The organism is Pseudovibrio sp. JE062 (genome assembly GCF_000156235.1).
In the GTDB taxonomy this organism is placed as follows: Bacteria; Pseudomonadota; Alphaproteobacteria; order Rhizobiales; family Stappiaceae; genus Pseudovibrio.
In genome coordinates this window covers 205,406-245,858 of record NZ_DS996813.1, presented here as the reverse complement: position 1 = coordinate 245,858, position 40,453 = coordinate 205,406, and the positions used below count along the sequence as shown (strand labels likewise).

Sequence of the window (40,453 nt, the reverse complement as noted above, 5' to 3'; positions counted from 1 at the left end):
ATCTAAACAGCAGCCTTTATGTAAGCTGCATTGCTTGTTTTGTAGATGTGGCAGTCAGGATAAACCTGACTGCCACAATTATTTTCTAAAAATGTTTTGTTTTGAATTGACCGTTGTACTGTTGGCACCTTGATTTCTTCTGGCTGGCAATTAGTGCCGACTAAACCTAGGGTTTATCTGTGTTTGTGTATTAGCCCGAGAATTCCCAATGTCACCTCTGAAGATATTCAAGAGCCCGCTCTGGATTGCTGATATTGCGTTAGGAGGGAAGTCGTTTCGGGGCAATCCGATTATTGGGAGCAGGTATCTGAATGAGCGCGGGTTTCATGTGTGGCGCATGGCACTGGCGGAGCGGATGGCGCAGATGCGACGCAGACAGATGGAGCACTTTCTGCCAGCTGAAGACCGGCAGTTCTTTCATGAAAATGGATATGTGGTGCGCCATAACGTGTTGCCGGAAGATATCTTCAAAGCAGTGCAGGATGAGCTGGAGCAGACAGAGTTTGCGGCGCGGGAGATGAAGCAAGGGCGGACCGTCACCCGTTTCATCGGTTTGACGCCTGCTATCTTGAAGAAACTACCCGGTCTGCAGGCCGCTGTGGGTGCCGATATCTTCCAAAAAGGCCTGCGCTATGTGGCGTCCAACAATGCAGATCCACTTGTCTACCTGCATACCGTTCTGTGGGATCTGGACGAAAAGCGCAAAGATCCGCAGACTAACTTTCATTCAGACACATTCCATCCCACAGCCAAAGCCTGGCTTTTCCTGAAAGATGTAGAGTTGGCAGATGGCCCGTTCCATTACGTGCCCGGCTCACACAGACTGAATGAAGCACGCAGAAAGTGGGAGTATGAGCAAAGCCTCACCGCAGCAACACATAAGGATGGCAATCATGCTGTCGGTTCGTTCCGCGTAACAGAAGATCAGCTGCAGGAGATGGGCTTCAGCAAGCCTGTGTCATTCGCTGTTCCTGCTAATACTCTCGTCATAGCGGATACGCACGGCTTCCATGCCCGAGGCATCGCAACACGTCCGGGCCTCCGCATTGGTCTTTATGGTTCCGTCCGTCGCTCTCCATTCTCCCCATGGGCGGGAGGAGATGTTCGATCACTCCCCGGCATCAAGGGCCGCCAGACCGAAATCTTCGGCGCCTACCTCGATTGGCGGAGCAAAAGAGGGCATGGCGTATCTCATTTAGATGTCGGCAAAGTCAAAGCAATGGCACCGCGGGTGCGATAAAGCAAAGGCATGTAGTTCTTCAATTATTTTCTTTTTAGAGCACCCAACTTCCTAGTGTACATGTTTAGCAACATTGAGCATTATCGACATTGATTCAGCTATTGTTTTCGATTTTTGGATTTCCAAATGCGTGCTCCCCTAAAAGTTTCGATATTGTTTTTTTGTGCTGTTCTTCTTCTCGGGGGAATACTATTTGCATTACCATACATCTCAAATCTGACTACAAGCTCCGAACCTCTTCAGACACCTGCGGACTTACAGAATAAAGCGCATGCAGGAGATGCTGATGCGCAGTTTAGTCTGGCTGTACTTCGCCACAAAGGTACAATTTTCAAGCAGGATGATGAAATTGCTTTTGAATGGGCATCTAAAGCTGCGGTTCAGAGCCATGCTGGTGCACAGAACCTCTTAGGTTTCTTTTACATGAATGGCCGTGGGGTTAAGCAAGATTTTGAGCAAGCGGCTAATCTCTTTGAGGAATCATCTCAAGGCGGCAACGCTGACGCAAAACTTAATTTGGCGATTTGCTATTGGAATGGATCTGGGATTGAGCAAGATAAATCAAAAGCTTTAGCTCTTTTGGAAGAGGCTCGGCAACTTGGTCAGAGTGATGCTACGCATAAACTGGCTATGACCTACTTTAATGGAGAATTTGTCAAACAGAATAAGCCAAAGGCTCTCCAATATCTGAAACAGGCTGCGGATCTCGGCAACGACAAGTCACTTTTGATGCTGGGGGAGCTATATCTGAAAGGTGAACTCGTCGAGAAAGATGAAGAACACTCTGCGAAACTCTTTTTGCAGTGTGCCAAGAAGCAGAACTCTGCCTGCCAGTTTATGACTGCATTAAATTATCACAGGGGACGTGGTCTGCCTCAGAATAACAAAGTAGCAAAAAAATGGGCGAAACAGGCTGAGCGGCGTGGCCAAGAACCGGCAAGAGAGTTGCTTGATTTCTTGGAAAAATCTGAAACAGCTCCAGCGAGTAAGTAGGCCTGAGTTCTCTGATGTCTTTAGTGGGCCAGCTGTTTACTCCCACCTCTCCACCTTAACCATGCACCTCACCATTCCATCCCGCTCATAGGTTTCTCAGTGCTGTGACTTGCCAATTTTGTGCAGAAAGGGCAAAAGACTGCGACTTGAGACTGTTTGAGACCGTCGTGAATGACTGAAGCAACAAAAAAACTCTATAATATCAATAGCCCCGTCTTCGCGGTCGCGCCGATGCTTGACTGGACGGATAGGCATTGCCGTGCATTTCACCGGGTCCTCTCTAAGAATTCGCTGCTTTATACTGAGATGGTCACCACTGGCGCCTTGATCCATGGCGACAGGGACCGTCATCTGAATTTCTCCAGACAGGAGCAGCCGGTTGCCTGCCAGCTGGGCGGGTCTGATCCCAAAGCATTGGCTGAGTGTGCCAAAATGGTGGAAGATTGGGGCTACGATGAGGTTAACCTCAACGTCGGGTGCCCGTCTGACCGCGTACAGTCTGGCAAGTTCGGGGCCTGCCTCATGCTGGAGCCGGATCTGGTGGCAGAATGCATCGCGGCCATGAAGGATGTTGTTTCCATCCCGGTCACCACCAAATGCCGCATCGGCGTGGATGACCAGGAGCCGGAAGAGGCACTCAACGCACTGGCAGATAAAGTCATCGCCGCAGGTACAGATGCGCTGTGGGTGCATGCCCGCAAGGCGTGGCTGAAGGGCCTCAGCCCGAAGGAAAACCGCGATGTGCCACCGCTGGATTATGACCTTGTCTACCGCCTGAAGCAGCGCCTGCCGGATGTGTTCATCGGCATCAACGGCGGCGTGGCAACACTGGAAGAAACCTCAGCGCATCTGGAAAAACTGGACGGTGTCATGATGGGCCGCGCGGCCTATCAGAACCCGATGTTGCTGGCAGAGGTTGACCGTGTGGTCTACGGTGAGGACGGCACCGCGATCACGCCGGTTGAGGCAATGGACGTCTACCGCGGCTACATCGAAAACGAACTGACTGCCGGAACCAAGCTGGCATCCATCACCCGCCACATTTTGGGAACATACCAAGGTGTTCCGGGCGCTCGCCATTTCCGCCGTATTATGACGGTGGAAGCCAATAAGACTGGTGCTGGCATAGAGGTGCTGGAAGAGGCTCTGGCAGCGGTTTCACATCATCAAAGCGTTGCGCTTGAAGCACGTGAGCAGAAAGAGGCAGCGCTGGTTTAGCGTACTCCCGAAAAGTGGCTTCCGGTTTTCGGGCAAGAGTACGCGAGAAGAATGCGTACTCCCAAAAAGTGGCTTCCGGTTTTTGGATACGAGTACGCGAGAAGAATGCGTACTCCCGAAAAGTGGCTGCCGGTTTTCGGATAAGAATACGCGCATGAAATGCAATTGGAATTGAGGAGGGGACAGCATGGACATGATTTCTGCGTCTATGCTGGGGTTCGGAGCAGCATTGATTGCTTCTGGTGCACTAGCAGGTTTTCTGGCAGGGCTGTTTGGTATTGGAGGCGGCGCGATCCTCGTGCCGATCCTGGTGACCATTCTGACAGAGGTAGGCGTTGATCCAGACGCCGTGGTTCACATCTCCGTGGCCTCGTCTCTGGGCGTCATCGTCCCAACCTCTTTGCGCTCCTTCTTCGCACACAAGAAGAAAGGCGCTGTTGATCTGTCCTTGCTGAAAAGCTGGATTATCCCTGTGCCGATTGGTGTACTGCTGGCTTCTTACGTGGCGGCGCTCGTTTCCGGTGATACGCTTAAAGGCATCTTTGCCGTTATCGCGTTTGTGGTCGCCATGCGCATGCTGTTCAATCGTGAAAGCTGGAAACTGGGATCAGACATTCCGGGCAATCCGGTACGAGCGCTGATAGGCGTGATGATCGGCTTCTTCTCAACGCTCATGGGCATTGGCGGTGGCGTCATGAACAACACCTTCATGACCCTGTTTGGCCGTCCGATCCATCAGGCCGTTGCCACATCTTCTGGTGTTGGAGTGCTGATTTCCATTCCCGCAGTCTTCGGCATGGTCGCAGCCGGGTGGGGCGCTCCCAACCTGCCGCCATTCTCTGTAGGCTACATCAACCTGCTTGCCATCGCGTTGATCATCCCGATCACCATCTACGTGGCTCCTCTGGGCGCACACTTCGCCCACAACCTGCCAAAGCGCAAGCTGGAGCTGGCGTTTGGTGTGTTCCTCCTGATTGCTTGCGCAAGGTTTGCCTACAGCCTGCTGTAAGCTGTAAGCCATAAGAAACACAAAAGCCGCTGACATTCCTGTCTGCGGCTTTTATTTTTTGATACGCGAGTTGCTTCAGCGCGCCTTCAGGATCAGCTGGTTGCCTTCCACGCGCCAGCTGGCGAAGGTGTTGAGGGCACTCATACCCAGCAGGCTGGTTGAGAGCATCTCTTCCTGCGCCACAAATGCGGGCACTTCGTTCAGGCGCCAGTCACCAATCTGCATGTCCTCTAAACGCACGCGGGCCACAAAACCCATGCCGTTGGCGGTGGAAACAGGGATGCTGTAAGAAAGGTTGTTCGTGTCGATGCCAACCCGGCGTGCATCTCCGTGTGACAAAGTGATGTGCGAAGCCCCAGTGTCCACCAGCATATCGACGGAAACGCCATCCACTTGAACATCAATGAAGAACTGATGGTTGATGCCGCGCGAGATCACCATCTCGCCATCAGCAGATTGAGAGATGGAGCCGGGAAACAGCTCGGACATCACCCGGTCGCGCACGGTCATCAGCTCATACCGGAACGAGTATCCAATCACCAGCAACAGCGCCAGACCGCCCCAGAACACCACAGCGCCAAACACTTCGCGGATTTGCGGGCGGCGAATGAACACGCCCATCATAATCACAATGCCCATGGCCGCAAGGGCGACCAAGCGAGGGCCGTCCTCCTGAAACTTGTCGCCAAGAAACTCAGGTGTTCCAAGATATCCGGTGGCAACGCCAATCACCATGGCACCGATGAGAATGACAAGGCCTATCGTCCAGCGCATTGCACATCCTCCTGTTTGATAGCCAGAAACTCAGCTTTTCGTGCAGGAAGCTTGGCAAGAATGGTGTGCTGAGCCTGCGCAGAAAGGGAACCCCATCCGGCAATCTCGCTGAGCAATCTCCAGCAACTCACACACATCTTCCGTTCTTCATCCAGCTGGCACAGTTTTAAACACGGGCTGGCTGGTCTTTCTAAAGTACCTGACAAAATACTGTCCTACAAAATCATCGGGTTCAAACCGCTGTGTTCAGCGCGTATCTCCGAAAAGTGGAAACCGGTTTTCGGATAAAGATACGCGAAAATAACGACTAAAGCAGTTCAAGTGTTCAACTTAAATGCGAACTGCTTTAGCGCGTTGCGCCAACGGATCCCGGCGTGCTGATCACGATCTTCGCAGTGTTCCCCAAAAACTCGGTGAAACTGCGTCCAGCGTTTCCAAGACGTCCGCCAATGCTTTGCTTGTTGCGGCTCATCGTGCCTTGTTCAAGGGCATTGACCAGCTGCGGCCCAAACTGAGCAAGTTGCGCGAACTTGTCGTGGTTGACACTATCCTGACCTTGCACATCCGTCAGGTCAATGACCACAACGCCCAGACTTGTCAGCTCTGCATCATTCTCAATGCCGCCCACACGCGCCTTGCCGCCGGCAATGCGGCGGGAGAAGCGCAGCGCGCGGTCATCACGCGAAACCAGCACAAACACAGGGTTTGCTCTGTATCCAAGAGAGGTAATCATTGTTTTGAAAACATCAATATCGATGTCCGGCGAAGCCATCACAATGGTGACCTTCTTGTTCTTCAAAAGCCCGTGACCTTTGAGCTCCATCTGCCGCAAAGTCTCCAGCAGCAACAGGTTGCCAAGGGAGTGCGCCAGAATGGTCACCCGCTCCGCATCAGAGTTCACCAGCTCCCGCAATACCTGCTCAAGCCCGTCGCGGGCAACAGTCACGCTGTTGGTGTCGTAAATGTAGTCGGTCAGATTGCCAGCGGACGCCCAGGTGAACAGGATCGGCACCCGATTGACCTTGGCATCTGCTGCCATCTGCGCAAGGCGGAACACGCCCTCAGAAAAGCGGGTGTTGTAGCCATGAATGAACAGCACAGCTTCGCGCTCGCGGTCAGTGCGTTTTGCAATGGCCTGATTGACCTGCTTTCGGAAAGCTGCATTGCCGTCAATGTAAGCCGCCTGCCGCACCACGAAGTCGGTATTCGGGTTGCCCGGAGGTGAAGAGGCCCATTCAATCTTGCCCGGCTTGTGGGTTGGCGGAATGGAAATGGTGGCCGAAGCAAAATCCAACTCTTCAGACCGCTTGGAAGTGTAAAGCGCAGGGGGGTGTTCAGCACGCGCCCGTGTGGTCGCAACAAGGATATGAACATCCTTGGTCCCTTCGGCTTCTTCAAGCGAAATTTCCAGTGAATCCGGTCCGGGCCTGGAGGCACAACCGGCAAGGACGGCAGCAGCCAGCCCAAGGGCAGCAGCTCGTTTGAATGCTGAAAGTGCACAAGCAAAGGATAGCTTCATAATGTCTCCGGCCCGAGAACTGTAAAAAGGGTTTCACGCGCTTGTAGGCAAACAATGCGCGTATATTAAAGCTAAAATGCTAGCAAATGATTGCACAAAAATGGTTTCTTGCAGCGCCTTACCCAAAAAAGCAGAGGAATGCCTCTGGTTTTTAAGGGGTGGCGAACACAGCTTCTAAAGAGAAAGGACGCCCAGCAGGAAGCCCAGTGAACCGATTTGTTGCGCAGCCCCCAAAACATCACCAGTAATGCCTTTGATTTTAGTGAGGGACAGCTTCGCCAGCGCCCACACCAGCACAAAGCTCACACCAGCCCCGATCACCACCTGCCAGAAGCTCAAGTAAAACAGGCTGACGGCAATCAGCGGCAACGCAAAGCAACCAGCCCAGTACACTGCGATGTTTTCAGGCACGCCAAAGCGCGTGGAAAGACCGCCCTGATACGCCGCTGGCATGGTGTGCCAGATCCAGACCATGCCAACCCGGCCAATCGTCTCAGCTGCCAGATAGCCAAGAGCTGCCCCAAAGCCGCCAAACGCCTCCAGCAAGGTGGCCAGCAGCAGCCAGCGCAGGCTTAGCGAGAGCACAAGCGCCACAGTGCCAAACGCACCGATACGGCTGTCCTTCATGATCTCAAGCCGCCGCTCAGCCGTATGACCACCAAAGAACCCATCAACCACATCAGAAAGGCCATCCTCATGCAGGCAGCCCTGAACAGCTGCCGCCACGCCAACTGCAATCAAAGCCACAACAGCTGCGGGCAGGGCGCTTTGTGAAAGCAGCCACAACACCAGCATGCTGGGCAGGGAGATCACCGCACCGGCCAGCGGAATGCTGCGGGAGCGCAAACGAAAATCCGGAGCTGTAATCAGATCATCCCAGCTTCCCAGCTTTGGCAGAGGAATACGGGAGAAAAAGCGCACCAGCTCGGCCACCTCCGCCAGAATATGTGAAGAGGAAGGAAGAGAATCTTCGTTGCGTTGATCGTCGGACATGATGGTTTCTCACAGAAATAAATCAGACCAGAAAGGCCGCCAAAATCAGTTAGAGCAACAATTTGTAGTTTGCAAAGCCGTGGAAACCACAAATAGTTGATAAGTCTCATTTGTATTCTGCTTCCGGTGGCTTATAGATCTGCGCAAACAACAAAGCGCAAATACTCATTTTGCGGGTTACCAAAGTTCGGAGAAGCGTATGTCTCTTGCAACGTCTGCACTGCCATTCGATGATATCAGAAACCTGGTCGGCGCAATGCCGGGTCCAAGCCTTGAAGCGGTCGAGGCGGTGAAAAAACGTGATGCGCAGCTGACGAAGCCTTTGGGGTCTCTGGGCCGTCTGGAAGAGCTGGTGGAATGGCTGGCTGCCTGGCAGGGCCTGCCAATGCCAAAAGTCACCCGTCCGCTCGTAGCTGTGTTTGCAGCCAACCACGGCGTTGCTGACAAAGGCGTCTCTGCTTTCCCGAAAGAAGTGACCGCGCAGATGGTCTCCAACTTTGCAGCTGGCGGCGCCGCCGTGAACCAGCTCTGCATTGCCTATGACCTCGGCCTCAAAGTGTTTGAACTGGCGCTGGAAATGCCAACCCCGGACATCTCCGAGGAAGACGCCTTTGAAGAATCCGAATGCGCAGCAACCATGGCCTTTGGCATGGAAGCAATCTCTGGTGGCACAGATCTGCTCTGCCTTGGCGAAATGGGCATCGCAAACACCACCGTTGCAGCAGCCATCTTCTACGCCCTGTTTGGCGGCACAGCAGAAGAGTGGGTCGGTCCGGGCACTGGTGTTCAGGGCGACGCGCTGAAAAACAAGATTACCGTAGTTGAGCAGGCTGTACAGCGGATCGGTGGTCCGGGCAAAGTTGAGCCTCTGGAAGTTCTGCGCCGGATTGGTGGCCGCGAAATCGCAGCAATGGCAGGTGTTATTCTGGCAGCACGCATGCAGCAGGTTCCTGTTGTGATTGATGGCTTCGTCACCTCCGCAGCAGCTGCCATCCTCTACAAGATGGACAAGACCGCATTGGAGCACTGTGTGTTCTCTCATGCCTCCGCTGAACCAGCGCACCGCCGCGCTCTGACTGAAATGGGCGGCAAGCCACTTCTGGATCTGGGCATGCGTCTTGGTGAAGGCTCTGGCGCAGCAATCGCGGCAGGCATCATCAAAGCAGCAGCAGCAACCCACTCCGGCATGGCGACCTTCGCTGATGCAGGCGTTGCAGCTCAGGACTAATTTGAGAATAACCCCTCCGCTGAGGAGGGGGATAAATTGAAAAAGGCCGCCCTCAACTCGCACGAGTTGAGGCCCCCCTTTTTCTCCTCCTCTCAGTAAAGAACGCAGAAAAAACGCATTTCTTTCAAACCAACGCACATTTCAACGCAAACGCGGTTTGATGAGCTGCGTTAATCGACAAAGCGCCAGGTATCAGCGCCATCAAAATGGCGAACACGGATGTCTTTGACGTCCTCAGCAGGCACCAGGCGCGTGTTCACCGCCATTCTATCCCCCTCAGGGTCAACCGGCGCCCAATGCGTAGTGTTTCCGCATGTCTTGCAGGTATGGAACTCCAATTCCTTGTCGCCCCACACATACGCAAAAGTCGCGTCCGGCTCTTTCTCGATGGTTACGTTCTTCGGCGAGCCATGAGCCCAGACAGTTCCAAAACGGCGACAGGCAGAGCAGTTACACTCCGTCAGCCACTCTGGGTTTTCCCGATATTCAAACTTAACTGCACCGCAATGGCATGAGCCACGTAGCATGTGTTTCTCCCTGATAATGAATTGAAGCACGATCCGCAAAAGCAAAGCCAGACGGCTCAAAGGATCACGCAGAAAAAGAAAGTGATTTAATCCAGAAACTGCCCTGTATCCGCACCATCAAAATGGCGAATGGGAATGTCTTTCACATCCTCAAACGGAACAAGCCGCGTGTTGACCGCCATGCGATCATAGTCCTCGTCCAGATCTGACCAGTGAGTGGTGTTTCCGCAGGTTTTGCAGGTGTGAAACGCGATCATCTTATCACCCCAGATGTAGGTGAACGTCGCATCCGGCGCTTTCTCAATGGTCACGTTCTTGGGTGAACCATGCGCCCAGATGGTGCCGTAACGACGGCATGCAGAGCAGTTGCACTCTGTAAGCCATTCTGGTTCTTCACGGAATTCAAACTTGACTGCGCCGCAGTGGCACGACCCTCGAAGCATACAATCCCCCAACAGATGCATCTGGAACAAATAAGGAACGTATATCCTTATCCGGCCCGAAGCAAGGGCTCTCTGTCTTTGCCTGTGGTTGGGTCTGGCGTCGGGATAGGATCGATATGGCTCAACACGCGCTTGGCGGGCAGGGAGATGGTCGCCTGCGTTCCTTCACGCAGCTTGGAGGCCAGCTTAAACTCGCCCTCATGCATATGCGCCAAAGCCTGCACAATGGAAAGGCCAAGGCCAGTGCCTTGCTCTGCATCCTGAATAGCCTGCGTGCCCTGCCCAAAGGCCTGCAACACCACTGGGATCTCTTCCTCAGGAATACCGGCACCCGTGTCACTGACGCTGATATACTGTCCTCCAGCACCATCAATGCCCACGTGAATGGAGATTTCCCCCTCAGGTGGAGTAAACTTCACGGCGTTGGTGAGCAAGTTCAGCACCATCTGGCGCAGTGCTTTCTCATCCGCCCAGACCTTGCTCAGGCCCTTCTCATAGACTTCGTGGATCTCGATGTTCTTCGCCGCCGCCCGCATATGCATCATATGCTTACAGGCCGCTGCCACATCACGCAGACAGACAGGTTCTTCCTGCAGCTCATAACGACCAGCTTCAATGCGCGACAGATCCAGAATCTCGTTGATCAGATTGAGCAGATGTTGGCCCGACTGATTGATATCCTTGGAGTAATCCAAGTATGTTTGATTATGCATAGGGCCAAGAACTTCGTCCTTCATCACCTCTGAAAAGCCGAGAATCGCATTCAGAGGTGTGCGTAATTCGTGACTCATTGTCGCAAGAAAACGCGTCTTAGCCAGATTTGCTTCCTCTGCACGGCGCCGCGCTTCCTGAGAAATTGCATTCACCTGTTCCATTTCTGAAATCAGATGGTCCTTCTCGGCGCGGTACTCAAGCAGGGTCAAAGCGGAAGTATGGAGCTGCTTGCTGAGGATGTAAAAGAACACTTGTGCCCCAATCGCCATCAACCCCATCGCGTAGTGAGGCATGCTGTCATACTGCCAGAAACTGAAGATCAACGCGCCCGTAATCGGGGCTGTGGCAGCCAGCAAAGCACCGGGCAGGGGAGAGGACAACATGGTCGCCATAGCAATGACGATCAGCATAGTCGCAAACTGGAAAACACCGAACCCATAGTCCGTGTTGAATTGCAGATTGCTGATGAAAAAGATAGCCCAAACAATGCCATAGAGCATGTCGCCAGCAAAAAGCTCCCTGCGGATTGAGCGCAGATTCCCTTCCTGACTAAGGCTCTTTTCCATGCGTTTTGTAGAGAGAATGATGATGGAATGTGCGAGCAGCATGGCCACAAGCCAGCCGCCAGCCACCTCCACGGGAAGCCAGACACTGGAGATGGTCGCGGCCACAATGGCGATCATCGGCATGGCGTAGGCCACCGACAATCTGTTCTTCACGAACATCAAAATAAGATCAGCTTCAAAGCTGGGACGGACCCCCTCGACCGTGCCAAGACGTTCGCGAGCATCCTTTACGGTACGTGCAACTTCGCGCCGGCGATTTGCTCGGGCGCGATTAATAGTTGTTTTGTCCTTACTATTCTGCGACGATCCGTTGTTCATGTATTCTCGGCCTCTGTGTGCCAATAGATTGACGGGATACTTGCCCTTTTGACCAGAATGAACATGATCTCTTAAGATTGCTCTGATTCATAGGGTTAACGTCGAGTTTACGGGGACCACAAAATGGTAGATTATTGCCCCATTTTGGGACAGTTTCTCCTGTAGATTGTGAGGGCAACAGCTCGTGGTTGTTGGGAGGCACCATTGAAACTTTATAGCCATAGGCAAGCACCTAACCCCTTTCGCGTCACCCTGTTCCTTGCGGAGAAGGGCGTTAAGGTTAACACTGCCTACGTAGATTTCATGCATGGCGAATTGAAGGCAGAAGAGTTTAAAGCGATCAATCCTTGTCAGCGATTGCCCGTGCTCGTGCTGGATGATGGAACGGCCATTTCTGAAAGCTGCGCCATCTGTCGTTACATTGAAGAGATGAACCCTCTCAAGCCTTTGCTGGGCCAGACGGCCAAAGAAAGAGCGCTGATCGAGATGTGGAACCGGCGCGCTGATCTGGGCTTGTTAAATCAGGTTTCTCAGGTGTTCCGCCACACCAACCCGGCCATGGCTCCGCTGGAGCAACCGCAGGTGAAAGAGTGGGGGGAGGCCAACCGCCCCAAAATTCTCGAAACACTCGCCATTTTCGACGCGCAGCTTGCCAACAATCGTTATGTGGCTGGAGACCGATACTCCATCGCTGACATCACATTGTTCGCAGCAATCAACTTTGCCCGCGTAATTAAGCTGCAAGTCCCTGAAGAACTTGGTAATCTGCGCCGATGGTATGCAAAGATGATAGAGCGTCCGGGAGTGCAGGCAGCGCTTCAGGTGATGAAGGAAACCTCCAGCGCTTAAAAGAGCGCATAGCCGCGTGTCGGGTCTGTGTTGAGCAGCCCATCCGTCAGCCATTGCCTCATGAGCCGAGGCCCGTTGTTGTGCTGTCGTCTACGGCGCGCATCGCCATATGCGGTCAGGCACCGGGAACCCGCGTCCACGCCTCTGGCAGGCCGTTTACAGACCCCTCCGGAGATCGGTTGCGCGACTGGATGGGTATTGGTGAAGAGGTCTTCTACGACCCCGCCAAACTTGCAATTATCCCCATGGGCTTCTGTTTTCCGGGGTTGGACTCCAAAGGCGGTGACAAGCCCCCAAGGCCAGAATGCAAGAAAACGTGGCATCAAGAAATTTTCAGCAATATGCCACAAATCGAAACGCTGCTTGCAATAGGTGGCTATGCGCAGGCCTATCACATGCCCGAACTCACCAAATCCCGCCTCTGGGAAACCATCGCTGAGTTCAGATCAATCTGGGAAACCACCTGCGAGCGCCACGCCAAAGGCCTCGGCCCAAGAGTTCTCCCCCTCCCACACCCGTCCTGGCGCAACAACGTCCACATTAAAAAGCATCCCTGGTTCGAAAAAGAGCTCCTTCCGCTCCTGAAAGAAGAAGTCAGCCGCTTGCTCATGTGATTTGAGAGATTCTTTTTTTAATCCACCCCTGAATATGGCAACGCATTCCTTTAGCTCTTGCCAAATTCTATGTTGATGAAAATAAATTTCACCGATTTAAGGTGGTGTAGAATGAAAACCTATATTCCTGCGAATATCTTGGCGTTTGAAGCTGGAATAACATTTCCCATGACCTTATGCTTCCTGCAATGATTTTGCGCCAAACAATAATTCCGGTGGGAGATAGGGGTATAATATGATCGATAGGATCGACCGTCGCATTCTGTCCATTCTACAAGAAGACAGCACCGTTCCTGTAGCTGAAATCGGCCGCCGTGTTGGCCTGTCCACCACCCCTTGCTGGCGCCGCATCCAGAAGATGGAAGAGGACGGTGTCATCACCCGACGCGTTGCCGTGCTTGATCCAAAGAAGGTCAATGCCAAAGTCACCGCGTTCGTGGCTATCACCACCAATGAACACACTGATGACTGGCTCCGTAAATTCGCCGATGTGATCCGCGAATTCCCAGAAGTGGTGGAATTCTACCGCATGGCCGGGCAGGTGGACTACCTGCTGCGCGTCGCCGTGCCGGATATCGATGCTTACGATGATTTCTACAAGCGTTTGATTGCAAAGGTAAACATCGCAGACGTGTCCACGTCCTTCGCGATGGAGCAGATCAAATACACCACCGAGCTACCGCTTTCTTACATCGTCGCTGAAAAGCCAAAAGCGAACATGTCCTAAGAGTTTGAAGAGGTGATGTTTTAAAGACATCACCTCTTTTAGGTTAGCGTATGCGTACAATTTCTAGGTAGCCTAGATTGGAGGCAACAATGACTGTCCCAACCATCAAGGCAATGGCAATGAGCCAATGTACGAATGTGCGCAGTCTTTTCCCTTTACTTGGGAACCATCGAAATTGCTTGAAGAATGTTAGTATCACATCAGCAATCATAAAACTGAACATGATGTGCCTGAAGAAAACATAGAAAAATAGGATGACTAGTAAGATTTGTAGCCAGCCTGAACTTGGGACGAGTTCGTAGGAAGCGCCATTCTGTTTCATTGAAATACCTAAATAAATAGTGAAATACAGCAAGCAGCCCCGGTCATCTGATCGGGGCTTTTTGCTTTATTATTTCTTATCCGCGTTGTTCAGCCGGGCAATCAGGCTGGATGTATCCCAGCGGTTGCCACCCATGGCCTGAACTTCTGCATAGAACTGATCAACTAGAGCAGTCACCGGAAGGCGCGCACCAACCTCGTCAGCAGCTTCCAGACAGATCTTCAGATCCTTACGCATCCAGTCCACCGCAAAGCCGTGCTCGAACTCACCATCACGCATGGTCTCCCAACGGTTTTCCATCTGCCAGGACTGAGCCGCACCGCCGCGCACTGCTGAAATAGCTTTCTCAACATCAAGGCCAGACTTCTGCGCAAAGTGGATCGCTTCAGAAAGACCCTGCACCAGGCCAGCAATACAAATCTGGTTCACCATCTTGGTCTGCTGCCCTGCACCCACAGGGCCCATCAGGCCAGCGAACTTGGCAAAGCAATCGATGAACGGCTTTGCACGATCAAAGACTTCCTGCTCACCACCGATCATCACGGTCAGAACCCCATTTTCAGCACCAGCCTGCCCACCAGACACAGGCGCATCAAGGAAAGAAAATCCCCCTGCACGTGCTGTCTCATCCAGCTCACGCGCAACCTGCGCAGAGGCTGTTGTGTGGTCCACGAAAATAGCGCCAGCCTTCATGCCGTGGAATGCGCCGTTCTCGCCGGTTGTGACAGAGCGCAGATCATTGTCGTTGCCAACGCAAGCAAAAACAACGTCGCAGCCCTCAGCGGCCTCCTGAGGCGTTAGAGCGAATGATCCGCCATACTCTTTGGCCCATGCCTCTGCTTTAGCTGTTGTCCGGTTGTAAACGGTAACGTCATGCCCCCCGCGAGAGGCCAGAAAACCCGCCATTGGGTATCCCATTACGCCCAAACCAATAAACGCGACCTTTGCCATCGGACTATCCTTATAAACTTGAATCAGAGCGCAGCAACACTATCAGCTTCATCGGCAGATACCACGTAAATTCACCGGCTCTACCAATGAAAAAAGCGCAGGCTTTTGGACCTGCGCTTTCAAGTATTCATCAATGCCAGCTGGCTTATCTGTGCAAGTGACGCGTCAAACGAGCCTCAATGCGATCCCACGCCCGGCGCAATGTTTCCACCATCACCAGATACGCAATTGCCGCCCAGACATACGCCTGGAAATCATAGGTCCGTGAGAACGCACGACGTGTCTCACCCATCAGATCGTAGATGGTGATGATCGCCACGATCGCAGAGCCTTTGATCATCAGGATGATCTCGTTACCATATGGACGCAGAGACACGATCAGAGCCTGCGGGAGAATAATTTTCCAGAAGGTCAGCCACTTCGGCAGACCCAGTGCAGACGCTGCTTCCCACTGGCCTTTCGCGATGCTCTCAATAGAGCCACGCAGGATCTCAACCTGATAAGCTGCGGTGTTCAGAGTAAATGCCAGAACCGCACAGTTCCACGCATCACGGAAGAACCACCACATATCAACGGACTGCAGCGGCTCGCGGAACGTGCCCGCGCCGTAGTAGATCAGGAACACCTGAGCCAGCAGCGGCGTGCCGCGGAAGAAGTAGACGTAACCATATGCAATGCCGCCCAGAATGCGGTTCTTGCTCATCCGCATGAAGGTCATCGGAATGGAGAGCAGAACGCCCAGCAACATGGAGACGGCAACAAGCTTCAGCGTGATGATGAAACCTGAAACGAACTTCTCACCGTACTTGATGAGGAACTTTGCGTTGTGCGTGATGGAAACAGGCAGAAGGCCTTCACCACCAAACACCACAGCAACGCTGTTGGAGTTCAGCAGGAACCACAGAATGCCAAGGCCACCCGCAATCCAAAGGGTCAGCCATGTAGTGCCCACAACGCGGGCCGGCGTCCACGGACGATGTTTTGGGGCAGGAGGAGGTGTCTTTGCTGCAATGGTCTCGGACTGAACGTAGCTCGCCGAAGCGCCAATAGTAACATCACTCATCTGGAAGCCTCCCCGCGCTTAGCCCAGGCATCAAGGCGGGATATGCCACCAGAAGAAATCACAGCCAGAACAAGATAGATCGCACAGGCGACAGAAAAGAACAGGAATGGTTCTTTGGTGGTGCGTGCTGCCATGTTGGAGTAACGGATGATGTCTGCCAGACCAATGATGGAAACCAGAGAGGTCTCCTTCAACAGGATGAGCCACAGGTTGCTCAGCGCTGGCAATGCCAGACGAACAAGCTGCGGAAGAATGACGAGACGCATGGTATGCGCATAGCCCAAGCCAAGTGCTGCAGCACCTTCATACTGGCCTTGCTTGATCGCGCGGAATGCAGAAAGAAATGCTTCAGAAGCGTAGGAAGAGAACACCAGCGATAGGGCAATCATACCTGCGATAAAGGCGTTCACCTCAAAGTAGATATCCCCAAACAGCGAGAGCACTTGCTGAATGAGGATCTGACCGCCGTAATAGACGAGAAAGAGCGTAAGGAGCTCTGGAAGCCCCCGGAAAATTGTTGTGTAAACGTTGGCCGCAGCGCGCAGAGAAGGTTCTTGAGACTTCTTCGCAAGCGCCAGCAGAAAGCCTAAAAGCAAGCCGAAGGGAAGGCTTGCCAACGCAAGGGAGACGGTCATAACAATGCCAAGTGCTATCTCGTCGCCCCAGCCCATGTCCCCAAAGGACAAGAGTGTGAAAATTTCATTCATTACGGGGATTGCCCCTATTCTTTTTTAGAACGGCGGGAAACAAGTCCCGCCGTCAGAGTGTTTTGCAGCTTGACGCCATCACTCTCCGTAGGCGTCAAAGTCGAAATATTTGTCGTTGATCTCTTTGTACTTTCCATTCTCACGTAAAGCAATAACCGCTTTGGAGAATAGGTCAGCCAAGTCTTGGTCGCTCTTACGAACGCCTACACCAACGCCTACACCATGTATCTCTGGAATAGGTGACATAGTGCCGAGCAGTTTACAGCAGTTGCCGTCCTCTGACTTAAGCCAGTCAGAAAGAACAACTACGTCATCAACGACAGCATCAAGTCTACCACTTTCCAAATCGAGTTTATATTCATCAGCAGTAGGGTACAGAGACACTTCTGATTTAGTCAAAATGTCTTCAGCAAACACTGCGTGCGTCGCGCCAACCTGCGCGCCGACAAGAGCACCGTCCATACCCTCAACAGAGGCCTCGGTGATCTTGCTATCTTTAGGTACTGCCACACCTGGAGGGGTCTGGTAGTACTTTTCAGAGAACTGAATGCGCTGCTTCCGTTCTGGTGTGATGGACATGGATGCCATGATGGTGTCGTACTTGCCGGCAACCAGACCAGGGATCAGACCGTCCCAGTCAACCGGCATCCATTCACATTCAACTTTCAGTTCGGCGCAAAGCGCGTTGCCCAGTTCAATTTCAAAACCAACCAGCTTGCCATCAGCGGTGGTGTAAGCAAATGGAGGGTAAGAAGCTTCAGTGCCAATTCGGACTTTCGTCCATTCCTTTGCCTGAACCTGAGTGGAAGCAAGAAGTGCGAGTGTTGCAACAGTGGCAAAGCGCATGAAGCCCATTTGTATTCCCCTTTGTAAATTCTTGGCAGGGGTCATCACGATGGCTCCCTGCACAGCCGGGGCGCATATTTAAATGGAAGAAATTATATTTCAACCTATTTGAGTAGGTGTGTCGGCAGAAAATAGCCAATTTAATCCACCTTGAGAGGAGTAAGTTTCCATTTTGATCGGTTTTGCGCATTCATATTCTGCAAAACGGTGATGCATCACAGAAACTTTCCCCAGCTTCGAATCTTTCCTGCTTCTTTTTAGCCCTTATTCCCCAAAAGCGTCCTGAGAGAAGTACTTGTCGTTGATCTTCTTGTAGGTGCCGTTTTCACGAATGGCGAGAATGGCCTGAGAGAAGCGATCTGCCAGCTCTTCCTGTCCTTTGCGAACGCCAACACCAATACCCTGACCATGCAGCTCTGGCTGGATTGGCAGAGAGCCTATAATTTTGCAGCAGGAGCCAGCTTCAGAATCCACCCAGCTCTGCAGGACACCCAGATCATCAATCACCGCATCCAGACGACCATTCTCAATGTCCAGCTTGTATTCTTCAGAGGTTGGGTACAGCGCCACATCCGCATCCGCATAAACTTCTTCCGCCACAACAGAGTGCGTCGTGCCACCCTGTGCGCCAATCAACAGACCGTCCAGTGCTTCCGGTGAGATCTCAGTAACTGGAGAATCCTTAGGAACTGCAATGGTTGAAGGCGTGTTGTAGTAGCTGCGGGAGAAGGAGATGCGCTCAAGACGCTCTTCTGTGATGGACATGCTCGCGATGATCGCGTCGTATTTGCCAGCAACCAGACCCGGGATCATTCCATCCCATTCCTGCGTGCCCCACTCACATTCAACCTTCATCTCTGCGCACAGTGCATTGCCGATCTCAACATCAAAACCAGTCAGAACGCCATCTGAACCGGTGAAGTTGAATGGAGGGTAAGCGCCCTCAGTGGCAACGCGCAGTTTGGTGATCTCATCCGCCTGAAGTGCTGAAGCAGCAGTGAAGCTCATAAGTGTGGCTAGCGCCATGCGGGCAAAAGACATCCGTGCATCCTTGTTCTTTTTGGCAGAGTGGTCGTTTTGGTTGTGCTCTGCATTTGTTGCCAAGGACACTATAAAAAATATGCCGGACTTCAACTGAAATAACGGAGATATCGGAAGAAAAATGCGCCAAGTGCCGTTATTGTGAAGTGATATCCGTTATAATGACGGGTTGTGTGGAGGAAATATTTCTCTCATCCGACTGGGTTAGTGAGAAAACTATGCCTGATCGTCCCGCCAAGCTCTGAGGAGGGACTATGCGGAATCAAATCGTATTTTCCAAAATGAAGGCCATCAGCAGCCATTTTGCCAAACTGGCAATATGGGCTGATCAAAATGGCAAAACAAAACCCCCGGGCGAGTAAACACCCGGGGGTTCTGAAACCGACAGCTGAAAGGTCAGCTGATCGACAAGTTGTTCTTATTCGCCGTAAACGTCGAACTTGAAGTACTTGTCGTTGATTTCTTTGTATTTGCCGTTAGCGCGCAGAGCTGCGATACCTTTGGTGAACAGAGCTGCAAGGTCTTCGTCGCCCTTGCGAACGCCGATGCCTGCGCCTTTACCGTGGATCTCTTCAACAGACTGCATGGTGCCGAGGATCTTACAGCAAGAACCCTTGTCAGAGCTGATCCACTGTTCCAGAGCCATCACGTCGTCAACAACAGCGTCAACACGGCCGTTTTCCAGATCCAGCTTGTACTCTTCAGAAGTAGGGTACAGAGCAACGTCAGAACCGTTCAGGATCTCTTCAGCGAACTGAGAGTGAGTGGTGCTGCCCTGTGCGCCAAGACGAACGCCTTTCAGGCCTTCAGGAGTTGCTTCGGTCAGCTCGGAGTCCTTGCGAACAGCAATGCCTGGAGGAGTGTTGTAGTACTTCTCAGAGAAGGAGATCTTTTCCATACGCTCTGGAGTGATGGACATGGAAGCAAGGATGGTGTCGTACTTGCCTGCAACCAGACCTGGGATGATGCCGTCCCAGTCCTGAGTAACCCATGTACACTCAAGCTTCAGCTCTTCACAAAGAGCGTTACCAATTTCAATGTCGAAGCCGGTCAGTGTTCCGTCAGCGGTGGTGTAGTTGAATGGAGGGTAAGCACCCTCAGTGCCCATGCGAACCTTTGTCCATTCTTTTGCTTCCGCGCCAGAAACTGCTGCCAACGCAATTGCTGCTACTGCTGCCAAACGCATAATACGCATATTATGTCCCCGAATTAATTATCTTGGCAGGGCTTCTTTAGGTAGGCCCCTGCTTAACCGGGCCTTATGTTTCACTAAAAGCATCCGTAGATCAACCTATATACTGGGCATATTAGGCTAATTAATAGCAAACTGACGATACTTCGCGGTAATATCTTGCAATTTTTCGCAGCTTTGAGGGTAAATTTGTTAAAATTGCAACTGCTGATCTAGGAGTGGAAAAAAGGCTCGCACGCGATTCTGAAAATGCGAGCCAGCAGAGTTACCTAAGGCCAATTTCATCAAAACTGACAAATGGCAGCAGATCACCTTTCTGAACAGAAGACACATCTTCCTTCAGTTCAATGAACCCATCCGCAAACGTCAAAGAGGACAAAAGGGCGGAACCATCACTGTGATACTTGGTCAGTTTAATGCCTTCATCACTGACCACCCGGCGTCCACGCAGGAACTCACGGCGACCGGTCTTGCGATTGGAAATCTCAAAATCCGCTGCAATACATTGGCGTGGGGCTTCACCAAAACCGGACCCGGCAAGAGCCTCAATCAGCGGTCGCGCAAGGAATGCAAAGGCAACAGTCGCGGCCACTGGATTGCCCGGTAGGCCGATGAAAATGCAATCAGGCAACTCACCAACCATGAAAGGACGGCCCGGCTTGACGGCCAGATGCCAGAAGGTGGTTTTGCCGAGTTTGGAAAGAGTGGCTGAAACAAAGTCTTTATCACCGCCACCAGCACCGCCAGAGGTCAGGATGACATCACATTGCTTGGAGGCAGCTTCCAAAGCGCTCTCCACAATCTCACGCTGATCTGCCAAAATGCCAAGATCAATCAGTTCAACCGGCAAATTGGCAAGCATCCCACGCAGCAGGAAGTGGTTTGCGTCAAAGATCTGCCCATCTTGGCGCTCAGTGCCCGGGCGGATCAACTCATTGCCAGTCGAGAACACACCAACCTTAAGACGCCGATATGTCTTGAGCTGACCAAGGCCAATAGAGGCAGCAGCAGCAATCTCTTGAGGGCGGAGCAGGGTGCCTGCCTTAACAATAGGCGCACCTTTGGTCTGGTCTTCACCCTTGCGGCGGATGTTGCAGCCAGCTGGATAGCTGCGGGAGAGGTCAACGCGGCGCTCACCATCAGTTTCGCTCTCAGAGCAATCCTCCTGCGGTACCACAAAATCTGCGCCTTCCGGAACTGGCGCTCCGGTAAAGATCCGCGCAGCTTCTCCAGGTTTCAGCGGTGTTTCTGGCATGGAACCAGCAAAGATCTCCATCACCACCGGAAAGGACGTCTGCTCTGATCCACCTTGTGCAATCGCGTAGCCATCCATTGCCGAGTTATCAAGCGGAGGCAGATCACACGTGGCGATGATATCCTCTGCGAGTACACGCCCATATGCCTCATAAAGTGACGTTTCCTCTGCAACGACTTTACAGTGACCTAATCCACGCAAGTGATTGAGGGCTTCGTCAAAGCTCAGAAAGGGAGTTTTCGTACTCATGCTTATTCCAGAAGATTTGCTAGTGGTGTTCCCTTTATTTACCAGAGGAACGCCGTAGGATTTGGCAAAAATCAAAGTTCTCACAGTGATCTGGTCGATTTCACGACTATTGCACGCGTAATTTGGCAAGATGCTCCAATGCGATTGGCACATCCTCCGGCGTATTGATGTTAAAGAACGGATCCACGCCGTTGTGGGCTTCGAACTTTACGATGACAGGAGGATGGTCATTAAAGAACCCTTTGATGCTGCGCCCGCCATTTAAAAGATACTCTTTCAATGGATCCGCAAGCGCAACAGGCCACAGACCAAATGCAAAGTGGTCTCGTTCACCACTAGAGCAAATCACCGGACAATCAGCGTTTGCTTCGCGATGGGATGCCAGCACCTCCACCATATCCATGGGAAAAAATGGTGTATCTACAGCAACGGTCATCACGTCTAGTGCGTCAGGAGAGTGCTTCTCCGCCCAGCTCAGCGCAGCATGCATACCCGCAAGCGGACCTAAATGCCCAGTCAGCTCATCTGCAAGTAAGGGCAGTCCAAGGTTCTCATGCAGCGGGCCAGGCTCATTCACGCTCAAAACAACCTGCTCAACCTGTTCCTGCAAACGCGTGGTGACGTGTTTGAGCAGAGGAATACCATCTAAGTCCAATAGTGCCTTATCTGATCCGCCCATACGCCGCGATTTCCCACCGCAGAGCACGCAGCCCACTGTCAGGTTTTGATTGCTCTGAGCATCAGACATTCTTGAGTTCCCACTTCCAACAAGCATGCAAATCACCAGACTTACTTGTGAAGCAGGCAAGCGCCGGGTGCAAAGCTTCATTCCGTCGCAAACCACAAAAAAAACGCTCCTAAAGGCAGTGGGAGGAGAGGTGCCTTTAAGAGCGTCGTGGAGCGGTGGTCATGCCACCGTGGGGAGCATAGGTATGAGCTACATCAGCGCAATTCTGCTGGTCAGCTGGCTTTCACTCATGTTCATGGAAAGCAGAAGCAACAGTTCCATCACCTCTTCACTGCAGGTGCGGTCAGGATGGGCAAGGAGATTGCCGAAAAACTTGGGATAATGGCTGTCTGCTTCCTCGCGCAAATCGCAAAAGTGCATCCAGCAATTATGGAAGAGCCTGAAATCCTGCTCTTCATTGGAAAGAACGGTGAGGTCGGAATGTCGCCTGTCTTCAAGCACACACTCAAATGTCCGCTTTACGGATGGCCAAGGCCCTTCCAGCAATTGGAATACATGATTGTCCGTCAGGATCAGCGCGCCTGTGACGCCTGCCATGGAGTTAATGCGTCGGATGCGTGACAGCGATCGTTCAACTTCCTCATCAAGGCTATGGCGAAGCGCAGGCCAATGAATGCGACTTCTATAACATAACTGCGTAACACTCATTGTCAGATCCTCCAGTTCATGAAAGCCTGACAGCAAATTCTTCTAAAAATGTAAAATACAACGTTTAAAACACTGAAATGTCTCGCTTTTTGCGAAAAATAAAAGGCGGAGCACGTGGCCCCGCCTCTCTCAAATCATGTAAGTCATTCAGACTTAGAGCGTAATGCGGTACATCGCAAAACCGTCTTTGCCTTCACCTGCTGCCTCAATCTGCACGCCTTCCACGTTTTTCATGTGTTTTTCAGCTACAGGGCCGGTTTCGAACAGAACAGTTGTGTCTGCAACAGGTTTGAACTTCCAGTTCGCATCAGCGGATGGGTTGATTGTACCCTGTTCCACAATGTAGCGAACGATCACGTCACGGTTTGTATCCGGACCAACAAAGATGATCACATCATCATTGATGCCCGGGAAGTTGCCACCACCGCCAGCGCGGTAGTTGTTGGTTGCCACAACAAACTTCTGATCCATATCGATTGGCTTGCCTTCAAACTGAAGGTTCACGATACGGTTCGCATCAGGATGGGCCACATTGCCTTTGCCGTCGTACTTGGAAGGCTGGGTCAGATCGATCTCGTAGGTAACACCATCAATCACATCGAAGTTATAGGAGCGGAACTCTGCGTCCAGAAGAACTTGGTCTTTCTTACCTGCTTCGATCTGGTTGAACATGCCAGCAGAACGCTCAAGCCATTCCTTCACATCTTTACCGGTGATCAGCACTGCACGAGTGGTGTTCGGGTAAAGGTAAAGGTCAGCAACGTTCTTGATTGCGATATCGCCCGCAGCAACGTCAGTATAGTAGTCAGCACCACCGCGGCCACCAGCTTTAAACGGAGCAGCAGCAGAAAGAACAGGCAGACCAGCCCATTCCGTGTCTTTGAGCATTTCCTTGGTGTACCAAGTCTGTGCTTTAGACACGATCTGTACAGATGGATCATCAGCCACCAGAGCAAAGTAGGAATGCAGTGGAGCAGAGGTCTTACCAACAGCGCGGCGAACGTAAGACAGTGTCTTGTTGTGATCGTCCTCAACCGCTGCCAGCACTTCTTCATCACTTGCAACAAGAGGAATACGCTTACGGCCTTCTTTCTTGTAGATAGACGGTACGTCAGTAGTGAAGTTAGCAATGCGCCAGCCGTTGTTCCCATCACGCTCAAGCATCAGGTCAATCACACCAAGGTGCGAACCCCAGAAACCGCCCATAGCAGCCGGCTTGCCCTGCAGCGTGCCTTTTTCTGCATCAACACCTGGGATGCCTTCATAGTTAGGACCTGGGAAGACATCGTGCTGGTGACCTGTAAACAGGGCATCGATACCTTCAACGCCTGCGATGTGCAGCGCGGTGTTTGCAGCACCTTCTTCGTGCGCGCCACCAGCAATACCGCCGTGAACCAATGCGATGATCAGGTCACAGCCCTGTTCCTTCATTTCCGGAACCCATGCGCGAGCTGCATCAACCATGTCACGGCTGTTTGCTTTGCCAACAAGATGACGGGAGTCCCAGTTCATGATCATTGGAGGAACAAAGCCGATGAAGCCCACTTTAATGGTGTACTCTGTACCTGCACCGTCTTTGATCTTCTTCTCAACGATTGTGTATGGCTTCAGGAACAGATCATCCTTACGGCCATTGGAGCCTAGGGACGTGCCTTTGGAAACGTTAGAAGAAACAACCGGGAAGTTTGCTCCGGAAAGAACCTTCATCATGAAGTCCAAACCGTAGTTGAACTCGTGGTTACCCAGAGTGCCAGCATCATAACCCAGAACGTTCATGCCTTTGATGACTGGGTGGACATCACCTTCACGCATACCGCGCTCATAGGCAATGTAATCACCCATTGGGTTACCCTGCAGGAAGTCACCGTTATCTACCAGCATAGAGTTGGTTGCTTCAGAGCGCAGCTTTTTGATGATGGTAGCCGTGCGAGCAAGACCAGCTGTGTCCATTGGACGGTCTGCATAGTAATCATATGGAGCGACGTGGACGTGGAGGTCGGTTGTTTCCATCAAACGCAGGTGCGCAGTATTCTCTTTTGCAAGAACAGAATATGGATGCACCATTGCAATGGCACCGGTAGCGGCCATGCCTCCCAGCACACTACGACGATTCATCAAAATAGGATTAGACACGATTGCCTCCTAGCCCGTGGAAAATGCAGAACAGAATTGTCAGCATGAATTTCGCCCGATCCTCCCGCTCCCGTGCGCAGCAGCAAGAGGGTTCTTAGCTTCCTAAATATCACGCATTACCCTCAGTTTGTTGAGTGATTGTATCAGGAGCATGAAACGAGCTCTCCAAAACGTAAGGTAGATCCCCTAGCGTGCACTCTAATCCTCAGAAGACGCTGGGTTTTATCTTCAATGAAAGATTTTGCGGAGTGCGCAAATATCTGTGAATTTGTGTTGGTGACCTCAACTTTGCGTGAACTCCGCTCAACTGATAGTGGAGTGGTTTAGCAAAACAGATTGCGAATGCGCAAAGGACAAGGTGTATCTTTCATGAATTCTGTATTGCTCATTTCTTCTTGAGAAGTATACCAAGATACTAAAGAACCAATGGCAAAAGCTTGCAGTTTCAGCTGACAGGCATATTTACCAGCAAGATCATATTTATCCCTCTCTGCTTGGCAGAGGCTTTAAAGGGTGTGCACGATGGACAACGACAAACCAAAAGGATTGTGGGGACGCCTGAAAGGCGGGTTCACATCAGGCAAAAACCATAAGGATACCGAAAAGGCTATGGCTGGATTGACGCAAGAGCGCGTTCTTGAGGTGCTCAAACAGGTGAAATCTCCTGATGGCAAGAGCAACATTGTTGATCAGGATCTGGTCGCAGACCTGTTTGTCGCAGATGGTCGTGTCGTCTTTTCAATCAAGGTGCCAGCAGAACGAGCGACAGAACTCGAAGGTCTGCGTCAGGCCGCGGAAAAGGTTGTCGGTGTTCTTCCCGGTGCAGAGACTGTTTTAGTTGCTCTAACCGCTGAGAAACAGCCGGGTTCTCCATCAACACCTCCTCCAGCTGCACGTAAAGCGCCACCCCAAGCTGCCCCGCTGCCAGCGAAACAGGATGTTCCGGGCGTAAAGCACATCATCGCAGTAGCTTCCGGTAAAGGCGGTGTTGGTAAATCCACGACCTCCGCAAACCTGGCACTAGCTTTGTCCGCAATGGGATTGAAGGTCGGTCTGCTAGATGCTGACATCTACGGCCCGTCCATCCCCAAACTCATGGGTGCATCCGGGCAGCCTGAAGTCACTGAAAACAGAATTATGAAACCGCTTGAAGCGCATGGAATCAAATTGATGTCCATCGGCTTCCTAGTGGAAGAAGACACCGCCATGATCTGGCGTGGCCCAATGGTTGTTTCCGCTCTCAATCAGATGCTCCGTGAAGTGGACTGGGGCGAGTTGGATGCCCTCATCGTTGACCTACCGCCGGGAACCGGAGACGTGCAGCTCACCATGGCTCAGAAGGTGCCACTGACAGGCGCGCTTGTTGTTTCTACTCCACAAGATCTGGCGCTTTTGGATGCTCGCCGTGGTATCGCAATGTTTGAAAAAGTGGCAATCCCTGTGCTCGGCGTTGTCGAAAACATGAGCCACTTCATCTGCCCGGATTGTGGCGGAACACATGAGATCTTCGGACATGGCGGAGCAAAAGCAGAAGCTGAGAAGATGAAGGTTCCATTCCTCGGCGAAGTGCCATTGACTATGGAGATCCGCCAGCAGTCTGACACCGGCGTACCGATCACAGTGAGCAATCCTGATAGCCCGATCGCGAAAGCTTATGGCGTGATTGCTGCAGGCCTCTGGCAAGGTGTCATGCAACCTACTGGAGATGCGGCAAGGTCAGCTCCCAAAATCGTTGTAGGCTGATAAGCTGACTTCTGATTGATAAAGTTGAGTGTGAAACGGCAGGGTGTTAGAGTGTTGCCTCTGCCGTTTTTTCTTGTCGCAAAGCTGTAATATCTACCGCTCAGACGAATACCCGATTTCATTTCTCAATACATTTGGTTTGCGCTTCATTTGTGCTGGGCTGGGCGCGTGACACATTTGCTTGGCTAAGCTGGACAAAGTTCTTCAAGTTCAGACTTGATCCAATCAATGAAAACCTTGCATTTGTGCTTTTGAAAGGAGTTCTCCAAGCCAACCAACATGTAATGAGCGGTTGCAGGGATCTTCAGATCGAACGGGTTTGTCAGCAAGCCAAGTCGCGCATCATAAGCACAAAGAACCTTTCGTCCCAGGATTACTCCGGCCCCTTCAATCGCCGCATCCTGAGCATGATCAATCTGCGAAAAGTGCATGCCTTTATCTGCCCAGGCCGTGCGAGAAACACCAGCCGATCTTAGCCAATCTTTCCAGCTTGGCGCATTCAAAAAAGTCGCCATGCTGTCTTCGTGAAGCAGCGTAAAGTTCTTTAAGTCTTCCGGTTGCCGCATCTGCTCCGCCAATCGCGGCGCGCACATTGGTGTCAGATAATCTTCCATAAGAAAGTCGACATGCAATCCCGGATAGGGGCCCCGTCCAAAGCGTAGCCCAAGATCAACGTCATCCTTATAGAAATCCACCAATTTCAGATTGGCAGAGATACGCAGTTCAATCTCCGGATAAGCTTCCATGAAGCGGTAAATACGCGGCGCTATCACCTTTGAGGCTGTGCCAGGACCTGTTGAGATGACCAGCACATTATCCTCGTCTATCCCTTTAACCCGAGCCACAGCTTCGCTGAAATTCTCTAATCCAGCCTCAACCCCAGGCAACAACTGGTGCCCTGCTGACGTAAGCTCGATAGCTCTGTTGAGTCGCACAAACAACTGCACCTGTAACTGCTCCTCAAGCATTTTGATCTGATAGCTTAATGCCGACGGTGTAAGCCCGAGCTCAAGAGCAGCCTTCGCAAAACTCATATGTCTGGCAACACACTCGAATGCTCTGAAAGAGTTGAGTGGAGGAAGCGAATAACGCATATCACCTCAAATAATTTGATCTGATTGCTCGAAATTACTCGTTTGCCGAGATCTCCACCACAAGACTATTGTCCCATCGAGATGATGACTGGAGAATAATATGACGAACTTTGTTGAGACTGTGAGCTATCCAGAGCAAAAGCGACGACGCACTGCACCAATGCACATTCTTATGATGAAAGGCCGCTTCGAACGATCCCGCGCATTTCACACATTTTGGCAAGGCATTCTAAAGCGCTTTAGTTGGACGTTGATATAGAGTAAGTGCCAGAGGGTTTCAGTTTGAAGCTATGCACTGTGAAATTTGCTGAAAAAGAGATAGAGTTAATGGATGGTAAATTTGTATCATTCAATTTTATTTATTTAAAAATATATTAAAAACAATGAGTTACTTCGAATGTGTGTGTATTGAATTTAGGATAATAGCGTGTCGCACCAGTTATAACTGCGTACTTCTAACATCCCTAAATTACTCAGAGAATTTGATTCATAAATTGGCAAGAAATGAGGGCCTAGGGTGCCCCTAGTCCCGATGAGGAGTGGGGCTTCTAGGGTTCAAAACGGAGTTTAAAATAATGTTTGCTAAGTTTTTGAAAGACGAGTCAGGCGCAACTGCAATCGAATATGGTATTCTTGCGGCTTTGATGGCTGTTATTGTTATCGCTGCAGTGCCACTGCTCGGTGATAAGATTGTGACCCTCTTTAAGGGTATCAGCACAAGCTTCTCATATACACCATCATGATGCCATGCTTAAAAATAGTTGGCCCCGCCTTAGGCGGGGCCAACTATTTGATTGTTTTAAACTTACCCCCCCGTCATACTCATATGACGAGAAACAGATCCAGACTTGTTATCACGATCGATAATAAAGTCATGGCCCTTTGGCTTTCGTGCAATCGCTGATTCAATCGCTTCCGAAAGCACTTCATTTCCTTCAGATGCGCGCAGTGCAGCACGAAGGTCTTTCTGATCTTCCTGACCTAGGCACATAAACAGCTGGCCGGTACATGTCACTCGAACGCGGTTGCAGCTTTCGCAGAAGTTATGGGTCATTGGCGTAATAAAGCCGAGACGACCATCTGTTTCCTCTATCCGCATGTAACGGGCAGGGCCGCCGGTCTTGTACGGAATATCCGTCAGTGTATACTTGGCTGAGAGAGCTTTGCGCACATCGCTCAAAGGCAGATATTGTTCGTTTCGGTCGCCATCAATCTCACCCAAAGGCATAGTTTCAATGAAGGTGAGGTCATGGCCACGTTCGTGCGCCCACTCCAGCATTGGAATAAGCTCATCTTCGTTGAAGTTCTTCAGAGCAACGGCGTTAAGCTTGATTTTGAGCCCTGCCTTCTGAGCAGCCTCAATCCCGTTGAACACTTTCTGGATATCACCCCAACGCGTAACGTCCTTGAACTTCTCAGCGTTCAATGTGTCGAGAGAAACGTTGATGCGGCGAACACCTGCCTCAAATAGTTCTTCGGCATACCGCTCAAGCTGTGTGCCGTTCGTTGTGATTGTAAGCTCATCAAGAGCGCCGCCATCCAGATGGCGCTTAAGGCCACGGATAAAACTCATAATGTTTTTACGAACGAGGGGTTCACCACCCGTCAGACGGATTTTCCGAACACCTTTTTCGATGAATACGGTGCAAAGGCGATCTAGCTCTTCCAGCGAAAGCACGTCTTTCTTTGGCAGGAAGGTCATGTGCTCTGACATGCAATACACGCAGCGCAGGTCACAGCGATCAGTCACAGAGACGCGAAGATACGTCACGGCGCGGCCGAACGGGTCAATCAATGCTGGGTGCGCACCCTGCTGTTTGTCCTCGGCATACTGCCCCATGGAAACCTCCACTTCCGTCTCTCTGAAACCGTCGAATTTAACAATTCTAATGTAGTACGCAATGAGTTAGCGTCAATCCATCAGTAAGGAGTTCCAGTGGATTTACCTAGGAAAATATCTTAGAACCACAGGTATAATTCCTAGATCATCAATACTGAGTTCCGTGAACTTGGGCAAGGACAAAAAAATATGTCGGATACACGTTGGCCTACGCAAATTCACTTAAAAAACAATGGAAAAAATCTTGAAATTACTTTTGATGACGGCCTCGAAGTCTCGTTTACCTCGGAGTTTCTGCGGGTGATGTCACCCTCTGCAGAGGTTCAGGGCCATACGCCAGATCAAAGAAAAGTGATTGCAGGAAAGCAGGATGTCTCGATTATCGGTGTTGATCCGGTCGGAAATTACGCAGTTAAACTGACATTTGATGATCTGCACGATACCGGCATTTTTACCTGGGCGTACTTCCAGGAGATGGAAGAGCAACGAGATTTTTTGTGGAATCGTTATCTGAAAGAACTGGAAGAACGTGGGCTCTCAAGAGAGCTTAGCTAAAAGGGCTGGTGAGCAACCAGCCCCAAGCATTTTAGCGTAGAACAACAACCTTCGTGCCAACGTTGACGTTGTCATAGAGGTGAATGACGTCTTCGTTTGCCATTCTGATGCAGCCTGAAGATACAGCAGAGCCGATAGTCCATGGCTCATTGGAGCCGTGAATACGATAGATCGTGCTGCCGATATACATGGCGCGTGCACCAAGTGGATTGTTCGGGCCGCCTTTCATGAAGAAGGAGATGCGGCCTTTGCGGCGCTCACGTTCGATCATGACCTTCGGTGGTGTCCAGCTTGGCCATTCCGCCTTGCGAGTGATGCGGTGTGTACCTGCCCACTGGAAGCCTTCGCGTCCGACGCCAACACCATAAACCATGGCAGTACCGTTGCCACGGATATGATAAAGGCGACGGTCTTTCGTGCTGATCACAATGGTATTCGGGCCGTAGGAGCCATTGTAGCGGACTTGCTTGCGTTTGATGGGAGACTTGCCGTGTTGAGCGGAACCATAAGTCACCCACTTCTTGGATGCATGATCAAAGAACTTTCCAGAAGCCGCAGCATCTGCCTGTGTTCCGGTAAATAGTGCTGCAAAGCAAAGTGCAACACTCGCGATAAGTATGCGCATTGAATACCCCCTGGGATATTGTTGTTTGTTTTATCTCGTTTGCATGAGGGAATTTATGCAGCGAGTAGGGAGACGCTCGCAGCTTAGAATGTCAAATCTATTAATTGTTGAAGTAATACAGACTACAACTGCCGCTATATGTTTCTTATGGCAAAGGATTTTACTAGTGATCCATTCGAAGCTGATTTACATTCGTCTCGAGCTTAATTTGCATCTAGCTAAAACACTAATTAATCGACAAAAGTAAGAGTGAATAATGCTAATTTGATGTTTGATTGATTGAAATTGTCATGAACTGTAGGCACAAAAAAGGGCGCTTCGAAAAGCGCCCTAATTCAGTAAATCCAGAAACTGAGTAGTTAGCTCAGGTTCAGCTCTTTAAAGAAGTCATTGCCTTTGTCGTCAACCACGATGAAGGCAGGGAAGTCTTCCACTTCGATCTTCCAGACGGCTTCCATACCAAGCTCTTCGTATTCAACCACTTCAACACTCTTGATGCAATCCTGAGCCAGGCGTGCAGCTGGACCACCGATGGAGCCCAGGTAGAAGCCGCCATGAGCCTGACAGGCACGACGCACACCTGCAGAGCGGTTACCTTTTGCCAGCATGACCATAGAACCGCCAGCAGCCTGGAATTGATCGACATATGCATCCATGCGGCCCGCAGTTGTCGGGCCGAAGGAGCCGGATGGCATGCCTTCAGGTGTTTTTGCAGGGCCTGCGTAATAGACAGGGTGGTTCTTGATGTAATCAGGAAGCGGCTCGCCGGCCTCAAGGCGATCACGCAGCTTCGAGTGTGCAAGGTCGCGGGCCACGATCAATGGGCCAGTCAGAGACAAACGGGTCTTGGTTGGGTGTTTTGTAAGCTCGCCAAGAATTTCGCTCATCGGGCGTGTCAGGTCGATCTTCACGACATCATCAGAAAGATCGTTGTCAGTGACTTCTGGCATGTAAACTTCTGGGTTCCGCTCCAGATCTTCAAGGAAAATACCTTCCTTGGTGATCTTACCGGTCGCCTGACGGTCAGCAGAGCAGGAAACACCAATGCCGATTGGAAGAGATGCACCGTGACGTGGCAGGCGGATAACACGCACATCGTGACAGAAGTACTTGCCGCCAAACTGAGCGCCGACACCGCTGGACTGGGTCAACTTGTGAACTTCAGCTTCCATCTCCAGATCACGGAAAGCGTGACCACCTTCTGAACCTTCAGTTGGCAGCTCGTCCAGATAGCGGGCCGAAGCAAGCTTTACGGATTTCAGGTTCAGCTCAGCGGAGGTGCCGCCAATAACAATTGCCAGATGGTATGGAGGGCATGCCGCGGTTCCCAGAGTGAGGATCTTCTCTTTCAGGAACTCAATCATACGATCACGGGTCAGCAGGCTTGGCGTACCCTGGAACAGGAAAGTCTTGTTTGCAGACCCGCCGCCTTTTGCCATGAACAAAAACTTGTAGGCATCATCCCCCTCAGCATACAGCTCAATCTGAGCTGGCATGTTGTTCTTGGTATTCTTCTCTTCGAACATGGAGAGAGGTGCCAGCTGGGAGTAGCGCAGGTTCTTCTTGAAGTAAGCGTCACGAGCACCTTCGCCAAGCGCCGCTTCATCGTTGCCATTGGTCCAGACCTTGCGGCCTTTCTTACCCATCACAATTGCTGTGCCGGTGTCCTGACACATAGGCAGAACGCCAGCTGCTGCAATATTCGCGTTTTTCATAAGATCAAAAGCAACAAACTTATCGTTTGCAGTTGCTTCAGGATCATCCAGAATTTTCCGCAGCTGCTCAAGGTGAGAAGGGCGCAGGAAGTGGTTGATGTCTTTAAATGCTTCTTCAGCAAGCAGGCGCAGGCCCTCTTGCTCCACTTTCAGGACTTTTTCTCCGTCAAACTCAACTTCGCTAACAAACTCGGAAGTCAGCTTGCGATACGGGGTTTTGTCCTTACCCAATGGAAAAAGAGAGGTGTGAACGTACTCGGGAGCAAGTGTTTCAGACATCTTGGCACTCTCTGGCTATTTTGGTGTACAGCCGTACACTGTTGAATTTGCTGAGCGCCGTTTTATAGAGAAAAAGCCGAGGGGCAAAGCCCCTCAGCCCTCAAAATTCGTCAAATTTACTAGATTACGCCGAATTGACGAGAGACCTGGTGGAAAATGCAAGCCTCTCTTACGGGTAGGTGTCATCAACGTGTCGCGTAAAGATCCAGCTTCACAGTGACTTTGTTGCTGACAGTGCTGTCTGGCACGCCATCGCCAATTTTGAAGTCGCCGCGTGAAAGTGTGGCTTCCCCAACAGCATGAGCCGTGTCACCTTCAATGGTCAAAGTGAACGGAAGGAACACAGCAATCTTGGCGCCTTTAAGCTCCAAAGTGCCAGCTGCTTCATAAAGATCACCGCCAGCCGGAACCACATTGTCAACGCGGAAGATGGCATCTGGGTAGCTGGAAATGTCCAACCACTGTGCAGTGGTGATCGCACCCGCAGCCTGAGCGTCTTCAGTCTTCACGCTTCCGGTGATGATGGTAGCCTGAATTTGAGCATTCTCAAGATCAGCTTTGTCGAAGATGATCTTTGCATTCCAGGTTGCAAATGTACCGGTAACGGTGTTCCCGTTATTGATGACTTCAAAGCCAAGCGTACTTTTGTTGCGATCTACGTACCATTCTTCAGCAGAGGCTGTAGAAGCGGCTGCTACCAGAATGAATGCCAAAATTGCGCTAGCTTTAAAGAACAAGTCGGTCAATCGTTTCATAGTTTTCTCCGGATCCTCAAATTAAGCCTTTGAGGACAACATACGCTGTAAGACTTTATCCTTGGATATGAAGTAGTGCTTAAGGGCAGCTCCAACATGAGCAAGGATTACTGCGATAAACGCATACGCAGCCCAGCCATGCACTGAGGTGAAGAACGCAGACACATCCGCTTTTTGCCCCAAAAACTCAGGTGTTGGTAGGTGCGGAATCTCAAAGAGGTTAAAGAACACTGACGGAAGACCCAGCGGGCTGGATGAAACCAGAAGCCACCCTGTCAGTGGCATAATCAGCATCAAAGCATAAAGGCTGATGTGTCCCAGATGCGCAGCCAGCTTCTCCCAGCCAGGCATCTCAGCAGGCAGATCTGGAGTGATGCTTGTAATCTTCCAGAGAATGCGCAGCGCAACAAGCGCAAGAACGACAAAGCCAATAGATTTGTGAAGCTGATAAAGAGAGTAGGTTGCTGGCTCAAAAATTGGCAGGGTCACCATGTAGAGACCAAACCCAAGCATACCAATAATGAGCGTGGCTATGGTCCAGTGCAACGTGATCGCAACAATGCCATAGGCTGATTGTGTATTTCTGATCATGGAGAGATCCTTTGATCAAGGGAAGGGACGTTACAGCCCCTTCGCCAAGGTCATATGGCCTGCTGGGGCATTTGCTTCCGCATGCAGGCCAGAACCATTACTTAACGGTCGCTTCGAAGCTGATTTTGATGTTCACTTCGTCAGAAACGTAAGGAACAGCCATCGCCATGCCGAAGTCGGAGCGCTTGATGGTTGTTGTTGCATCAAGGCCAACAGCTTTCTTCTTAGCCATTGGGTGCTCAGCGATCTGGTTTACAACCACTTCAAGAACGGTTGGCTTGGTAACGCCGCGGATCGTCAGGTCACCGGTTACTGCCAGGTTCTTTTCACCAACCTGCTCAACCTTGGTGGACTTGAATGTTGCGGATGGGAATTTTGCAACGTCGAAGAAATCAGCGCTCTTCAGGTGCTCATCGCGTTTTGCCCAGAAGGTGTCGAGGGAGTTAACGTCAATCTCAACATCAACTTTGGAGTTCGCTGGGTTTTCTTCATCGATGATCAGGGTAGGGGTCCAGGTGCCAAAGCGACCATCAGTGGTGGAGTAACCCAGATGGTTGTAGTCGAACGCCAGATTTGCGTGGGACATGTCAACGTCGTATGCAACTGGTTCAGCAACTGCTGCTGTTGCGAGGAAAAAAGCTGCAACTGCGAGCATTCCGAAGCGAACTGATTTCATTGTAATCTCCAATTTCTGTTGAACTGTGAACGTCAAGCTTGGGCATACAATTGGCACATGTTTCGGGAATTGCAATTAAACGCATTGTTCAGCCTGAGTGCACAATCACGGAAAAGTCAGCAATATCGCCGATTTTTGCAAACATTGTTACGGAAATGAGTTGTCACTGTGGCAACATAATGGAGATTGTAAAACCAGCTGATACAACTGCAAAAATATACGGGTTTTACATCACATTTTCGTGTGTGATCTATCAGTTGCTGGCTATTTGATAACAGCAGGATAAGGAGGCACGACAAGGCGCCTCCTGAAATAGTCCCTAAGGCTTGTATGTGAAGAGAATTCCGTTCTTGTCACGCAGAACTTCAAATTTCTCTTTCTTCAGCGCATCACGCAGATTTGGCAGAACACTCTTATCATCTGCGATAAGCATGTAACCACCAACACGAAGATATCCAAGCATGCGCTGCAGAAGTTTGACGCGCGCATTGTTTGGCAGCTCGTGGAAAAAGCGGTCAGCTACAATCGCATCAAGATCTTGAGGCGGAGTGTAACCAAGCGCATCAGCATGCACGATCTCAATCGGCAGATTTTCAGCTTCAGCACGTTCCTGCAGCTGATTTAGACCAACTTTGGAGCTATCGACAGCAATGACGTTGTAACCGCGCTTAGCGAGAAAAATTGCATCGCGTCCTTGCCCGGCACCCAGATCAAGAATAGTCCCGCTATCGAAATCCAGATTGGAAAACAATGTTGTAAACTGCTTGGAGGTATGGCCGAAGTAACTTTCGTCCTTGGTGTAAATCTTATCGTATTTCTGCATAACTCAGCCTGCATGGATCTTTAAAGGAAGCATATACAGGATCGCAGAAAATGAACAAGCCCAACCAGTGAGTTGCCAGCTGGGCTTATCGTTTTAAGTAAAGCTTTGCTTCATGAAAACAGTCGGACTTCCCATATACGTCCCATCCGCATACTTCTCAAAGCCAACTCGCTCAGCAAGTGTGACACTGGCAATGTTTTCTGGCGCAATAATACAATGCGCTTCAGGAAACAAACGGGAGCCCTTCAACCATGAAAGACCAAGCTTAACCGCTTCACGAGCATAGCCTTGGCCGTGGAACTTAGGAGAGATCACCCAACCGGCTTCAGCCAGGCCATCAAGGCTTGGCGTTATATCCCGTTTGAAGTCAGAAAAGCCCACATCGCCAATCAGCTCGCCTGTGTCTTTTTCAATGACAGCCCAGTACCCAAAGCCGGAAAGGCTCCAGTGCCCGGCGTACTTGAGAATACGCCCCCATGTGTCTGTAGGGCTGGAAGGCTTACCGGAAATATAACGCACCACATCAGGATCAGCCCACAAAGCACAGCAGGCGTCAAAATCAGAGGCTTGGTGCGCACGCATAATGATGCGCTCACCTTTGAGTGTTGGCGCAGCCGTACAACGTTCTTGTTCTATAATCACGAAAGCAGTCCCCAAAAGAAAAAGCCGGAGTGATGAACACTCCGGCTCCCCACAAAATTAACAATGAGCTTTAAAGGCCAAGCCCACCAATGCAAGAGTATTTGATGTTGATGTAGTCATCGATTCCGTATTTGGAACCCTCATTGCCCATGCCGCTGTCTTTGTAACCACCAAACGGTGCATACTCTGTGGTGATCACGCCTTCGTTTACACCCACGAGACCGTACTCAAGAGCTTCCATCACGCGGAAAGTCTGCCCCAGATCCTGCGTGTAGAAGTAACAAGCCAGGCCGTACTCAGTGTCATTGGCCATCGCGATGACATCTTCTTCGCTCTCGAACTTGAAGACAGGTGCAAACGGACCGAATGTCTCTTCTTTTGCAACCTTCATGTCAGGTGTCGCGTTGAGCAGCAAAGTCGGTTCAAAGAAAGTCCCGCCCTGTGCATCCAGCTTGCCGCCGGTGACAACGGTTCCACCTTTCTCAACGGCATCTGCAATGAGTTCTTCAACTTTGGCAACAGCACCACCATCAATCAGCGGACCCTGGTTCACACCTGGTTTCAAGCCATCACCTACACGCAGCTGATCTTCAATCGCTGCCTTCAGCTTGGCAGAGAATTCTTCATAAATGCTCGCCTGAGCATAGATACGGTTGGCACATACGCAGGTCTGGCCAGAGTTTCTGAACTTAGAGGCAATCGCACCCTCAACAGCCTTATCCAGATCAGCGGAGTCAAACACGATAAACGGCGCATTGCCGCCAAGTTCCATGGAAACTTTCTTCATGTTAGCCAGTGCTTTGGCAGCCAGTTGCTTTCCAACCGGAGTGGAACCGGTAAATGTGATCTTGCGAACCTTTTCGTTCTCACACAGTTCATCAGCAATCTGAGCCGCAGAGCCTGTTATGATATTGATGACACCAGCAGGGATGCCAGCCTTCTCAGCAAGCTCACCAAGGATCAGAGCTGAGTAAGGTGTCTGGCTAGCGGGTTTGGCAACAACCGTACAGCCGGAACCAAGAGCCGCGGCCAGCTTGCGGCCCAGCATGGAGCTTGGGAAGTTCCATGGAGTAATGGCACCAACAACACCTACTGGCTCTTTGGTCACCATGATGCGGCGGTCCTTCCATGGAGAAGGGATCACATCACCATAAACGCGCTTGCCTTCCTCAGCGAAGAAACGAATGTAATTGGCCGTGATAGCAACTTCACCTGTCGCTTCTGCAAGAGGCTTGCCCATCTCAATAGTCAGCAGTTCGGCAAGTTCTTTCTGGTTCTCAGTAATCACATCAGCCCAACGCAGCATAAGATTGCAACGCTCAACCGCAGTCATCTTCGACCAGATTGCAAATGCTGCCTGCGCCGCATCGATGGCTTCAGCCGTTTCAGAGCGACCAAATCGAGGCACGCGACCAATGATTTCACCGGTTGCTGGATTGTTCACTGAGATGGAGTTGCTTTCATCCCCGCTAACCCATTTGCCTCCTATGAGACAGGCTTCACGAAGGAGCGGAATTTCTTTGGTGAGTGAGAGTGTTGAACTCATGAGTATCTCCTGAATGAAGTCATATCCCGACAGAGATGGGGAAGAGACAGAGAAGCAAGATCGGCTATTGGCGTAACCCGACTACACATATAAGTGGTAGATCTAGGAAAAACACCTAGTTCCCCTAGGATTTGCAAAGATTGATCCATTCTGCAATGCAAATCCATGGTTCAAACCACTGTCTCTTTCTCAATGGATTGCGGATAGATCCAAAACTCACGCAGTTATAAGCCGTTACAACACAGTCCTTCGGACAGAGCCTTCCGGAAAAATCTGGAATGATGTCATTCCCAAAATCTCATTATCCAGTATGTTTCTGCTGTTTTGTCATCCTCGTTTCTTGCATGCCTCAATGCCTAGAGGTTTGCACACCAATCGAGAGCAGGCTTCAATTGTGCTCCAGCGCAAAATATGTCACGAGCGATTTGTTAAAAACGCAAATTGCTTAAAGGCGCCTCATGTCAGATACGGTCAATCTCACATTACAAGAAGCACGCAAACTCACCATCGATGCTCTGTCTGCGAATAAAACAGATCCAGCAGTTGCTGAGATTGTTGGGCAAGCGCTGGTGAATGCTGAGGTTGATGGACAGGGAGGTCATGGTCTTTCCAGAATACCGTCCTACACAGCACAAACCTGCACCGGAAAAGTAGATGGCTATGCCAAACCGGAAGCCGAACTGATCACGCCTGTCGTGCAAAGGATCGATGCCAAGTTTGGTTTTGCCTATCCAGCCATCGAAGTCGCATTACCGTTTCTGAAAGAAGCCTCAGCAAAAAACGGCTTGGCATTGAGCGCAATCCGCCATTCCCATCATTTCGGTCAAGCAGGCGCTCACTGTGAGCGGCTGGCTCGGGACGGAATGGTTGCTTTCATCTTTGGTAATGGACCAAAGGCAATCGCGGCCTATGGCGGCAAGAACCCCATGTTTGGCACCAATCCAATCGCATTTGCTGCGCCAAATGCAGACGGCGAGCCGCTTGTCATTGATCTGGCACTGTCTCGTGTTGCCCGCGGGAAGATTATGGCTGCACAACGTACCGGCAACACTATTCCGGAAGGTTGGGCACTGGATGCAGAAGGTCAGCCAACCACGGATCCAGACGCAGCACTTGCCGGAACTATGATCCCGATTGGAGAGGCCAAAGGGGCTGCGCTGGCAATGATGATTGAAATTCTCGCAGCAGGCCTGTGCGGAACTGCGTTTGGGTTTGAGGCCTCTAGCCTGTTCTCAGGAGAAGGTGATGCGCCAAACCTGGGGCAAGTCATCCTCACAATCAATGCAGATCTAGTCTCAGGCAGCGCATTCGCAGAACGCATGCAAACACTTGTGGCCGCTATTGAGGGAGAGCAGGGGGCTCGATTGCCGGGAACCTCACGTCTTGCAGCACGCGAAAAGGCCCGTCTGAACGGTATCAATTTGCCAAAGCCAATTTATGAGGAAGCTGTCCGGCTCGCTGGGCACTCAGCCTAGTCGTACTCCCGCTCATAATAGAAGCCAGCTTTTGCATCCCCGTCTGAGCTGGCTTCCCCGCGCAGCTTAAGGAACTTGGTCACATCGATATCGACCGTAGCCGCATTATCACCTGTGGTTGGCTCCTGCGTGACACCCAGATAAATGCGCTCGTTGATGTAACCACCCACGGCCAGTTCTGGATTACCTTCAGCATCAAAGTTGATGTCGATATCACTGACGCCCAGTAGATTGCGTAGTGTGCCCAGAGGTCCTTCTGCTCCACTACCACCTGTAAGCGTAGCAATGGCGCTCGCAAGCCGAGCCAACTCAACTGGCGACAGATCATTGACAGATTCACCAAAGAGCAACTGAGAGACGATCTCATCTTTCGGCAGGCTTGGAACAGACGTGAAGTCAATCACTGGAACGTTCGCAGGGCCACTAACCAAAACAGTCACCTCAGTTGAGCCAGAGGTTGTTGTAGCGGCAAAATCAAGAAACGGCACCAGAGACCCACTGAAAGTTACATTTCCGCGGCTGAGGGTGAGTCTCTTGGAGAGGATGTCGATCCGTCCGCGAACCAGCGAGAAGGCTCCCACGGTCTGAATATTGCTCACCGTACCGCCAATGTTGAGGGAGCCACCTGCTTCAGCATTCACACCGCGCCCGCGAATAAAGATCTTACCCGGAGCTTCAACATCCACATTCAATGTGGCTTTCTCTATTGGGCTGCTCTCATTGCCTTTCTTCGGGTTCTCACGACCTTCATCCTGAGCAAGTGCCTTTGATTGAGCTAAAACAGGCTTCGGTGCATTCAAATGCCGAACAATGACCGGATTGATGCTTGAACTAAAGGAACTTGGGATCTCAATATCAGCTTGCTCAATAACCACTTTACCGCCAATTGCAGGTGGTGATCCCGCATCCCCAAGAGAACCTCGAAGCGACAGGTCTGCGTTAATCAAGGCGCTGACAAACGTTCCATCAACATACCGACCACCATCAATGACCAGATCGATCTGCGCAGGAAGTGCTTCACCCAGACCTAGCTTGCCATCCAGTTTGAGCGTTCCGCCATTGATGAACTTGGCGCCTAGAGCATTGATGATAACTTCTTGCCGAGTTATATGAATGGCACCGCTATAGTCATTCAGCGTCATGCCAGTTGAGAGCTGCGTTGTTTCCAGCTGATTTGGCCGAATCTCCATCGCAATCTGCGGATCTC

Annotated in this window: 40 protein-coding genes (1 of these 40 only partly in view); 12 read left to right on the top strand and 28 right to left on the bottom strand. The window is 51.2% G+C overall.

The window, feature by feature from the left end:
- Positions 1-208: 208 nt before the first annotated feature.
- The 4 genes from PJE062_RS21680 (at position 209) to PJE062_RS21665 (ending at position 4,460) form a co-directional block, all read left to right on the top strand.
- On the top strand, positions 209-1,240 hold the full coding sequence (locus tag PJE062_RS21680) for a phytanoyl-CoA dioxygenase family protein (RefSeq protein ID WP_008551940.1): 1,032 nt from the start codon (positions 209-211) through the stop codon (positions 1,238-1,240).
- Between the two features lie 126 nt (positions 1,241-1,366).
- Positions 1,367-2,233: a tetratricopeptide repeat protein gene (locus PJE062_RS21675; RefSeq protein ID WP_008551868.1), complete on the top strand. Its 867-nt coding sequence runs from the start codon at positions 1,367-1,369 to the stop codon at positions 2,231-2,233.
- 171 nt (positions 2,234-2,404) lie between these two features.
- A complete protein-coding gene (gene dusA, locus PJE062_RS21670; protein ID WP_008551854.1) occupies positions 2,405-3,451 on the top strand; it encodes a tRNA dihydrouridine(20/20a) synthase DusA in 1,047 nt (348 codons plus the stop codon).
- A 187-nt stretch (positions 3,452-3,638) separates the two neighbouring features.
- Positions 3,639-4,460, top strand: a complete 822-nt coding sequence (locus PJE062_RS21665; protein WP_008552000.1) for a sulfite exporter TauE/SafE family protein — start codon at positions 3,639-3,641, stop codon at positions 4,458-4,460.
- A 75-nt stretch (positions 4,461-4,535) separates the two neighbouring features.
- Here PJE062_RS21665 and PJE062_RS21660 read toward each other — a convergent pair whose 3' ends face one another.
- The 4 genes from PJE062_RS21660 to PJE062_RS21650 form a co-directional block, all read right to left on the bottom strand.
- The gene (locus tag PJE062_RS21660) at positions 4,536-5,234 is read right to left on the bottom strand and encodes a TIGR02281 family clan AA aspartic protease (protein WP_008551987.1); all 699 of its coding nucleotides are present in this window, start codon (positions 5,232-5,234) and stop codon (positions 4,536-4,538) included.
- A complete protein-coding gene (locus tag PJE062_RS26185; RefSeq protein WP_198136893.1) occupies positions 5,219-5,440 on the bottom strand; it encodes a DUF1289 domain-containing protein in 222 nt (73 codons plus the stop codon). Before PJE062_RS26185 ends, PJE062_RS21660 begins: the two co-directional genes overlap by 16 nt.
- Positions 5,441-5,580: 140 nt before the next feature.
- Positions 5,581-6,753 carry an alpha/beta hydrolase gene (locus PJE062_RS21655; protein WP_008552062.1) on the bottom strand — a complete coding sequence of 391 codons (1,173 nt, stop codon included), beginning with the start codon at positions 6,751-6,753 and terminating at the stop codon, positions 5,581-5,583.
- Positions 6,754-6,927: 174 nt separating this feature from the next.
- Positions 6,928-7,746, bottom strand: a complete 819-nt coding sequence (locus tag PJE062_RS21650; RefSeq protein WP_008552026.1) for an adenosylcobinamide-GDP ribazoletransferase — start codon at positions 7,744-7,746, stop codon at positions 6,928-6,930.
- Between the two features lie 199 nt (positions 7,747-7,945).
- Between PJE062_RS21650 and cobT the strand changes: the two genes are divergently transcribed.
- Complete coding sequence (gene cobT, locus PJE062_RS21645; RefSeq protein ID WP_008551789.1) at positions 7,946-8,974, top strand: nicotinate-nucleotide--dimethylbenzimidazole phosphoribosyltransferase; 1,029 nt, start codon at positions 7,946-7,948, stop codon at positions 8,972-8,974.
- 170 nt (positions 8,975-9,144) lie between these two features.
- On the opposite strand, the gene PJE062_RS26780 is transcribed toward cobT, so the two are convergent.
- From PJE062_RS26780 to PJE062_RS21630, 3 genes are all read right to left on the bottom strand, one after another.
- Positions 9,145-9,501, bottom strand: coding sequence for a GFA family protein (locus tag PJE062_RS26780; RefSeq protein ID WP_208608709.1), 357 nt, complete (start codon positions 9,499-9,501; stop codon positions 9,145-9,147).
- A gap of 86 nt (positions 9,502-9,587) precedes the next feature.
- On the bottom strand, positions 9,588-9,944 hold the full coding sequence (locus PJE062_RS26775) for a GFA family protein (protein ID WP_208608708.1): 357 nt from the start codon (positions 9,942-9,944) through the stop codon (positions 9,588-9,590).
- Positions 9,945-9,991: 47 nt separating this feature from the next.
- Positions 9,992-11,542, bottom strand: a complete 1,551-nt coding sequence (locus PJE062_RS21630) for a HAMP domain-containing sensor histidine kinase (RefSeq protein WP_148266140.1) — start codon at positions 11,540-11,542, stop codon at positions 9,992-9,994.
- Positions 11,543-11,746: 204 nt separating this feature from the next.
- On the opposite strand from PJE062_RS21630, the gene PJE062_RS21625 reads away from it, so the two are divergent.
- The 3 genes from PJE062_RS21625 to PJE062_RS21615 all read left to right on the top strand — a co-directional run bounded on the left by PJE062_RS21625 (position 11,747) and on the right by PJE062_RS21615 (position 13,732).
- Positions 11,747-12,391 (top strand): glutathione S-transferase, encoded by a 645-nt coding sequence (locus tag PJE062_RS21625; protein ID WP_083416517.1) that lies wholly within the window; start codon positions 11,747-11,749, stop codon positions 12,389-12,391.
- A gap of 80 nt (positions 12,392-12,471) precedes the next feature.
- On the top strand, positions 12,472-13,005 hold the full coding sequence (locus PJE062_RS21620; RefSeq protein WP_083793297.1) for a uracil-DNA glycosylase family protein: 534 nt from the start codon (positions 12,472-12,474) through the stop codon (positions 13,003-13,005).
- A 235-nt stretch (positions 13,006-13,240) separates the two neighbouring features.
- Positions 13,241-13,732 carry an Lrp/AsnC family transcriptional regulator gene (locus PJE062_RS21615; RefSeq protein WP_008551814.1) on the top strand — a complete coding sequence of 164 codons (492 nt, stop codon included), beginning with the start codon at positions 13,241-13,243 and terminating at the stop codon, positions 13,730-13,732.
- Between the two features lie 391 nt (positions 13,733-14,123).
- Here PJE062_RS21615 and PJE062_RS21605 read toward each other — a convergent pair whose 3' ends face one another.
- The 10 genes from PJE062_RS21605 to PJE062_RS21560 form a co-directional block, all read right to left on the bottom strand.
- Positions 14,124-15,005 carry an NAD(P)-dependent oxidoreductase gene (locus PJE062_RS21605; protein WP_008551881.1) on the bottom strand — a complete coding sequence of 294 codons (882 nt, stop codon included), beginning with the start codon at positions 15,003-15,005 and terminating at the stop codon, positions 14,124-14,126.
- A 145-nt stretch (positions 15,006-15,150) separates the two neighbouring features.
- Positions 15,151-16,068, bottom strand: a complete 918-nt coding sequence (locus PJE062_RS21600; protein WP_008551750.1) for an ABC transporter permease — start codon at positions 16,066-16,068, stop codon at positions 15,151-15,153.
- Entirely contained in the window at positions 16,065-16,775 is a 711-nt protein-coding gene (locus PJE062_RS21595) for an ABC transporter permease (RefSeq protein ID WP_008552004.1), read from the bottom strand. The genes PJE062_RS21600 and PJE062_RS21595 overlap by 4 nt, the downstream gene beginning before the upstream one ends.
- Before the next feature lie 78 nt (positions 16,776-16,853).
- Entirely contained in the window at positions 16,854-17,630 is a 777-nt protein-coding gene (locus PJE062_RS21590; protein ID WP_008551842.1) for a transporter substrate-binding domain-containing protein, read from the bottom strand.
- Between the two features lie 255 nt (positions 17,631-17,885).
- The gene (locus tag PJE062_RS21585) at positions 17,886-18,662 is read right to left on the bottom strand and encodes a transporter substrate-binding domain-containing protein (protein WP_008551872.1); all 777 of its coding nucleotides are present in this window, start codon (positions 18,660-18,662) and stop codon (positions 17,886-17,888) included.
- 418 nt (positions 18,663-19,080) lie between these two features.
- A complete protein-coding gene (locus tag PJE062_RS21580) occupies positions 19,081-19,857 on the bottom strand; it encodes a transporter substrate-binding domain-containing protein (RefSeq protein WP_008551960.1) in 777 nt (258 codons plus the stop codon).
- Between the two features lie 262 nt (positions 19,858-20,119).
- Positions 20,120-21,358 (bottom strand): gephyrin-like molybdotransferase Glp, encoded by a 1,239-nt coding sequence (gene glp, locus PJE062_RS21575; protein ID WP_008551970.1) that lies wholly within the window; start codon positions 21,356-21,358, stop codon positions 20,120-20,122.
- 106 nt (positions 21,359-21,464) lie between these two features.
- A complete protein-coding gene (gene mobA, locus PJE062_RS21570) occupies positions 21,465-22,106 on the bottom strand; it encodes a molybdenum cofactor guanylyltransferase MobA (RefSeq protein ID WP_008551980.1) in 642 nt (213 codons plus the stop codon).
- 189 nt (positions 22,107-22,295) lie between these two features.
- Positions 22,296-22,754 (bottom strand): BLUF domain-containing protein, encoded by a 459-nt coding sequence (locus PJE062_RS21565; RefSeq protein WP_008551887.1) that lies wholly within the window; start codon positions 22,752-22,754, stop codon positions 22,296-22,298.
- A 153-nt stretch (positions 22,755-22,907) separates the two neighbouring features.
- Complete coding sequence (locus tag PJE062_RS21560; RefSeq protein ID WP_083793296.1) at positions 22,908-24,842, bottom strand: bifunctional 2',3'-cyclic-nucleotide 2'-phosphodiesterase/3'-nucleotidase; 1,935 nt, start codon at positions 24,840-24,842, stop codon at positions 22,908-22,910.
- A 654-nt stretch (positions 24,843-25,496) separates the two neighbouring features.
- Between PJE062_RS21560 and apbC the strand changes: the two genes are divergently transcribed.
- Positions 25,497-26,630 (top strand): iron-sulfur cluster carrier protein ApbC, encoded by a 1,134-nt coding sequence (apbC, locus tag PJE062_RS21555; RefSeq protein WP_037037961.1) that lies wholly within the window; start codon positions 25,497-25,499, stop codon positions 26,628-26,630.
- Between the two features lie 185 nt (positions 26,631-26,815).
- Here apbC and gcvA read toward each other — a convergent pair whose 3' ends face one another.
- Positions 26,816-27,724, bottom strand: coding sequence for a transcriptional regulator GcvA (gene gcvA / locus PJE062_RS21550; RefSeq protein WP_008552049.1), 909 nt, complete (start codon positions 27,722-27,724; stop codon positions 26,816-26,818).
- Positions 27,725-28,299: 575 nt separating this feature from the next.
- On the opposite strand from gcvA, the gene PJE062_RS21545 reads away from it, so the two are divergent.
- Positions 28,300-28,467 (top strand): Flp family type IVb pilin, encoded by a 168-nt coding sequence (locus tag PJE062_RS21545; RefSeq protein WP_008551958.1) that lies wholly within the window; start codon positions 28,300-28,302, stop codon positions 28,465-28,467.
- Positions 28,468-28,529: 62 nt separating this feature from the next.
- Here the strand turns inward: PJE062_RS21545 and moaA are convergent, their stop codons facing one another.
- Positions 28,530-29,564 carry a GTP 3',8-cyclase MoaA gene (gene moaA, locus PJE062_RS21540; RefSeq protein WP_008552036.1) on the bottom strand — a complete coding sequence of 345 codons (1,035 nt, stop codon included), beginning with the start codon at positions 29,562-29,564 and terminating at the stop codon, positions 28,530-28,532.
- Positions 29,565-29,753: 189 nt separating this feature from the next.
- Here moaA and PJE062_RS21535 point away from each other — a divergent pair, with 189 nt between their 5' ends.
- Complete coding sequence (locus PJE062_RS21535) at positions 29,754-30,119, top strand: gamma-butyrobetaine hydroxylase-like domain-containing protein (protein WP_037037910.1); 366 nt, start codon at positions 29,754-29,756, stop codon at positions 30,117-30,119.
- A gap of 31 nt (positions 30,120-30,150) precedes the next feature.
- Here the strand turns inward: PJE062_RS21535 and PJE062_RS21530 are convergent, their stop codons facing one another.
- The 8 genes from PJE062_RS21530 to PJE062_RS21495 form a co-directional block, all read right to left on the bottom strand.
- Positions 30,151-30,744 (bottom strand): L,D-transpeptidase, encoded by a 594-nt coding sequence (locus tag PJE062_RS21530; protein WP_008551865.1) that lies wholly within the window; start codon positions 30,742-30,744, stop codon positions 30,151-30,153.
- Positions 30,745-31,103: 359 nt separating this feature from the next.
- A complete protein-coding gene (locus PJE062_RS21525; protein ID WP_008551945.1) occupies positions 31,104-32,738 on the bottom strand; it encodes a fumarate hydratase in 1,635 nt (544 codons plus the stop codon).
- Between the two features lie 185 nt (positions 32,739-32,923).
- The gene (locus tag PJE062_RS21520) at positions 32,924-33,493 is read right to left on the bottom strand and encodes a YceI family protein (RefSeq protein ID WP_008552057.1); all 570 of its coding nucleotides are present in this window, start codon (positions 33,491-33,493) and stop codon (positions 32,924-32,926) included.
- A 21-nt stretch (positions 33,494-33,514) separates the two neighbouring features.
- Positions 33,515-34,084: a cytochrome b gene (locus tag PJE062_RS21515; RefSeq protein WP_008552022.1), complete on the bottom strand. Its 570-nt coding sequence runs from the start codon at positions 34,082-34,084 to the stop codon at positions 33,515-33,517.
- A 97-nt stretch (positions 34,085-34,181) separates the two neighbouring features.
- Positions 34,182-34,760 (bottom strand): YceI family protein, encoded by a 579-nt coding sequence (locus tag PJE062_RS21510; protein WP_008552017.1) that lies wholly within the window; start codon positions 34,758-34,760, stop codon positions 34,182-34,184.
- A gap of 319 nt (positions 34,761-35,079) precedes the next feature.
- Positions 35,080-35,583: a class I SAM-dependent methyltransferase gene (locus PJE062_RS21505; protein ID WP_008551797.1), complete on the bottom strand. Its 504-nt coding sequence runs from the start codon at positions 35,581-35,583 to the stop codon at positions 35,080-35,082.
- 93 nt (positions 35,584-35,676) lie between these two features.
- Positions 35,677-36,225, bottom strand: a complete 549-nt coding sequence (locus tag PJE062_RS21500) for a GNAT family N-acetyltransferase (RefSeq protein ID WP_008552040.1) — start codon at positions 36,223-36,225, stop codon at positions 35,677-35,679.
- 70 nt (positions 36,226-36,295) lie between these two features.
- Complete coding sequence (locus tag PJE062_RS21495) at positions 36,296-37,771, bottom strand: NAD-dependent succinate-semialdehyde dehydrogenase (protein WP_008551948.1); 1,476 nt, start codon at positions 37,769-37,771, stop codon at positions 36,296-36,298.
- 458 nt (positions 37,772-38,229) lie between these two features.
- Between PJE062_RS21495 and PJE062_RS21490 the strand changes: the two genes are divergently transcribed.
- A complete protein-coding gene (locus PJE062_RS21490; protein ID WP_008551905.1) occupies positions 38,230-39,246 on the top strand; it encodes an Ldh family oxidoreductase in 1,017 nt (338 codons plus the stop codon).
- Here PJE062_RS21490 and PJE062_RS21485 read toward each other — a convergent pair.
- A protein-coding gene (locus PJE062_RS21485; protein ID WP_008551822.1) for a translocation/assembly module TamB domain-containing protein crosses the window boundary here: on the bottom strand, positions 39,243-40,453 show its 3' end. 3,193 nt of this gene lie beyond the right edge of the window; the window shows 1,211 of its 4,404 coding nt (coding positions 3,194-4,404); the start codon falls outside the window, past its right edge; the stop codon is at positions 39,243-39,245. The two genes, PJE062_RS21490 and PJE062_RS21485, sit on opposite strands and share 4 nt — an antisense overlap.

What these genes read in the sequence shown, in the direction of transcription:
- PJE062_RS21535 (WP_037037910.1), top strand. Translation starts at nt 29,754, where the DNA reads ATGTCGGATACACGTTGGCCTACGCAAATTCACTTAAAAAACAATGGA.
- PJE062_RS21560 (WP_083793296.1), bottom strand. Translation starts at nt 24,842, where the DNA reads ATGGCCGCTACCGGTGCCATTGCAATGGTGCATCCATATTCTGTTCTT.
- PJE062_RS21665 (WP_008552000.1), top strand. Translation starts at nt 3,639, where the DNA reads ATGGACATGATTTCTGCGTCTATGCTGGGGTTCGGAGCAGCATTGATT.
- PJE062_RS21585 (WP_008551872.1), bottom strand. Translation starts at nt 18,662, where the DNA reads ATGTCTTTTGCCCGCATGGCGCTAGCCACACTTATGAGCTTCACTGCT.
- PJE062_RS21615 (WP_008551814.1), top strand. Translation starts at nt 13,241, where the DNA reads ATGATCGATAGGATCGACCGTCGCATTCTGTCCATTCTACAAGAAGAC.
- PJE062_RS21530 (WP_008551865.1), bottom strand. Translation starts at nt 30,744, where the DNA reads ATGCGCATACTTATCGCGAGTGTTGCACTTTGCTTTGCAGCACTATTT.
- PJE062_RS21505 (WP_008551797.1), bottom strand. Translation starts at nt 35,583, where the DNA reads ATGCAGAAATACGATAAGATTTACACCAAGGACGAAAGTTACTTCGGC.
- glp (WP_008551970.1), bottom strand. Translation starts at nt 21,358, where the DNA reads ATGAGTACGAAAACTCCCTTTCTGAGCTTTGACGAAGCCCTCAATCAC.
- PJE062_RS21600 (WP_008551750.1), bottom strand. Translation starts at nt 16,068, where the DNA reads ATGAGTGATGTTACTATTGGCGCTTCGGCGAGCTACGTTCAGTCCGAG.
- PJE062_RS21660 (WP_008551987.1), bottom strand. Translation starts at nt 5,234, where the DNA reads ATGCGCTGGACGATAGGCCTTGTCATTCTCATCGGTGCCATGGTGATT.
- PJE062_RS21650 (WP_008552026.1), bottom strand. Translation starts at nt 7,746, where the DNA reads ATGTCCGACGATCAACGCAACGAAGATTCTCTTCCTTCCTCTTCACAT.
- PJE062_RS21595 (WP_008552004.1), bottom strand. Translation starts at nt 16,775, where the DNA reads ATGAATGAAATTTTCACACTCTTGTCCTTTGGGGACATGGGCTGGGGC.
- PJE062_RS21675 (WP_008551868.1), top strand. Translation starts at nt 1,367, where the DNA reads ATGCGTGCTCCCCTAAAAGTTTCGATATTGTTTTTTTGTGCTGTTCTT.
- gcvA (WP_008552049.1), bottom strand. Translation starts at nt 27,724, where the DNA reads ATGCGTTATTCGCTTCCTCCACTCAACTCTTTCAGAGCATTCGAGTGT.
- PJE062_RS21580 (WP_008551960.1), bottom strand. Translation starts at nt 19,857, where the DNA reads ATGCGTATTATGCGTTTGGCAGCAGTAGCAGCAATTGCGTTGGCAGCA.
- PJE062_RS26775 (WP_208608708.1), bottom strand. Translation starts at nt 9,944, where the DNA reads ATGCTTCGAGGGTCGTGCCACTGCGGCGCAGTCAAGTTTGAATTCCGT.
- PJE062_RS21545 (WP_008551958.1), top strand. Translation starts at nt 28,300, where the DNA reads ATGTTTGCTAAGTTTTTGAAAGACGAGTCAGGCGCAACTGCAATCGAA.
- cobT (WP_008551789.1), top strand. Translation starts at nt 7,946, where the DNA reads ATGTCTCTTGCAACGTCTGCACTGCCATTCGATGATATCAGAAACCTG.
- PJE062_RS21630 (WP_148266140.1), bottom strand. Translation starts at nt 11,542, where the DNA reads ATGAACAACGGATCGTCGCAGAATAGTAAGGACAAAACAACTATTAAT.
- PJE062_RS21605 (WP_008551881.1), bottom strand. Translation starts at nt 15,005, where the DNA reads ATGGCAAAGGTCGCGTTTATTGGTTTGGGCGTAATGGGATACCCAATG.
- PJE062_RS21515 (WP_008552022.1), bottom strand. Translation starts at nt 34,084, where the DNA reads ATGATCAGAAATACACAATCAGCCTATGGCATTGTTGCGATCACGTTG.
- PJE062_RS21510 (WP_008552017.1), bottom strand. Translation starts at nt 34,760, where the DNA reads ATGAAATCAGTTCGCTTCGGAATGCTCGCAGTTGCAGCTTTTTTCCTC.
- mobA (WP_008551980.1), bottom strand. Translation starts at nt 22,106, where the DNA reads ATGTCTGATGCTCAGAGCAATCAAAACCTGACAGTGGGCTGCGTGCTC.
- PJE062_RS21525 (WP_008551945.1), bottom strand. Translation starts at nt 32,738, where the DNA reads ATGTCTGAAACACTTGCTCCCGAGTACGTTCACACCTCTCTTTTTCCA.
- PJE062_RS21655 (WP_008552062.1), bottom strand. Translation starts at nt 6,753, where the DNA reads ATGAAGCTATCCTTTGCTTGTGCACTTTCAGCATTCAAACGAGCTGCT.
- apbC (WP_037037961.1), top strand. Translation starts at nt 25,497, where the DNA reads ATGGCTGGATTGACGCAAGAGCGCGTTCTTGAGGTGCTCAAACAGGTG.
- PJE062_RS21490 (WP_008551905.1), top strand. Translation starts at nt 38,230, where the DNA reads ATGTCAGATACGGTCAATCTCACATTACAAGAAGCACGCAAACTCACC.
- dusA (WP_008551854.1), top strand. Translation starts at nt 2,405, where the DNA reads ATGACTGAAGCAACAAAAAAACTCTATAATATCAATAGCCCCGTCTTC.
- PJE062_RS21590 (WP_008551842.1), bottom strand. Translation starts at nt 17,630, where the DNA reads ATGGGCTTCATGCGCTTTGCCACTGTTGCAACACTCGCACTTCTTGCT.
- PJE062_RS21520 (WP_008552057.1), bottom strand. Translation starts at nt 33,493, where the DNA reads ATGAAACGATTGACCGACTTGTTCTTTAAAGCTAGCGCAATTTTGGCA.
- PJE062_RS21495 (WP_008551948.1), bottom strand. Translation starts at nt 37,771, where the DNA reads ATGAGTTCAACACTCTCACTCACCAAAGAAATTCCGCTCCTTCGTGAA.
- PJE062_RS21680 (WP_008551940.1), top strand. Translation starts at nt 209, where the DNA reads ATGTCACCTCTGAAGATATTCAAGAGCCCGCTCTGGATTGCTGATATT.
- PJE062_RS26780 (WP_208608709.1), bottom strand. Translation starts at nt 9,501, where the DNA reads ATGCTACGTGGCTCATGCCATTGCGGTGCAGTTAAGTTTGAATATCGG.
- moaA (WP_008552036.1), bottom strand. Translation starts at nt 29,564, where the DNA reads ATGGGGCAGTATGCCGAGGACAAACAGCAGGGTGCGCACCCAGCATTG.
- PJE062_RS21565 (WP_008551887.1), bottom strand. Translation starts at nt 22,754, where the DNA reads ATGAGTGTTACGCAGTTATGTTATAGAAGTCGCATTCATTGGCCTGCG.